Annotated in this window: 53 protein-coding genes (2 of these 53 running past the window's edge); 30 read left to right on the top strand and 23 right to left on the bottom strand. The window is 71.7% G+C overall.

Annotation, left to right across the window (positions count from 1 at the left end; all coding sequences use genetic code 11):
• Positions 1–402, top strand: partial view of an alcohol dehydrogenase catalytic domain-containing protein gene (locus AB0J42_RS24115; protein WP_364297996.1) — the end only. Its footprint begins 636 nt before the window's first position; the window shows 402 of its 1038 coding nt (coding positions 637–1038); its start codon lies beyond the left edge, outside the window; it ends in the stop codon at positions 400–402.
• A gap of 157 nt (positions 403–559) precedes the next feature.
• A complete protein-coding gene (locus AB0J42_RS24110; RefSeq protein WP_364297994.1) occupies positions 560–1024 on the top strand; it encodes a TspO/MBR family protein in 465 nt (154 codons plus the stop codon).
• Here the strand turns inward: AB0J42_RS24110 and AB0J42_RS24105 are convergent.
• A complete protein-coding gene (locus AB0J42_RS24105) occupies positions 1017–1784 on the bottom strand; it encodes an FCD domain-containing protein (protein ID WP_364297992.1) in 768 nt (255 codons plus the stop codon). The genes AB0J42_RS24110 and AB0J42_RS24105 overlap by 8 nt on opposite strands.
• Before the next feature lie 175 nt (positions 1785–1959).
• Here AB0J42_RS24105 and AB0J42_RS24100 point away from each other — a divergent pair, with 175 nt between their 5' ends.
• The 18 genes from AB0J42_RS24100 (at position 1960) to AB0J42_RS24015 (ending at position 22632) form a co-directional block, all read left to right on the top strand.
• Positions 1960–3207, top strand: a complete 1248-nt coding sequence (locus AB0J42_RS24100; RefSeq protein ID WP_364297990.1) for a sugar ABC transporter substrate-binding protein — start codon at positions 1960–1962, stop codon at positions 3205–3207.
• A gap of 60 nt (positions 3208–3267) precedes the next feature.
• Positions 3268–4200 carry a sugar ABC transporter permease gene (locus tag AB0J42_RS24095; protein ID WP_364297988.1) on the top strand — a complete coding sequence of 311 codons (933 nt, stop codon included), beginning with the start codon at positions 3268–3270 and terminating at the stop codon, positions 4198–4200.
• A complete protein-coding gene (locus AB0J42_RS24090) occupies positions 4197–5012 on the top strand; it encodes a carbohydrate ABC transporter permease (RefSeq protein WP_364297986.1) in 816 nt (271 codons plus the stop codon). Before AB0J42_RS24095 ends, AB0J42_RS24090 begins: the two co-directional genes overlap by 4 nt.
• A 6-nt stretch (positions 5013–5018) precedes the next feature.
• Complete coding sequence (gene dgoD / locus AB0J42_RS24085; protein WP_364297984.1) at positions 5019–6167, top strand: galactonate dehydratase; 1149 nt, start codon at positions 5019–5021, stop codon at positions 6165–6167.
• A gap of 5 nt (positions 6168–6172) precedes the next feature.
• Positions 6173–6820, top strand: a complete 648-nt coding sequence (locus tag AB0J42_RS24080; RefSeq protein ID WP_364297982.1) for a bifunctional 4-hydroxy-2-oxoglutarate aldolase/2-dehydro-3-deoxy-phosphogluconate aldolase — start codon at positions 6173–6175, stop codon at positions 6818–6820.
• Between the two features lie 23 nt (positions 6821–6843).
• Positions 6844–8070 (top strand): D-mannonate dehydratase ManD, encoded by a 1227-nt coding sequence (gene manD / locus AB0J42_RS24075; protein WP_364297980.1) that lies wholly within the window; start codon positions 6844–6846, stop codon positions 8068–8070.
• Positions 8060–8590, top strand: a complete 531-nt coding sequence (locus AB0J42_RS24070; protein ID WP_364297978.1) for a gluconokinase — start codon at positions 8060–8062, stop codon at positions 8588–8590. Before manD ends, AB0J42_RS24070 begins: the two co-directional genes overlap by 11 nt.
• Before the next feature lie 217 nt (positions 8591–8807).
• Positions 8808–10451 (top strand): ABC transporter substrate-binding protein, encoded by a 1644-nt coding sequence (locus tag AB0J42_RS24065; protein ID WP_364297976.1) that lies wholly within the window; start codon positions 8808–8810, stop codon positions 10449–10451.
• Between the two features lie 2 nt (positions 10452–10453).
• The gene (locus tag AB0J42_RS24060) at positions 10454–11464 is read left to right on the top strand and encodes an ABC transporter permease (protein WP_364297974.1); all 1011 of its coding nucleotides are present in this window, start codon (positions 10454–10456) and stop codon (positions 11462–11464) included.
• Positions 11464–12327 carry an ABC transporter permease gene (locus AB0J42_RS24055; protein WP_364297972.1) on the top strand — a complete coding sequence of 288 codons (864 nt, stop codon included), beginning with the start codon at positions 11464–11466 and terminating at the stop codon, positions 12325–12327. The genes AB0J42_RS24060 and AB0J42_RS24055 overlap by 1 nt, the downstream gene beginning before the upstream one ends.
• Entirely contained in the window at positions 12324–14168 is a 1845-nt protein-coding gene (locus AB0J42_RS24050) for an ABC transporter ATP-binding protein (protein ID WP_364297970.1), read from the top strand. Before AB0J42_RS24055 ends, AB0J42_RS24050 begins: the two co-directional genes overlap by 4 nt.
• Complete coding sequence (locus AB0J42_RS24045) at positions 14165–16228, top strand: hydantoinase/oxoprolinase family protein (protein WP_364297968.1); 2064 nt, start codon at positions 14165–14167, stop codon at positions 16226–16228. Before AB0J42_RS24050 ends, AB0J42_RS24045 begins: the two co-directional genes overlap by 4 nt.
• Positions 16225–17922, top strand: a complete 1698-nt coding sequence (locus tag AB0J42_RS24040; protein WP_364297966.1) for a hydantoinase B/oxoprolinase family protein — start codon at positions 16225–16227, stop codon at positions 17920–17922. The genes AB0J42_RS24045 and AB0J42_RS24040 overlap by 4 nt, the downstream gene beginning before the upstream one ends.
• Positions 17915–19612, top strand: a complete 1698-nt coding sequence (locus AB0J42_RS24035) for a hydantoinase B/oxoprolinase family protein (protein WP_364297964.1) — start codon at positions 17915–17917, stop codon at positions 19610–19612. The genes AB0J42_RS24040 and AB0J42_RS24035 overlap by 8 nt, the downstream gene beginning before the upstream one ends.
• Entirely contained in the window at positions 19609–20907 is a 1299-nt protein-coding gene (locus tag AB0J42_RS24030) for an amidohydrolase family protein (RefSeq protein WP_364297962.1), read from the top strand. Before AB0J42_RS24035 ends, AB0J42_RS24030 begins: the two co-directional genes overlap by 4 nt.
• Positions 20904–21302 (top strand): DUF4440 domain-containing protein, encoded by a 399-nt coding sequence (locus tag AB0J42_RS24025; RefSeq protein WP_364297960.1) that lies wholly within the window; start codon positions 20904–20906, stop codon positions 21300–21302. Before AB0J42_RS24030 ends, AB0J42_RS24025 begins: the two co-directional genes overlap by 4 nt.
• Positions 21299–21625, top strand: a complete 327-nt coding sequence (locus AB0J42_RS24020) for a TIGR04076 family protein (protein ID WP_364297958.1) — start codon at positions 21299–21301, stop codon at positions 21623–21625. The genes AB0J42_RS24025 and AB0J42_RS24020 overlap by 4 nt, the downstream gene beginning before the upstream one ends.
• Positions 21622–22632, top strand: coding sequence for an LLM class flavin-dependent oxidoreductase (locus tag AB0J42_RS24015; protein WP_364297956.1), 1011 nt, complete (start codon positions 21622–21624; stop codon positions 22630–22632). Before AB0J42_RS24020 ends, AB0J42_RS24015 begins: the two co-directional genes overlap by 4 nt.
• Here AB0J42_RS24015 and AB0J42_RS24010 read toward each other — a convergent pair.
• Positions 22616–23044 carry an Lrp/AsnC family transcriptional regulator gene (locus AB0J42_RS24010; RefSeq protein WP_364298030.1) on the bottom strand — a complete coding sequence of 143 codons (429 nt, stop codon included), beginning with the start codon at positions 23042–23044 and terminating at the stop codon, positions 22616–22618. The genes AB0J42_RS24015 and AB0J42_RS24010 overlap by 17 nt on opposite strands.
• Positions 23045–23176: 132 nt before the next feature.
• On the opposite strand from AB0J42_RS24010, the gene AB0J42_RS24005 reads away from it, so the two are divergent.
• Positions 23177–24013, top strand: coding sequence for a tryptophan 2,3-dioxygenase family protein (locus AB0J42_RS24005; RefSeq protein ID WP_364298028.1), 837 nt, complete (start codon positions 23177–23179; stop codon positions 24011–24013).
• Here the strand turns inward: AB0J42_RS24005 and AB0J42_RS24000 are convergent.
• A complete protein-coding gene (locus tag AB0J42_RS24000; protein ID WP_364298026.1) occupies positions 24010–24558 on the bottom strand; it encodes a cupin domain-containing protein in 549 nt (182 codons plus the stop codon). The genes AB0J42_RS24005 and AB0J42_RS24000 overlap by 4 nt on opposite strands.
• A 228-nt stretch (positions 24559–24786) precedes the next feature.
• Between AB0J42_RS24000 and AB0J42_RS23995 the strand changes: the two genes are divergently transcribed.
• On the top strand, positions 24787–25119 hold the full coding sequence (locus AB0J42_RS23995; protein ID WP_364297954.1) for a hypothetical protein: 333 nt from the start codon (positions 24787–24789) through the stop codon (positions 25117–25119).
• Here AB0J42_RS23995 and AB0J42_RS23990 read toward each other — a convergent pair.
• Genes AB0J42_RS23990 through fxsA form a run of 3 tightly spaced genes read right to left on the bottom strand, consistent with a single transcriptional unit; the run spans position 25079 to position 28196 of the window.
• On the bottom strand, positions 25079–27067 hold the full coding sequence (locus AB0J42_RS23990; protein ID WP_364297952.1) for a tetratricopeptide repeat protein: 1989 nt from the start codon (positions 27065–27067) through the stop codon (positions 25079–25081). The two genes, AB0J42_RS23995 and AB0J42_RS23990, sit on opposite strands and share 41 nt — an antisense overlap.
• Positions 27064–27957 (bottom strand): SIR2 family protein, encoded by an 894-nt coding sequence (locus AB0J42_RS23985; RefSeq protein ID WP_364297950.1) that lies wholly within the window; start codon positions 27955–27957, stop codon positions 27064–27066. Before AB0J42_RS23985 ends, AB0J42_RS23990 begins: the two co-directional genes overlap by 4 nt.
• A 53-nt stretch (positions 27958–28010) precedes the next feature.
• Positions 28011–28196, bottom strand: coding sequence for an FxSxx-COOH cyclophane-containing RiPP peptide (gene fxsA / locus AB0J42_RS23980; RefSeq protein ID WP_364297948.1), 186 nt, complete (start codon positions 28194–28196; stop codon positions 28011–28013).
• 269 nt (positions 28197–28465) lie between these two features.
• Here fxsA and fxsT (AB0J42_RS23975) point away from each other — a divergent pair, with 269 nt between their 5' ends.
• Together fxsT (AB0J42_RS23975) and fxsT (AB0J42_RS23970) are read left to right on the top strand one after the other, a co-directional pair.
• Positions 28466–30991, top strand: a complete 2526-nt coding sequence (gene fxsT / locus AB0J42_RS23975; protein WP_364297946.1) for an FxSxx-COOH system tetratricopeptide repeat protein — start codon at positions 28466–28468, stop codon at positions 30989–30991.
• Positions 30992–31398: 407 nt separating this feature from the next.
• Positions 31399–33849, top strand: a complete 2451-nt coding sequence (gene fxsT, locus AB0J42_RS23970; protein ID WP_364297944.1) for an FxSxx-COOH system tetratricopeptide repeat protein — start codon at positions 31399–31401, stop codon at positions 33847–33849.
• Here the strand turns inward: fxsT (AB0J42_RS23970) and AB0J42_RS23965 are convergent.
• A complete protein-coding gene (locus AB0J42_RS23965) occupies positions 33812–35149 on the bottom strand; it encodes an HEXXH motif domain-containing protein (protein ID WP_364297942.1) in 1338 nt (445 codons plus the stop codon). The two genes, fxsT (AB0J42_RS23970) and AB0J42_RS23965, sit on opposite strands and share 38 nt — an antisense overlap.
• On the bottom strand, positions 35146–36360 hold the full coding sequence (locus AB0J42_RS23960) for an FxsB family cyclophane-forming radical SAM/SPASM peptide maturase (RefSeq protein WP_364297940.1): 1215 nt from the start codon (positions 36358–36360) through the stop codon (positions 35146–35148). The genes AB0J42_RS23965 and AB0J42_RS23960 overlap by 4 nt, the downstream gene beginning before the upstream one ends.
• Positions 36361–36674: 314 nt before the next feature.
• Here AB0J42_RS23960 and AB0J42_RS23955 point away from each other — a divergent pair, with 314 nt between their 5' ends.
• Positions 36675–37436: a hypothetical protein gene (locus tag AB0J42_RS23955; protein ID WP_364297938.1), complete on the top strand. Its 762-nt coding sequence runs from the start codon at positions 36675–36677 to the stop codon at positions 37434–37436.
• A gap of 57 nt (positions 37437–37493) precedes the next feature.
• Here AB0J42_RS23955 and glnA read toward each other — a convergent pair whose 3' ends face one another.
• On the bottom strand, positions 37494–38918 hold the full coding sequence (glnA, locus tag AB0J42_RS23950; RefSeq protein WP_364297936.1) for a type I glutamate--ammonia ligase: 1425 nt from the start codon (positions 38916–38918) through the stop codon (positions 37494–37496).
• 85 nt (positions 38919–39003) lie between these two features.
• Complete coding sequence (locus AB0J42_RS23945; protein ID WP_364297934.1) at positions 39004–39306, bottom strand: hypothetical protein; 303 nt, start codon at positions 39304–39306, stop codon at positions 39004–39006.
• Between the two features lie 89 nt (positions 39307–39395).
• Between AB0J42_RS23945 and AB0J42_RS23940 the strand changes: the two genes are divergently transcribed.
• Positions 39396–39857, top strand: coding sequence for an RDD family protein (locus tag AB0J42_RS23940; protein WP_364297932.1), 462 nt, complete (start codon positions 39396–39398; stop codon positions 39855–39857).
• 139 nt (positions 39858–39996) lie between these two features.
• Here AB0J42_RS23940 and AB0J42_RS23935 read toward each other — a convergent pair whose 3' ends face one another.
• The 10 genes from AB0J42_RS23935 to AB0J42_RS23890 form a co-directional block, all read right to left on the bottom strand.
• Entirely contained in the window at positions 39997–40761 is a 765-nt protein-coding gene (locus AB0J42_RS23935) for a methyltransferase domain-containing protein (RefSeq protein ID WP_364297930.1), read from the bottom strand.
• Positions 40761–41441, bottom strand: a complete 681-nt coding sequence (locus AB0J42_RS23930; RefSeq protein WP_364297928.1) for a DUF4191 domain-containing protein — start codon at positions 41439–41441, stop codon at positions 40761–40763. The genes AB0J42_RS23935 and AB0J42_RS23930 overlap by 1 nt, the downstream gene beginning before the upstream one ends.
• Positions 41442–41523: 82 nt before the next feature.
• Positions 41524–42453, bottom strand: a complete 930-nt coding sequence (lipA, locus tag AB0J42_RS23925) for a lipoyl synthase (RefSeq protein WP_364297926.1) — start codon at positions 42451–42453, stop codon at positions 41524–41526.
• 46 nt (positions 42454–42499) lie between these two features.
• On the bottom strand, positions 42500–43456 hold the full coding sequence (locus tag AB0J42_RS23920; protein ID WP_364297924.1) for a hypothetical protein: 957 nt from the start codon (positions 43454–43456) through the stop codon (positions 42500–42502).
• A gap of 43 nt (positions 43457–43499) precedes the next feature.
• Complete coding sequence (gene lipB, locus AB0J42_RS23915; protein WP_364297922.1) at positions 43500–44192, bottom strand: lipoyl(octanoyl) transferase LipB; 693 nt, start codon at positions 44190–44192, stop codon at positions 43500–43502.
• Between the two features lie 38 nt (positions 44193–44230).
• Positions 44231–44968 carry a peptidase E gene (locus AB0J42_RS23910; RefSeq protein WP_364297920.1) on the bottom strand — a complete coding sequence of 246 codons (738 nt, stop codon included), beginning with the start codon at positions 44966–44968 and terminating at the stop codon, positions 44231–44233.
• 33 nt (positions 44969–45001) lie between these two features.
• Positions 45002–45895, bottom strand: coding sequence for a TIGR01777 family oxidoreductase (locus AB0J42_RS23905; RefSeq protein ID WP_364297918.1), 894 nt, complete (start codon positions 45893–45895; stop codon positions 45002–45004).
• Between the two features lie 311 nt (positions 45896–46206).
• Complete coding sequence (gene sucB, locus AB0J42_RS23900; RefSeq protein ID WP_364297916.1) at positions 46207–47661, bottom strand: 2-oxoglutarate dehydrogenase, E2 component, dihydrolipoamide succinyltransferase; 1455 nt, start codon at positions 47659–47661, stop codon at positions 46207–46209.
• A 37-nt stretch (positions 47662–47698) separates the two neighbouring features.
• Positions 47699–49063 carry a dihydrolipoyl dehydrogenase gene (lpdA, locus tag AB0J42_RS23895; protein WP_364297914.1) on the bottom strand — a complete coding sequence of 455 codons (1365 nt, stop codon included), beginning with the start codon at positions 49061–49063 and terminating at the stop codon, positions 47699–47701.
• A 42-nt stretch (positions 49064–49105) separates the two neighbouring features.
• Positions 49106–50584, bottom strand: a complete 1479-nt coding sequence (locus AB0J42_RS23890; RefSeq protein WP_364297912.1) for a leucyl aminopeptidase — start codon at positions 50582–50584, stop codon at positions 49106–49108.
• A 104-nt stretch (positions 50585–50688) separates the two neighbouring features.
• On the opposite strand from AB0J42_RS23890, the gene AB0J42_RS23885 reads away from it, so the two are divergent.
• The 3 genes from AB0J42_RS23885 to AB0J42_RS23875 are packed head-to-tail and all read left to right on the top strand — an operon-like array spanning position 50689 to position 52903.
• A complete protein-coding gene (locus AB0J42_RS23885; protein WP_364297910.1) occupies positions 50689–51036 on the top strand; it encodes a GntR family transcriptional regulator in 348 nt (115 codons plus the stop codon).
• Entirely contained in the window at positions 51033–51995 is a 963-nt protein-coding gene (locus AB0J42_RS23880; protein WP_364297908.1) for a hypothetical protein, read from the top strand. Before AB0J42_RS23885 ends, AB0J42_RS23880 begins: the two co-directional genes overlap by 4 nt.
• Positions 51992–52903, top strand: coding sequence for a CPBP family intramembrane glutamic endopeptidase (locus tag AB0J42_RS23875; RefSeq protein ID WP_364297906.1), 912 nt, complete (start codon positions 51992–51994; stop codon positions 52901–52903). Before AB0J42_RS23880 ends, AB0J42_RS23875 begins: the two co-directional genes overlap by 4 nt.
• Here AB0J42_RS23875 and AB0J42_RS23870 read toward each other — a convergent pair.
• Complete coding sequence (locus AB0J42_RS23870) at positions 52885–53739, bottom strand: adenosylcobinamide-GDP ribazoletransferase (RefSeq protein ID WP_364297904.1); 855 nt, start codon at positions 53737–53739, stop codon at positions 52885–52887. The two genes, AB0J42_RS23875 and AB0J42_RS23870, sit on opposite strands and share 19 nt — an antisense overlap.
• Positions 53736–54452, bottom strand: a complete 717-nt coding sequence (locus AB0J42_RS23865; RefSeq protein WP_364297902.1) for an aminoglycoside 3'-phosphotransferase — start codon at positions 54450–54452, stop codon at positions 53736–53738. Before AB0J42_RS23865 ends, AB0J42_RS23870 begins: the two co-directional genes overlap by 4 nt.
• 82 nt (positions 54453–54534) lie before the next feature.
• On the opposite strand from AB0J42_RS23865, the gene AB0J42_RS23860 reads away from it, so the two are divergent.
• Positions 54535–55332, top strand: coding sequence for an ATP-binding cassette domain-containing protein (locus tag AB0J42_RS23860; RefSeq protein ID WP_364297900.1), 798 nt, complete (start codon positions 54535–54537; stop codon positions 55330–55332).
• Between the two features lie 145 nt (positions 55333–55477).
• On the opposite strand, the gene AB0J42_RS23855 is transcribed toward AB0J42_RS23860, so the two are convergent.
• A protein-coding gene (locus AB0J42_RS23855; RefSeq protein WP_364297898.1) for a bifunctional adenosylcobinamide kinase/adenosylcobinamide-phosphate guanylyltransferase crosses the window boundary here: on the bottom strand, positions 55478–55893 show its final stretch. 700 nt of this gene lie beyond the right edge of the window; 416 of the gene's 1116 nt are visible here — the last part of the coding sequence; its start codon lies beyond the right edge, outside the window; its stop codon occupies positions 55478–55480.

Here is a 55893-nt window from a genome sequence, read left to right as displayed (position 1 = left end):
AGGAAGCTGGGCGCCCACCACTACGTCGACAGCACCGCCGGCGACGTGGCCGGGCAATTGCAGGCCCTCGGCGGGGCGAAGGCCGTGCTGGCCACGGCAGCCAGCTCCGCAGCGATGAGCGCCGTCATCGACGGGCTGAGCCACAACGGCGAGCTGATCGTGGTCGGGGCCACGCCGGAACCCATCGAGGTCAGCCCGTTCCAGCTCATCTCGGCGGGCCGGACCGTGCACGGCCACCCGTCCGGGACGGCGCGCGACGTCGAGGAGACGCTCCGCTTCGCGGCCCTGACCGGTGTCCGCGCCATGATCGAGGTCCGTCCGCTGGACGACGTCCAGGCGGCCTACGACCGGATGATGTCCGGCCAGGCCCGCTACCGCATGGTCCTCACCACCGGCAGGTGACGTCCACCTCGGGGTGGCGGCGGATCATGAGAGGCAGGCGCGGCCCGTTCTGACCGCCCGCAGGTGATGTGTGACGCCAGGAGGGCCGGCGAGGCTGCTGCGTTGACGCCTGCCGCCGTCGAGGCATCGGCGGGCTCTGGCGGGGTAGCGGCGGATCATGGCAGGCACGCGGAAGTGGATGGCACTGCTCGTGTTCGTCGCGGTCGTCGCGCTGGTGGCCGTCGCCGGGTCGCTGGCGGCGACGGATTCGGGCGGTGCGTACGTGTCGTTGCGGCGTCCGGGGTGGGCGCCGCCGCAGGGGTTGTTCGGGCCCGTCTGGACGGTTCTCTACCTCATGATCGCCGTTTCCGGGTGGCTGGCCTGGATACGAAGGCGGGACCGGGCGGCCTTTCTGGTGTACGGGGCGCAGCTGGTGGCGAACGCCGCCTGGACGCCGCTGTTCTTCGGGGCCGGGCTGCGCGGGGCGGCGTTCGCCGAGATCGTGCTGCTGTGGCTGCTGATCGTCGCCACCGTCGTGCTGTTCTGGCGGATCAGCCGGGTGGCGGCGCTGCTGCTGGTCCCGTACCTGCTCTGGGTGACCTACGCGGCGGCGCTGAACTTCGCGATCTGGCAGCTCAACTAGAGGCGTCGAAGGGCTCGGCGGAGCGCTCCCACATGGACCGCATCTCGGCGAAGCCCTGCTCCATGATCGCGACCATGGCCTCGCGGGCCCGCTCGCCGTCGCCGCGCTGGAGGGCCTGGGCGACGTCGATGTGGAGCTGCAGCGCGTGCTCGTGCGGGTAGTGCGGCATGAGGTGGTAGTGGTGGCGTCCGGCCAGCACCTCGGCGACGATCAGTTGCAGCTTGGCGAACATCTCGTTGCCCGACGCGATCAGCACCCGCCGGTGGAAGTCGATGTCGAGGCTGAGGAAGCGGGCTTCGTCGCCGGCCTTGCCCGCGGCCCACATCTTGGCCGTCAGCCCGACCAGCTCGCTCGCTTCGTCGCCGTCGATCCGCTGGGCGGCCAGCCAGGCGGCGTGCGGCTCGATCGCGGTCCGCAGCTCGGTGATCGAGCGCATCTGCGCCATCCGGTGGTCGGAGGCGAGCCGCCAGCGGATCACCTGCGGGTCGAAGACGCTCCACGCCTCGGGCGGCTGGATCATGATGCCGACGCGGCGCCGGGTCTCGATGAGGCCCATCGAGGCGAGCACGCGCAGCACTTCGCGGATCACCGAACGTGAGACCTGGTAGCGGTCGATCAGGTCGTCGATGCTCAGGACGGCACCCGGGGCCAGGTCGCCGTTGCAGATGGCGGTGCCGAGCTGATCGAGGACCTGTGCGTGCAGTCCGGCCTCGGCAAGGGACTGTTGGGTGGGCTCGCCCCCTGGAGAGGACTGAATCACATCACAAAGCATATCAGTCACTACCAGGGGTTGAATAAATCTGCTTTATTGCCCTAGCATCCCGGCACTAAGCAGATGTTTAGCAGTGTGTGTGGCGCCCTGCCGGGGGCCGGCGGCCATGCCAGAAAGGCGAGATGACGTGCGACGTCGATCGATAATCGGTACATCTCTGGCCGTGGCAGTCGCCATGAGCCTGACCGCGTGCGGCGGCGGCGACGGTGGCGGCTCGAGCGACACGGTCAGGGTCACCCTGGCCAACCACGTGTGGACGGAGAACATCAAGGCGGCGCTGCCCGAGTTCGAGCAGCAGACCGGGCTCAAGGTCGAGGTCACCCAGCTCGGCGAGGACCAGCTCTCCGACCAGTACAACGTCAAGCTCAACGCCGGTTCGGCCGACATCGACGTGATGATGTACCGCCCTCTGCAGGAGGGCAAGCTCTTCGCCAGGAACAAGTACCTGGCCGACCTCACGGAGCACGTGAAGTCCGAGAGCTGGGACTTCAGCGACTTCCAGGGTGGCCCGGTGCAGGCCACCACGTACGAGGGCAAGCCGGTCGGTGTCCCGATCATCACCGAGCAGGAGGTCCTCTACTACCGTAAGGACCTGCTGGAGAAGGCCGGGCTGAGCGCCCCGCCGGCGACCCTCGACGAGCTGAAGGCCGCCGCCGCCAAGATCAAGGAGGTGGAGCCGGACATCGCCGGCTTCGTCGCCCGTACCGGCAAGTCGGCGGCCGTCACCCAGTTCTCCAGCTTCCTCTACAGCTTCGGCGGCGACTTCATCGACGAGAGCGGCAAGTCCGCGGTCAACAGCGACGCCGCCAAGCAGGCCTACGCCTACTACGGCGAGCTGATCAGGGACTACGGCCCCGCCAACGTCAGCACCGACATGAGCTGGCCCGAGGCGATGGCGATCTTCACCCAGGGCAAGGCCGCCTTCTACACCGAGGCGAACTCGCTCTACAAGAACGCCACCGAACCGGACAAGTCCAAGGTCTCCGACCAGGTCGGCTTCGCGCCGTTCCCGGCGGGCCCGGCGGGCTCCAAGCCGTACAACGTCCCGTCGTGGGCGCTGGGCATCAACGACGCCTCCGAGAACACGGAGAACGCCTGGAAGTTCATCGAGTGGGCGACCAGCAAGGAGCAGACGCTCGAGCAGCAGAAGTCCGGCGTGCCGGGCGCCCGCACCTCCGCCTGGTCCGACCCCGAGGGCATCTCGGACTTCCCGGAGGACCTGGCCAAGGCCATCTCGGAGAGCACCGAGAACGGCGTCGGCTATGACCGGCCGGTGGTGGTGAAGGTGGCCGAGGCCCGCGAGATCGTCGGCCAGCCGATCGTCGACGCGATCACCGGCAAGGACGCCGCCGCCTCCGCCGACGCGGCCCACACGGCCTTCCAGAAGTTCCTGGACGACGAGGCCGAGTAAGAGCGGCACGCGCGGGTGGCGGGCCCGGACGCCCGCCACCCGTTCACCCCTGGAGACCCCATGGCAACCACCACCGAAGCCCAGCGGGGCGCCCCCCTCACCCCCGGCTGGGCGCGCTGGGCCAACGACCACCGCAAATGGCTGTTCGCCGCGCCCGCGATGACCTTCGTCGCCGGCCTGCTCGTCTTCCCCCTGGCCTGGACCGTCTACCTGAGCCTGACCGACTCCGAGGGGTCCGTGCGGGCCGACAGCGAGTTCATCGGCCTGCGGAACTACATCTCCGTGCTCACCGACACCGACCGGTTCTGGCCCGCCGTCGGGCGGACCGCCACGTTCACCGGCGCCGCGCTGCTGTTCGAGATGGTCCTCGGGATGGCCATCGCGCTGCTGCTCTGGCGGCCGTTCAAAGGGCAGAAGTGGGTAAGGGTCGCGATCCTGCTGCCGCTCGTCGCCACCCCGGTCGCGGTCGGCATGATGTGGCGGCTCATCTTCGACCCCAACATCGGCATGGCCAACCAGGTGCTCGGCTGGTTCGGCATCGGGCCGCAGCCGTGGCTGGCCGGTGAGCACACCGCCCTGCCCACCACGATCTTCATCGACGTGTGGCAGTGGACGCCGATGGTGGTGCTGATCCTGCTCGCCGGGCTCACCTCGCTGTCGGAGGAGCCGCAGGAGGCGGCCCGGATCGACGGCGCCAGCACCTGGCAGCGCTTCCGGCACGTCACCCTGCCGCTGCTGATGCCCACGGTGACCGTGGCGATCCTGCTGCGCGGCATCGACGCGCTGAAGACCTTCGACATCCTCTACGCCACCAAGGGCCGCGGCGGCGGTTCGTTCCACGAGGTGGAGACCCTGAACGTGTACGCCTACGGGCTCAGCTTCGACTACAACAAGTACGGCGTCTCCTCCACCGTCCTCATCCTCTTCTTCCTGATCATCATCGGGGCCATGTGGGCCCTGACCGCCCGGCGCAGCAAGGAGGAGCGGGCATGAAGCCCAGTCTCGCCTACCGGGTGTTCCGGGTGGTGGCGCTCACCGTCGTGGTGCTCTCGCTGGTCGCGCCGCTGGTCTGGATGGTCGCCGCGTCGCTCAAGACCAACGTCGACATCTACGACTCCAGCAAGGCCCTGGCCTTCTCGCCCACCCTGGACAACTACGGCAAGGTGCTCCAGCAGGCGAACTACATCCAGTTCATCTTCAACAGCTTCTGGGTGGCGTTCGTCGCCACGGTGGCGTCGCTGATCCTCGGGCTGCCGGCCGCGTACTCGATGAGCCGGTTCAACATGCGCAAGTCGGCGCTGGTGGTGCTGATGGCCCGGATCATCCCCGGCGTCTCGCTCCTGGTGCCCTGGTACTACGTCTTCTCCAACCTGCGGATGGTCGGCGGCTACGAGGTGCTGATCATCAGCCACATGTTCGTCTCGCTGCCGCTGGTGGTCTACATCATGATGGGCTACTTCGACAGCCTGCCGACTGAGCTGGAGGAGGCGGCGCTGGTCGACGGGCTGACCCACATCGGCGCGTTCCGCCGGATCACGCTGCCGCTGTCGGTGCCGGGCATCGCCACCGCCGGGATCCTGTCGTTCATCTTCTCCTGGAACAACTTCATGTTCGCGCTGGTGCTCTCCGACGCGAACACCAAGACCCTGCCCGTGGCGATCTTCGACTTCGTCGGCTACGCCAGCATCGACTGGGGCGGCCTGATGGCCGCGACCACCGTGGTCACCCTGCCGATCATGGTGATCGCGCTGTTCGTGCAGAAGTACGTGGTCTCCGGTCTCACCGCCGGCGCGACGAAGGGCTGATGCCGGATGACGACCATCGCACGCGTCGAGACGTTCCTCGTCGCCCCCCGCTGGCTGTTCGTCCGGCTGGAGACCGTCTCCGGGATCGTCGGCTGGGGCGAGGCCACCTGCGAGGGACGCTCCGAGACCGTCCGCACCGCCGTGGACCAGCTCGCCGAGCTGCTGGTGGGCAAGGACGCGCTGCGCATCGAGGACCACTGGCAGGTGCTCACCAAGGGTTCGTTCTACCGGGGCGGGCCGATCCTGGCCAGCGCCGTGGCGGGCCTCGACCAGGCGCTCTGGGACATCGCGGGCAAGCACTTCGGCGCCCCGGTGCACCAGCTGCTCGGCGGCCCGGTTCGCGACCGCATCCGGGTGTACGGGTGGGTCGGCGGCGACGAGCCGGGCGAGGTGCGCGACCACGTCGCCGCCCAGGTCGAGGCCGGGCTGACCGCGGTGAAGATGAACGCCTCCGGGCGGATGAGCCCGGTCGCGTCGGTCGCCGAGCTGGACGGGGTGGTCGCCCGGGTGGCCGCCGCCCGCGAGGTGCTGGGCGACAGCCGGGACGTCGCCGTCGACCTGCACGGGCGGTTCACCCTCGCCAGCGCGCGCCGGGTGGCGCCGCTGCTGGAGCCGTACCGGCCGCTGTTCCTGGAGGAGCCGGTCGTACCGGAGAACTCGCACCTCATCGGCGAGTTCGTCCGCTCGACCACCATCCCGGTGTCGACGGGGGAGCGGCTCTACAGCCGGCAGGAGTTCCTGCCCGTCCTCCAGGCGGGCATCGCGGTCGCCCAGCCGGACCTCTCGCACGCCGGCGGCATCACCGAGGTGCGCAAGATCGCCGCGCTCGCCGAGGTGTACGACGTGCAGCTGGCGCCGCACTGCCCGCTCGGCCCGATCGCGCTGGCGGCCTGCCTCCAGGTGGGGTTCGCCACGCCCAACTACCTGATCCAGGAGCAGAGCCTGGGCATCCACTACAACCTCGGCGCGGACGTGCTCGACTACTGCCTCGACAAGAAGCCGCTGACCTTCGTGGACGGCTACGTCGAGCGGCTCACCGGGCCCGGCCTGGGCATCGAGGTGGACGAGCGGGCGGTCCGGGCCGCCGCCGAGCGCGGGCACGCCTGGCGCAGCCCCGTCTGGCGGCACCGGGACGGCTCCTTCGCGGAATGGTGACCTCTTTGACCTCAGACACGACCTCAGACACGACCTCCGACTTCATCGGCGTCCTCGCCGGCGCCCGGCTCCTGGCGATCATCCGCGGCAGCGGTACGGGCCCCGCCGTCGCGGCCGGGGCCGCGCTGCTCGGCGAGGGCGTCCGCGTCATCGAGGTGTCCCTGACCACTCCGGGCGCGCTGGACGCCATCGCCGAGCTGCGGGCCGCCGCCCCGGCCGGTGCGCTGGTCGGCGCCGGCACCGTGCTCACCGAGTCCGACGTCGCGGACGTGGCGGCGGCGGGCGCGCAGTTCGCCGTCACCCCCGCCGTCGTCGAGTCCGTCGGCGCGGCGGTGCGGCGGGGGCTGCCGGTCGCGGCCGGCGCGCTCACCCCGACCGAGGCGCACACCGCGGTCCGCCTGGGCGCCGACGCGGTGAAGGTCTTCCCCGCCTCACTGGCCGGCCCGGCCTACATCAAGGCGCTGCGGCAGCCGTTCCCGCGTCTCCCGTTCGTCGCCGTCGGCGGTGTGGGCCTGGCCGAGCTGCCCGAGTATCTCGCCGCCGGCGCGATCGCCGCGGGCGTCGGCGGGCCGCTGGTCGGCGACGCGGCCTCCGGCGGAGACCTGGACGCCCTGCGGGAACGGGCACGCGCCTTCCTGACCGCCACGTCGTAGCCCTCCACCGAGAAAGGCATCACGTGAAGATCACTGCTGCGGACGTCATCGTCACCAGCCCCGACCGCAACTTCGTCACCCTCAAGATCACGACGGACGAGGGGATCACCGGGCTGGGCGACGGCACGCTCAACGGGAGGGAGCTCGCGGTCGCCTCGTACCTGGCCGACCACGTCGTCCCGCTGCTGATCGGACGGGACCCGCACCGCATCGAGGACACCTGGCAGTTCCTCTACCGCTCGGCGTACTGGCGCCGGGGGCCGGTCACGATGGCCGCCATCGCCGCCGTGGACGTGGCGCTCTGGGACATCAAGGCCAAGGCCGCCGGGATGCCGCTCTACCAGCTGCTCGGCGGCGCCTCCCGGAACGGGATCATGGCGTACGGGCACGCCTCCGGCCGTGACCTGCCCGAGCTGTTCGACTCCATCCGCCAGCACCTGGAGCAGGGCTACCGGTCGATCCGGGTGCAGACCTCCGTGCCGGGCGTCAACGCCGTGTACGGGGTCGCCGCCCAGTCCACCGACGGGCTCCGGTACGACTACGAACCGGCCCGGCGCGCCCCGCTGCCCGCCGAGGAGGACTGGGACACCCGCGCCTACCTGCGTCACCTGCCCGGCGTCTTCGAGGCGGTGCGCAACGAGTTCGGCCCCGAGCTGCCGCTGCTGCACGACGGCCACCACCGGATGACCCCGATCCAGGCGGCCAAGCTCGGCAAGGAGCTCGAACCGTACGACCTGTTCTGGCTGGAGGACTGCACCCCGGCGGAGAACCAGGAGGCGCTGCGCCTCGTCCGGCAGCACACCACCACCCCGCTGGCGATCGGCGAGGTGTTCAACACCGTCTGGGACTACCAGACGCTGATCAGCGAGCAGCTCATCGACTACGTCCGCTCGGCCGTCACCCACACCGGCGGGATCACGGCGATGCGCAAGCTGCTCGACTACGCGGCGCAGTACCAGATCAAGTCCGGCATCCACGGCCCGACCGACATCTCTCCCGTCGGCATGGCCGCCGCGCTCCACCTGGACCTGGCGATCCACAACTTCGGCATCCAGGAGTACATGCGGCACGGCGCGGCCACGAACGAGGTGTTCCGGCAGTCGTTCACCTTCACCGACGGCTACCTGCACCCGGGCGAGCAGCCCGGGCTCGGCGTGGAGCTCGACGAGGAGGCCGCGGCGCGCTTCCCGTACCAGCAGGCCTACCTGCCGTTCAGCCGCCTCAAGGACGGCACCGTCCATGACTGGTGACCGGCCGCCCACCCGGCACATCGTGGTGATGGGCGTGTCGGGCGTGGGCAAGACGACCGTCGCCCTGGCGATCAGCGAGCTGACCGGGCTGCGCTTCGCCGAGGCGGACGACTTCCACACCGAGGAGAACGTGGCGCGGATGCGCGCCGGCATCCCGCTGGACGACGCGGACCGCTGGCCGTGGCTGCGCGACCTGGCCGGCTGGATGGCCGCCCGGCACGCCGAGGGCGTCTCGACGATACTGGCCTGCTCGGCGCTGAAGCGCTCCTACCGGGACGTGCTGCGGCAGGGGCCGCCGGACGTGGAGTTCGTCCACCTCGACGGGGACTCGGAGCTCATAAGAGACCGGCTGACGCGCCGCACCGGCCACTACATGCCGGCCGACCTCCTCGACTCGCAGCAGGCGATCCTGGAGCCCCTCGGCGCGGACGAGTCCGGGATCACGCTGCCGGCCGAGCTGCCGCCGGCCGCGCTGGCGGCCCTGGCGATCGACCGGCTCAGCCTGCGCTCGCCGGGGTAGCCGGGGACCGTCCCCCTCCTGCGGGACCTGTCGTGTGACCGAAGTGACGTGTTCTGCTCAGGTGAAAATCCCTGAACAAACTTGTCCTTATTGCCCGGTTGCCGATAGAACGTGTGAGATAGGCGGGCCGCTGACCAGTGAACAGACCCTCCAGAGCGTTCACTGAACAGCGGGCCCGACTGAACACGCCCTCTCTTCCGTGTCCCCAGGAGGACCCATGGCCGGATTGTCACGCGCGGTCGACACCCCGCTGTCGCGCAGGACGGCGCTGCGTCTCGGCGGCGGCGTGGCGCTGCTGCTCGCCGCCGGGTGCGCCGCAGGGACCAAGGGAGGAGAGCAGCCCGCGGGACAGCCGCCCGCGGGCGGGGGCGGCGCGCTGCGCATCGCCGTGAACGGCTACGTCAGCAGCTGGGACCAGGACTTCGTCGGCTTCGACGTCACCGCGCTGATGCTGTTCAAGAACGTCTTCCCGTACATGATCGACTACGGCGTGAAGGACGTCGGCGGCGCGCCGATCCTCGACACCGAGAACATCACCCCCACCTTCGCCGAGTCGTTCGAGCCGGACGCCGACAACAAGGTCTGGACCCTCAAGCTGCGCAAGGGCGTCAAGTTCGCCAGCGGCAACGAGATGACCGCCGCCGACGTCAAGTGGTCCAAGGACCGGGCGTTCGCCGCCCAGGCCAACGTCGCCGGCATCTACCGGCTCATCGGGCTGACCGACCCCGGCCAGGTCAAGGTGGTCGACGACTACACGGTCGAGTTCCACCAGGACTTCCCCAGCGCGCTCACCCGGCAGATCCAGGCCATCTCGCTCTACGTCTTCGACTCTGTCGAGGCCAAGAAGCACGCCACCGACGCCGACCCCTGGGCCAAGGAGTGGTTCGCCAAGAACCCGCCGACCGGCGGCTACTTCGAGGTCTCCAAGGCCATCCAGGGCCAGGAGATCGAGCTCACCCCGAACCCCGGCTACCCCGGCGAGGACCCGGCCCGCACGAGCATCCGCCTCACCGTCGTCTCCTCCGCCGCCAACCAGCGCCTCCAGCTGGAGGCGGGCGACATCGACATCGCCCTCGGCATGAGCCGCCGCGACGCCGCCGACCTGAAGGACGCCAAGGGCATCAAGGTGCTCACCGCGCCCAGCAACAACCAGGTGGCCATCCAGATGTCGGTCACCGCCGAGCCCTTCGACGACGTCAAGGTGCGCCGGGCGCTGGCCTGCGCCGTCCCGTACGAGCAGATCATCGCCAACGTGTACGGCGGTGACGCCCGCCCGGCCAAGAGCCTGGTGCCGCTGGACATGCCCGGCTACCTCGACACCGGCTACCCCTACACCCACGACCTGGACAAGGCCAGGGCGCTGCTGGCCGAGGCCGGCAAGACGTCGATCAGCTCCGAGCTGGTCTTCGAGGCCGACAACGCCGAGCAGCAGCAGATCGCCATCCTCGTGCAGAGCGAGGCCAGGAAGGCCGGCATCGAGCTCGAACTCGTCCCGCTGGACCCGGCGACCCTCGGCGAGCGCCGCGAGAAGAAGAACATCCCGCTGCAGCTCACCGCGGGGCAGCTCTGGGTCAACGACGTCGAGTACATGCTCGGCACCAGCTTCACCAAGGGCGCCAGCCTGAACTACTCCAACTACGTCAACGACGAGATCGAGGAGATCTTCGAGCGGTCGCACACCACGGTGGAGGAGGCCGAGCGGCTCAAGCTCTGGGCCCGGGTGCAGGAGATCCTCGCCGACGACGTGCCGTGGGCGATCATCTGCCAGCCCGACTTCACCCTGCCCGTGCGCGAGGACGTCGCCGGCTGGGTCCAGCCGATGGACGGCCTGGCCCGCCTGCGCTACCTGACCAGGGCCTAGCTGTGCGGATCGCCCGATTCACCGCGCGGCGTCTGCTCCAGGCGGTCCCCGTGCTCCTCGGCGTCATCGTGGTGACGTTCGTGCTGGTCCGCGTGCTGCCCGGCGACCCGATCCGGACGATCCTCGGCCCCAACGCCACCGAGGCCGACGCGGCGGCCGCCCGCGCCCGGTACGGGCTGGACAAGCCGATGGGGGAGCAGTTCCTGGACTACCTGGGCGGGCTGTTCACCGGCGACCTGGGCGTCTCCATCCAGAGCGGCCAGGCGGTGCTGGGCGAGATGGCGGTCCGCCTCGGGCCCACGCTGGAACTGGTGGTGATCGCCGTGACGATCGCCACGCTGCTGGCCACCGTGCTCGGCATCTGGTCCGCGCGCCGCGCCGGGCGGGCCGGGGACCACACGCTGCGGGTGCTCGCCCTGGTGGGCAACTCGCTGCCGGAGTTCTGGCTCGGCCTGGTGCTGATCCTGGTCGTCTACAGCTGGCTCGGCTGGGTACCGGCGCCCAGCGGCAGGGTCGACCCCGACACGAACCTGTCGCTGATCACCGGCGCCGACCTGCTGGACGCGGCGCTCACCGGCAACGGCCCGGCCTTCGCCTCGGCCGCCGGGCATCTGGTGCTGCCGGTGGCGACCATGGTCATCGTCATCGTGGCGCCGCTGCTGCGCAGCGTCCGGGCCTCGGCGCTGGAGGTGCTGGGCTCGGAGGCGTACCAGGCCGCCGCCGCGCACGGCCTGCCGGAACGCACGCTGCTGCGCGGCTACCTCGCCCGCGCCGCGCTGGTGCGGCTGCCCGCGCTGGCGGCGCTGGTGTTCGGGTTCGCGATGGGCTCGACCGTGCTGGTGGAGTACGTCTTCTCCTGGCAGGGCTTCGGGCAGTGGGCGCTGCGCGGGCTGCTGTTCCGCGACTACCCGGTGGTGCAGGCGTCCGTCGTGGTGATCGCGCTCTGCTACACGCTGATCTTCCTGGTCGCCGACGTGGTGCAAGCCGTCCTCGACCCGAGAGTGAGGATCTGATGGCCGACCTGACGACCGCGGCGGAGACCCGCGCGCCCCGCGCCGCCGCGGACCGCGGCTTCGCCACCACCCTGATCTGGGCCGGGTCGGTGCTCCTGGGCCTGGTCCTGCTCGCCGTCCTGGCCGGGCCGCTGCTGGTCCGCTGGGGTCCCGAGGAGATCGACGCGGCGGCCGCGCTGGCCGCGCCCGGCGGGGCGCACCCGCTGGGCACCGACGTCAACGGCATGGACATCCTCAGCCGGGTGCTGCACGCCGGCCGCCTCGACCTGGGCGTCGCCGTCGCCTCCGTGGCACTGGCCGTGGTGCTCGGCACGCTGCTCGGGGTCGTCGCCGGGTACCGGGGCGGGCTGGTCGACGACGTGCTCATGCGGTTCCTGGACGTGTTCCAGGCGTTCCCCGCGTTCATCCTGGCGCTGGCGGTCGCGGCCCTGCTCGGGGGCGGCGCCCCCGAGCTGATCCTGGTGATCGCCCTGGTCAACGCGCCCGCCTACGCCCGCCTGGTCAGGGCCGAGGTCCGTACGGTGCGCGAGATGCCGTTCGTGGAGGCGTCCCGTACGTCCGGATCGTCCGGCCTGGGGACGCTCTGGCGGCACGTGCTGCCCAACAGCCTCACCCCGGTACGGGTCATCGCCCCGCTCAACTGCGGCTGGGCCATGCTCACCCTGGCCGGGCTCTCCTTCCTCGGCCTCGGCGTCACCGTGCCCACGGCGGAATGGGGTGCCATGATCAGTCTCGGCGCGGCGGACGTGGTCGCCGGGCGCTGGTGGACCTCGGTGCCGCCCGGCCTGATGCTGCTGGTCAGCGTCCTCGGGTTCAGCCTCCTCGGCGAGGGGCTGCAGGAGCGGGCGGGGGTCAGGCGATGACCCTGCTCGACATCCGTGACCTCAAGGTCGCCATCGGGTCCGTACGGGCACTCGCCGGCGTGGACCTCACCGTCGCGCGCGGCGAGGTCGTCGGGCTGGTGGGGGAGAGCGGCGGCGGCAAGAGCATGATCGCCCGATCGGTCGTCGGGCTCCTGCCGCGGGGCGCCCGCGCCACCGGCCAGGTCCTCTTCGGCGGCCGGGACGTCCTCACGATGGACGCCGCCGAACTGGCGGCGCACCGCGGCGCGGGCGCGGCGATCTGCTTCCAGAACCCGCGCGGCGCCCTCAGCCCCACCCGGAGCGTCGGCCGCCAGCTCACCGACCGCCTGATCACCCACCAGGGCATGGACGCCGCCGGGGCGCGCGAGGCGGCGGTCGCGCTGTTCGAGAGCGTCGGCATCCGCTCGGCCGCGCGGCGGTTCACCGCCTACCCGCACGAGCTCTCCGGCGGCCAGGCCCAGCGCGTCATGATCTCCCTCGCCACCGGGTGCGCCCCCGGCCTGCTCATCGCCGACGAGCCCACCACCGGCCTGGACGTCACCCTCACCCGCGAGATCCTGCGCCGCTTCCGCGCGGCGGCCGACGACGAGGACCGCGGCGTCCTGCTCATCTCCCACGACCTGGCCTCCATCGCCCGCATCTGCGACCGCCTGATCGTCCTCAACGCCGGCTCCGTCGTCGAGCACGGCCCCACCGCCGGCCTCCTCACCGCCCCCGCCCACCCCTACACCCGCGCCCTCCTCGCCGCCGTCCCCGACCCCAACAAGCCCGCCGCCTACCGCCCCCTCACGGGTCCGGAGGACTCCGGAGCCTCTTCTGCGGGTTCCCGCCCTGGGGACCCCGGCCGCGCGCCTGCGGCTCCGGAGGCTGGAGACGAGGTCGTACGGGTCGAGGACGCGCATGTGGTGTACGGGAGCCGGTTCGGCGCGGGCGGGCACCACGCGCTGCGGGGTGTCAGCCTGACCGTGCGGGCGGGGGAGACCGTCGGGGTAGTGGGCGAGAGCGGGAGCGGGAAGAGCACGCTCGCCCGGCTCATGCTGGGGCTGATCACGCCGGCGCGGGGGACGGTCACCCTCGTGGGGCAGGATCCGGCTCGGTTGCGGGGGCGGAAGCTGCGGGAGCTGCGCCGCAGGGCTCAGCTCGTGTTCCAGGATCCGATCGGGTCGCTCAGCCCCCGCCGGACCGTGGCCGACGCGGTGGCCGAGCCGCTGCGTGCCGCCGGGATGGGGGCGGCGGAACGGGCCGGGCGGGTCGCCGCCGTGCTGGAGCGGATGGGCCTGGACGGGTCGTACGCGGACCGGCGCCCGCACGAGCTCTCCGGCGGCCAGGCGCAGCGGGTCGGCATCGCCAGGGCGCTGGCCGGCGAGCCCGACCTGATCGTCTTCGACGAGCCCACCTCCGCGCTGGACGTGACCGTACAGGCGCAGATCCTCAAGGTGATCGGCGAGGTGACGGCCGAGCGCGGCCGGGGCTCGGTGTTCATCTCGCACGACCTGGCCACCGTGCGCGGCTTCTGCGACCGGGTGGTGGTGCTCTACCTGGGCCGGATCGTCGAGGAGGGCCCGGTCGAGGAGGTCTTCGCCCGCCCGAGGCACCCGTACACGATGGCGCTGCTCGCCGCCGCGCCCACGCTCACCGGCCCGGAGGAGACCGGCCGGGTGCACCTGACCAGGGACCCAGACGAGGCCGCCCCCGGCGGCGGGTGCGCGCTCGCGCCGCGCTGCCCGTTCGCCGAGGACGCCTGCCGCGCCGAGGAGCAGGAGCTGCGGCCCCTGGGCGGCGTCCGCGTGGCCTGCCGCCGCGCCGGCGAGCTCCCCGACCTTCATGGAGCAGAGAGGTGACAGATCCCATGCCCGCGATCAGGCTGGCCGTCGACATCGGCGGCACCTTCGTCGACGCCATGGAACTGGACACGCGCACGCACGCGGTCCGGTTCCGCAAGGCGCCGACCACCCCGGCCCGCCCGTGGGAGGGCGTGCTCACCGCCGTCGAGCTGCTCGGCACCGACCTGCGCGAGGTGGAGCTGTTCATCCACGGCACCACGCTCGGGCTGAACGCGGTGCTGGAACGGCGCGGCGAGACCACCGGCATCATCGCCAACGAGGGCTTCCGCGACATCTTCCTGCTGGGCCGGGGCAACGTGCCGCCGGACCACATGTACGACTTCCAGTACCAGCGGCCGGAGAGCCTGGTCCGCCGCGCCGCCACGATCGGGGTGCGCGGCAGGCTCGACTACCGGGGCCGCGTGGTGGAGGAGCTGGACTCGGACGGCGTGCGGGAGGCCGCCCGCGTCCTGGTCGAGGAGCAGGGGGTCCGCACGATCGCGGTCTGCTTCCTGCACTCCTACCTCAACCCCGAGCACGAGAGGCGGGCCGCGGAGATCATCCGCGAGGCGTACCCGCAGGTCACCGTCTCGGTCTCGACGGACATCGTGCGCGAGTACCGCGAGTACGAGCGGACCAGCACCACCGTCCTGGACGCCTACATCCGGCCCATCTTCGAGCGCTACGTGGACCGCCTGGAGTCGGGCCTGGCCGGGGACGGCTTCGGCGGCCGGTTCCTGATCATGCGGTCCGGCGGCGGGTCGATGACCTCGGGCGCGGCCAAGACCTCGCCCATGCACACGGTGCTCTCCGGCCCGGCCGGCGGCATCGTCGGCGCCGCGTACCTCGCCGCCGCGCTCGGCCGCGACAACCTGCTGACCTTCGACATCGGCGGCACGTCACTCGACACCTGCGTGATCGAGCGGGGCGCGCCGGTGGCGGCGTTCGAGGCCAAGCTGGAGCACTTCCCGCTGCTCATCCCCGCCTACGACATCCGCACCATCGGCGCGGGCGGCGGCTCGGTCGCGCACCTGGACCGCGGCCTGCTCAAGGTCGGCCCGCAGAGCGCCGGCGCCGACCCCGGGCCCGTCTGCTACGGCCGCGGCGGCACCCGGCCGACCGTCACCGACGCCGCCGTCACCCTCGGCTACGTCGACCCGGACCGGTTCCTCGGCGGCGACATGCGCCTGCACGACGCGGCGGCCCGGGACGCGCTGCGCGAGCAGATCGCCGAGCCGCTCGGCCTCGGCGTCGAGGCGGCCGCGGCCGGGATCTTCGACGTGCTGCTGGCCCGGACGGTCGGCGCGGTCCGGCAGATCACCGTCGAGCGGGGACACGACCCGCGGGGGTTCTCGCTGCTGGCCTACGGCGGCGCCGGGCCGATGCTGGCGCCGCTCCTGGCCCGCGAGATGGGCATCCCCGAGGTGATCGTCCCGTTCGCGCCGTCCGGGTTCTCCGCGTGGGGCATGCTCGCGGCCGACATCGTGGACGACGTCTCCCGTACGGTCATGACCACGCTGGACGACGCCGACCTGGGCGCGCTGGAGTCGGCGTTCACCGAGGCCGAGTCCGAGGCGGCGGCCTCGCTCGCGGCGCAGGGGATCCCCGCCGGGCAGGCCGTGCTGGAACGTGCCCTGGAGGTGCGCTATCTCGGCCAGGAGCACTCGCTGACGGTCCCGGTCGGCCGCGGCCTCGACCCGGACGCGGTGCGGGCCGCGTTCGAGGAGCTGCACCACGCCCGGTACGGGCACGTCATGGACAACCGGCTGCAGATCGTGAATCTGCGGGTCCGCGGCGTCGGCCGCATCGAGAAGCCGGACCTGCCCCGGCACGCCCCCGGCGACGGCGACCCCGCCCGGGCCCGCGCGGGGCAGCGGGACGCCTACGACTTCGGGACCCGGACGGTGACCGGTTTCGCCGTGTACGACCGGTCCAAGCTGGAGCCGGGCGACGTCCTCGACGGCCCTGTGCTGATCGACGAGGGCACCTCCACCACGGTCGTCCACTCCGGGCAGCGCGTCCAGGTGGACCCGTTCGGTCATCTGCTGATCACTCTCACTCCGGAGGCGCGGTCATGAGTGAGTCGGACGTACGGCTGGACGGCGCGACGGCGGAGGTCGTCCGGAGCTACCTGCTGGCCGCCGCCGAGGAGATGCGGGCCACGCTGATCCGCACCTCGTTCAACCCGGTCATCTACGAGGTGCACGACTTCGGCCTGTCGATGTACGACGCGGACCTGCGGCTGATCGCCGAGGCGACGGGGCTGACGTTCTTCCTGGGGGCGAACGACTTCTCGCTGGCCAAGGGCGTGGAGTACGTGGGGCGGGAGAACCTGCACCGCGGGGACGTGGTGCTGCTGAACTACCCGTACTGGAACGCGGCCCACTCCTACGACGCGACCCTGTTCGCCCCGGTGTTCCAGCCGGACCCCGCGGACCCGGAGGCGGACGGCACGCTGGTCGGGTTCCTGTGCGTGCGGGCGCACTGGATGGACCTGGGGGCGAAGGATCCTGGATATGTCCTGGATTCCACGGACATGCACCAGGAAGGGTTGATTTTTCCGGGTACGAAGGTGTTCTCCCGGGGTGAGCCGGTGCGGGAGATCCATGAGCTGATCCGCTTCAACTCGCGGATGCCTGACCTGGTGATCGGCGACCTGCACGCCCAGGTCGCCGCGCTGCGCACCGGCGAGCGGCGGCTGCTGGAGATCCTGGAGAAGTTCGGCCGCCCCACCGTGGACGCCGCCGTCCAGCGCATGATCGAGGACGGCGAGGCCCGCACCCGCGCCGCCCTCGCCGCCCTGCCGCAGGGCACCTGGACGGCCGAGGACTGGCTCGACGACGACGGCATCAGCGAGGACCCGGTCAAGATGCGGGTCACCGTCACGGTCGCGGACGGGCGCTTCACCGTCGACTTCGACGGCTCCGCCCCCGCCACCCCCGGCCCGATCAACATGCCGTTCGGCGCCACCATCGCGATCTGCAAGGTCGTCCTCAAGGCGCTGACCTCGCCCGACGAGCCCTCCAACCACGGCACCACGGTGCCGCTGGAGGTCCGCGCCGAGCCGGGGACGCTCTTCCACGCCGTCTACCCGCAGCCCACGTTCACGCTGTGGACCGGCATCGTGGCGGTCGAGCTCATCCTCAAGGCGCTGGCGCAGGGGATGCCGGACCGGGTGCCCGCCTCGTCCGGCGGCGACGTGCCCGGCTTCATGATGGTCGGCACCCACCCCGACACCGGCCAGCTCTTCGCCGTCAGCAACAACGACCTGGTCGGCTGGGGCGCCACCCCGGACCACGACGGCATGAACGCGGCCACCCACATCTCCGGCAGCGCCGGGCGCACCACCCCGATCGAGGTCCTGGAGGCGCGGACCGGGATGTTCTTCGAACGCCTGGAGATGCGTACGGACTCCGGCGGCGCGGGCCGTCACCGCGGCGGCGTCGGGTTGCGGCGGGACATCCGGTTCACCACGCCGGGCGAGTTCCTGTCCGTGATCAAGAAGACCCGGTCGCGGCCGTGGGCGCTGGCGGGCGGGCAGGAGCCCGACCCCAACCAGGTGATCGTGTTCCCCGGCACCGACCGCGAGGCCCGGGTCAGCACCAAGCGGGTGCGGGTGGAGCCGGGGGACCGGGTGACGCTGCTGACGGCGGGCGGAGGCGGGCACGGCGACCCGCGCGACCGCGATCCGGAGGCGGTCCGCCGCGATGTGGCCGAGGGCTACGTCTCGGCCGAGGCCGCCCGCGACGTCTACGGCGTGACCGATGTCTGAGCCTCTCCTCCTGGACGGCGCCACGTCTGAGGTGGTGCGCTGCCACCTGGTCGCCGTCGCCGAGGAGATGCGGGCCACCCTGGAGCGCACCTCGTTCAACCCGGTCATCTACGAGGTGCGCGACTACGGGATCTCCGTGTACGACGCGAACCTGCGGTTGCTGGCCGAGGCGACCGGGCTCAGCCGGTTCCTGGGCGCCAACGACTACTCCATCCGCAAGGGCGTGGAGTACGTCGGGCGGGAGAACCTGCACCCCGGGGATGTCGTGCTGCTGAACTATCCGTACTGGAACGCGGCCCACTCCTACGACGCGACCCTGTTCGCCCCGGTGTACGGGGACGCGGAGCTGCTGGGCTTCGTGTGCGTGCGGGCGCACTGGATGGACCTGGGGGCGAAGGATCCTGGCTATGTCCTGGATTCCACGGACATGCACCAGGAAGGGTTGATTTTTCCGGGTACGAAGGTGTTCTCCCGGGGTGAGCCGGTGCGGGAGATCCATGAGCTGATCCGGTTCAACTCGCGGATGCCGGACCTGGTGATCGGTGACCTGCACGCCCAGGTCGCCGCGCTGCGCACCGGCGAGCGCCGCCTGGCCGCCCTGCACGCCCGCTACGGCACCCCCGTGGTCACCGCCGCCGCGGACCGGGCCGTCGAGGCCGCCGCCCGGTCGGCCGCGGACGCCGTCGCCGCCCTGCCGCAGGGCACCTGGACGGCCGAGGACTGGCTGGACGACGACGGCATCACCGACGACCCGGTCAGGATGCGGGTCACCGTCACAGTCGCGGACGGGCGCTTCACCGTCGACTTCGCCGGTTCGGCCGGGATGACCCGGGGGCCGGTGAACCTCCCGCTCGGTGCCACCATCGCCACCTGCCGGGTCGCGTTCAAGGCCGTCACCACCCCGTTCGAGGAGACCAACGCGGGCCACTTCGCCCCGCTGGAGGTCCGGGCCGAACCCGGCACGATCTTCCACGCCACCTACCCGGCGGCCACGTTCACCCAGTGGACGGGCACGGTCGCGCTGGAGCTGATCTACAAGGCGCTGGCGCAGGGCATGCCGGACCGGCTGCCCGCCTCGTCCGGCGGCGACGTGCCCGGCTTCATGATGGTCGGCACCCACCCCGACACCGGGCAGTTCTTCGCCGTCAGCAACAACGACGCCGTGGGCTGGGGCGCCACCCCGGACCACGACGGCATCGGCCCGGCCAACCACCCGGCCCAGACCCAGGCCAGGAACACCCCCGTCGAGGTCCTGGAGGCGCGGACCGGGATGTTCTTCGAACGCCTGGAGATGCGTACGGACTCCGGCGGCGCGGGCCGTCACCGCGGCGGCGTCGGGTTGCGGCGGGACATCCGGTTCACCACGCCGGGCGAGTTCCTGTCCGTGATCAAGAAGACCCGGTCGCGGCCGTGGGCGCTGGCGGGCGGGCAGGAGCCCGACCCGAACCAGGTGATCGTCTTCCCCGGCACCGACCGCGAGGCCCGGGTCAGCACCAAGCGGGTGCGGGTGGAGCCGGGGGACCGGGTGACGCTGCTGACGGCGGGCGGCGGCGGGCACGGCGACCCGCGCGACCGCGACCCGGAGGCGGTCCGCCGGGACGTGGCCGAGGGCTACGTCTCGGCCGAGGCCGCCCGCGACGTCTACGGCTCGGCGGCGCCACCGCGCCCCACGCTGAAGGAGATTCGATGAACAACCCCAACGCGACGGGTCCGCACGCCGAACACCCGCCCGCAGGACCGGGCGGCCAGGCGGGGCAGGCGGTCGTGATCACCGGCTGCACCGTGGCCGACGGCCGGGCCGCCGAAGGGGCGAGCCCCGTCGAGGACGCCGGCATTCTCGTCCAGGGCGACCGCATCGCCCGCGTCGGCGCCCGGCGGGAGATCCTCGCCGCCGCCGCGGACCTGCCGGACGTGACCCTGGTCGACCTCGGCGGCGCCTACGTCACCCCCGGCCTGGTCAACATGCACACCCACCTGTCCCTGTCCCTGCCCGGCAGCGCCGGTGACCGGATCATGGACATGAACCCGTACGAGCTCGCCCTCTACATGGCCGACGGCGCGCGCCGCACGCTGGAGTGCGGCGTGACCACCGTGCGGTGCGTGGCAGAGAAGGACCACGCGGACTTCGCGCTGCGGCGCGCCATCGAGGCGGGCCGGGTGCCGGGGCCGCGGATCTTCACCGCCGGGCGCGCCCTGGCCTGCACCGGCGGGCACGGCCACGCGGGCAGCGACACGCTGGAGTGCGACGGAGCCGACGGGTTCCGGCGCGGGGTCCGGGCGCAGCTCAAGGCGGGCGCCGACCTCATCAAGGTGATGATCTCGGGGGGTATCGCGGGGGAGCACGAGGCGATCGACACGCCGCAGCTGTTCGCCGACGAGATGGCGGCGGCCATCGAGACCGCGCACGCCTGGGGCCGCAAGGTCACCGCCCACGCCGGTCCCGCCGCCGTCATCGCCCAGGCCGTCGAGCTGGGCCTGGACTGCGTGGAGCACGGCTACCAGCTCACCCCCGAGGTGGCCGCCCAGATGGCCGCCCGCGGCACCGCGCTGGTGCCCACCCTGCTGGTCACCCGGTGCAAGGAGTTCTTCGACGAGCTGGGCGTGCCCGAGTGGATGCAGCGCCGCTCGCTCGGCGCCGGTCCCGAGCACCTGGAGAGCTTCGCCGCCGCGGTCGAGGCCGGGGTGGAGGTGCTGCTCGGCAGCGACATGCCGCCGTTCTGGCCGTTCGAGGGCACCAACGCGACCGTGCGCGAGCTGGAGCACATGGCCGAGGTGATCGGCCCCGCCCGCGCGCTCTACGCCGCCACCCTCGGCCCGGCCCGCTGGCTGCGCGCCGAGAACGAGCTCGGCACCGTGGAGCCCGGCCGGTACGCCGACCTGATCGCGATGGACGAGGACCCCCTCGCCGGCGCCTCGGCGTTCCGGGGGGTCCGCTGGGTCATGAAGGGCGGGCGCGTCGTCCGTACAGAAGAGGAGGCCTCGTGAGCCGGTCCGAAGCAGCGGCGGCCATCGCCGCCGCCATCGACGACATGTACGCGGCGTTCCTCGCCGGCGACCGCGCCCGCTTCGACGGGCACCTGCACCCCGACGTGACCACGTGGGAGACCCACCTGCCCGGCCCGCTGCGCACCCGCGCCGAGCTGGACGCCTACCGCGACGCCCGGGACGCCGCCGGCCACCGCCCCGTCCTGGACACGCTGACCGCCCGCGACAAGCGGATCGACGTCTGGGGAGAGGTGGGCGTCGCCCGGTACGTCCTGGTGGCCGAGCCGCGCAACGGGCCCGTCCAGCACTCCCGGGTCACCGACGTGCTCCGGCACACGGACGGCCGCTGGCTGATCGCCCACCACCACGCCGAACTGCTGAGTGAGGGAGCATGACCGCGAGCGACCACGACATGGAGATCTACGACCTGCGGGTCACCGTCGACTCGATCGAGGGCCGCTCGGTCTGCGGCATGGCCGTCGGCGACTACTTCGAGCTGGAGAACAGCGCCCACCTGAAGATCCCCGACGGGAAGCACTTCTGCGTCTGGGCGCTGGCCTCCGTCCTGCCCTTCCTGGCGGCCAAGCAGCGCGACCTCGGCCCCGGCGACTGGCTGGAACGTGACACGCTGTTCTGCTGCCCGGACCCCGAGGAGCGGCTGACGATGCGGGTGGAGCGCGTCCGGCGCCGCCCGATGAACTCCGCGGAGCTGACATGAGACGCGACTTCGAGATCGGCATCGGCCTGCAGAGCGACAAGCGGGCGGGCGACTACGCCCGGCTGGCCCGCATCGCCGAGGAGCACGGCATCGACGTGGTGTCGGTGTTCGGCGACCTCATGTACCAGCCGCCGATCTTCCCGCTGCTGGAGATGGCCGCCGCGACCTCCCGGGTACGGCTCGGGCCGGCCTGTCTCAACCCCTACTCCCTGGCCCCCTACGAGATCGCGGGCCAGCTCGCCTCGCTCGACCTGGCCTCCGGCGGTCGGGCCTACCTGGGACTGGCCCGCGGCACCTGGCTGGGCGAGGTCGGGCTGGAGCAGCCGCGCCCGCTGACGACGCTGGCCGAGTGCGCCGAGGTCGTCTACCGGCTGCTCGGCGGCTCCACCTCGGGCTTCCAGGGCGAGGTGTTCAGCCTGGCGCCCGGCACCGCGCTGCGCTACCCCGTCCAGCGTCCCCGGCCGCCGCTGCTCATCGGCGCCTGGGGCGAGCGCGGCGCGGCGCTCGCCGGACGGATCGCCGACGAGATCAAGGTCGGCGGCAGCGCCAACCCGGCGATGGTGCCGGTGATCCGGGAACGGCTCCGCGTGGGGGCCGAGCAGGCCGGACGGTCCGTCGACGACATCGGGATCGTGCTCGGCGCGGTCACCGTCGTGGACCCCGACGGCGCCGCCGCCCGCGCCCGGGCCCGCCGCGAGGTCGCCATGTATCTCGCCGTGGTGGCCGAGCTGGACCCGACCGCGAACGTACCGGCCGACCTGCTGGCCCGGGTCAGGACCGAGACCGCGGCCGGCCGCCACGACGAGGCGGCCCGGCTCATCCCGGACGACCTGCTCGACCTGTTCGCCTTCTCCGGCACGCCCGAGCAGGTGGCCGAGCAGGCACGGCGGCTGATCGACGCGGGCGTGCGCCGGGTCGAGTTCGGCACCCCGCACGGGCTCACCGACGAACGGGGGGTGACGCTGATCGGGCGGGAGATCGTGCCGATGCTCAGGACAGCTCGCTGACCGGGCGCCACGGCACCGGGCTGGACAGCACCATCGTGCTCGACGGCCGCCCGTACTGGGCCAGCCGGTCGATCAGCCGCTCGAAGTCCGCCATCGACTCCAGCGCGACCACCAGCAGGCAGCACGTGTCACCCGTCACCCGGTACACCTGCACGATCTCCGGCTGCTCCAGCACCTCCTCCTGGCGCAGCACGCAGCGCGCCCCGTAACAGGACATCCGGATCAGCGCCCGCACCGTGCGCCCGGCCCGTGCCAGGTCCACGTGGGCGTGGTAGCCCGAGATCACGCCGGTCTCCTCCAGCCTGCGCACCCGCTCGGCCACCGCCGGGGCCGACAGGTGCACCCGCCGCGACAGCTCGCTGAAGGAGAGCCTGGCGTCGGCCTGCAGCTCGTTGAGGATCGCCCAGTCCATCGCGTCCACGGCACCCACCCGTTCACTCTCGGCAGCACTGAAGGCGAAAAGCCGATCCGCCTCGCGAACGGAAAGCCATCTCGCCGAAACACCTTCAAATCACCATTTCATCACCCTGCCGTCCGGGTGAACATGGAGGTGAACGAGGAGGACGTGATGGTGACCCCCAAGCTGCGCTTCGCGCAGGCCACCCCGTACGACGAGTACGTCGGCACCGCGACCCTGCGGGCGCTCCCCGGTCCCCGCACCGACGCGCCCGAGGAGCCCGCCTTCCTGGTGACCACGCAGGTCATGGAGCTGTACTTCGGCCTCGTCCGTACCGAGCTGCGGCTCGCCGCCCGCCTGCTCGGCACGTCCGAGGTACCCGCCGCGACCGCCGCGATCGCCCGCGCGGCGGCCTACCTCGACGTGGTGAACGCCGCCTGGCGCCCGCTGAACCGCCTCACGCCGCGCCAGTTCAACGTCTTCCGCCCCGCGCTCGGCGAAGGCTCCGGATTCCAGTCGGCGCTCTACCGGGAGGTCGAGTTCCTGCTCGGCGACAAGACCCCGTCGCTGGCGCAGGTGCAGCGCGGCAACCCCGAAGCCCACCGCGAGCTGCTGGCGGCGCTGCGGGCGCCCAGCCTGTACGACGTCGTCCTGTCCGTCCTGGCCCGGCGCGGATACGACATCCCCGCCACCACGCTCGCCCGCGACCCGGCCCAGCCGTACCGGCCCGACCCTCAGGTCGAGAAGGCCTGGGCCCGCGTCTACACCGAGCACGGCCCCGGCGACGACCTGTGGGAGCTCGCCGAGGCGCTGACCGACCTCTCCGAAGGCTTCACCCGCTGGCGCACCCTCCACCTCACGATGGTCCGCCGCGCGATGGGCGCCAAGACCGGCACCGGCGGGTCGAGCGGCGCGAGCTGGCTGGAACGCACCCTGCGGCGCGAGATCTTCCCCGAGCTCTGGTCGGCCCGCACCCTCGTCTAGAACAGCCGGGGCGTGACCACCGACACCACCGTCGTCACCTCGTCGGTGTCGTTGTACATCGCGTGCGGCACCGTCGAACGCAGATGGACGCTGTCGCCGGGGTAGAGCCGGTGCTCCACCCCGTCGACCTCGAACAGCAGCTCCCCGCTCAGCACGTACGCGAACTCCTCGCCCGCGTGCCCGTACGCCGGCTCCCGCCGCCCGCCCGGCGCGATGTGCACCAGCAGCGGCTCCAGCACCAGGCTGGGGCCGCGCGAGGAGAGCATCCGGTACGTCTGCGCCCCCGACACGTACTCCGTGGCCGCCGTCTGCGCCCGGGTCAGCGTGAAATGCCCCGGCAGCCGCTGGGCGTCCCGCTCCGGCTCGGGCGCGTCCTCGAAGAACTCGGCGACACCCCGCTCCAGCGCCGCCGCCACACTGTTGAGCGCCACCAGCCCGATGGTCGAGATGCCCCGCTCCACCTGGGACAGAAAGCCGATCGACAGCCCGGAACGGGCCGACAGGCCGCGCAGCGTCATCCCGCGCTCCTTGCGGAACTGACGCATCCGCGCGCCCACGAGCTCCTGACGGGGCTCGCCCGGGGACCTGCCTGCCGACGACGCCACCGATGACCTCCGGGATGCCTGGGCTGGACGTTTCAGCAGCATGAACATATTTCACTGAAGGTCCCGTGGCCAACCGTTTACCCCGGCTGCCCGGCCTTGATCGCCAGGTGTACGGTCCGGCAGGATGATCCGGAGAGCGATCTCCCCACGCGACCGAGAGGTGACTTGATGGACAACATGGGGGCGTGGGTGTTAGCGGTCAGCTACATCCCGGCCGCACTCGGAATCTACATGCTGGCGACCAACCGGCTTCCCCGTCTGATCGTCGGGAAGCGCTGGGTGCGCAAGCCCCGCCATTACGGAGTGGGGCAACTGCTGATGAGTCTTTTCGGCGTCCTTCTGGGGGTGATGATGCTGCAGTGGTCGCCCGCGTTCTCTCGCACGCTGTTCCTCCTGGCGCTGGGATGCGCCGTGGCCGGCGCGGCATTCTCGTTCTCGGCGCTGCTGCCGCGCGCCGGTTCTAGTGCAGGTCCGCGAGGATCCGGCGCTGGTACGACGTGAGCGGCGGGCGGATCGCGGCCCGGGCCACCTGGTCCGCGCGTTCCCGGTCCCCCATCCGGTGCAGGGCCCGCGCGCAGAGATAGGCCACCAGCCCCTGGTCGCGCCCCGCCGTCAGAGCCTCGTCCAGCTCCGCGACCGCCTCCGGCACCCGGTCGAGCTCGGCCAGCGCCAGGGCCCGGGCCGCGAGCGTGGCCGGTTCCTCCGGGTCGCGCACCCGGTCGAGATCGCGCAGCGCGTGTGCGGGCCTCCCCAGGTCGGCCAGGATCTCGCCGCGGGCCTGCAGCGCGAGAGGCGTGCCCCCGTCCACCGAGAGCACGCTGTGCAGAATGGGCAGCGCGGCCTGCGGGCTGCCCGCGTGCCACACGGTCACGGCCAGCTCGACCTGCACGTTCAGGTCCTCCGGCACCCGCTGCACGGCCGAGCGCAGCTCGTCGACCGCCTCGCCGGTCCGGCCCTGGTGCAGGATCACCCGGCCGGCGGCGGCCAGCGACCGGGCCACCGCCGCGGTGTCACGCAGCCGCTCGTACACCTGGCTGGCCCGCTTGTAGCAGGCCTCGGCCGCCGGCCAGTCGCCCCGCTCGTAGGCGCGGTTGCCGAGGAAGGACTCGATCTCGGCGAGCGTGCGCAGATCGTCCTCGCCGCACAGGCGCCTGGCCCGCTGGGCGTGCTCCTCGGCCAGCGCCAGGTCGCCGTCGGCGAGCACCTGCTCCGCCACGCGCAGGAAATCCGGGGCGCTGCGGGGCACCTGCCCAGTGCCCGGCCTGGCCCGCGCGGTGCCCACGTGACCGCGCAGCACCGGCTGCAGCAGCCGGTCGTGCTGCAGCTCGCACCAGCGTGAGCCCGCGCGCACCTCGATCTTGAGGATGTGCCGGTCGACCAGGGCCTTCACCACGCTGTTCGGCATCCCGGCGGTCTGGGTCTCACCCTCGTACGCGGTGCCCCGGGTGTCGAGGTCGGTGACGAACGTATCCCTTAACCACTCGCTGAGCTGCTCGGGAGCCAGGTCGTGCTCCAGCGCGATCTCCTCCAGCGCGCGGCTGAGGAAGTCGCTCAGCGAGCGGTCGACGTCCGCGTGCCGCTCGACGTACTCGGGGGTGATGACCGTGACGTCCGGCGGGCACGACTTCCACAGCGAGGAGCAGACGATCTGGAGCTGGACCGGTTCCACGGAGTCGACCACGTACGAGGTCGGCCCGCTCGCGCCCTGGAGCCGGACCGTGCGCAACTCCCTCACCAAGGTCTCGGCCGCCTGCGGCGCGTACGAGCGGCCGGTGCCGGCGAGCGGCTCCCTGACCGCCGCCAGCGCCTCGTCCTCGCGGAGCGGCGTCAGCCTCACCGCCGAGGGCGGCCCGCCGCCGCTCAGCCGCTCCTCGTGCTCCAGGAGCCGGGCGAGGTAGTCCTCCCGGATGGACAGCAGCAGCCGCAGGTCCTCGTTGTCGTCCAGGGCCTCGGCGAGCTGCGCGATGAAAGGGTCGCGGAAGGCCTGCCGGTGGGGGAAGTCGAAGAACAGCTCCTCCGCCTGGTCGATGGCGATGAGAACCGGGACGGGGTCGCCGTACGGGTCGAGGCGGGGACCCCGGCGCCGGAGGAACTGGTTGACGGTCAGGCCCGACAGCCGGGTGAGCGCTTCGCCGGGAGCCCAGGACGACAGGAGCGCCGAGGTGAAGGGATTGCGCTCCGGCATGGCCGCCAGCGGGAACGCCGAGCCGTGTGACAGCCGGCCGATCGGGAGCACGTCCACGCGCTGCGCCGCCAGCATCGGCAGCACCCCCGCCTCCAGCACCGACGTCTTGCCCACACCCGAGGGGCCGTACAGCGTGGTGAGGCGGTGCGCCTGCCACTTCACCGCCAGCTCGTAGGCCCGCCCGCTGCGGCCGAAGAAACGCGCGTGGTCCTCCCTGGAGTACGAACGCAGTCCGACATAGGGCTCAGTCTGGGAAGCGGTCACGTCGTGGTCCCCATCCGCCGCGCCAGCTCCGCACAGAACTGGCGAGGAGTGCCCCAGTAGACGGAGACCTCCCAGCCGTCGAAATACCGGTCGAGATATTCTCTGGCGCGGGCCTCCGCGCCGGGTTTCACGTCCTCATGCGAGGGGGCGAGCTGAACGCTGACATGACGTCGTCGCCGAATGGCCGGATAGCGCCGGATCAGCCCATGGAACAGCACGCGGAACGTCCATTCGTTCAGGGTGTATCCGAGGAAGAGCAGAGGTCTGTTCGCCAGAGCGTCGAGAATGACGGGCGGGATGACGTGACGGTTGTGGAGTGTCCGCGCCGTCGTCAGCTGCACGAGATATTCGATGTGGTCGTCCTCGGTCAGGACGATCGACGACGGGACGCGGGTGCTGCCGTGCAGATGGTAGACCACCGGCCGGCTGGCGTCCGGGCGCGCTCCCACGCCTTCCTCGAACAGTTCGCGATCGTAAGGCACTCCCTCGTGCCAGGGGCAGATCGCCTCGCTCGGTTCCTTGCCGTGGCCTTTCAGCGCCCGTAAGAGAAAGTCGTCGTAATTGGTGGTCAGGAAGACCGGGATGGGAAACTGGGTGATGAATGAGTGTATTTCGCCGGGGGCGGTGAAATCGGGTGGTCCCATCGCGGTGAGTTCCCGGCCGATCGTCCGCTTGAGCGCGACCGAGTCGCCGACGACGCTGCGCGCGTACTGCATGACGCTGGGCAGATCCCCGTCGTCGGTGAACGGGTAGTCGAAGCGGGTGGCCCACCGGCGGCTCAGCTCGCCGCTGGGCACGAGGCTGCCTTCGCCCGCTCCCGCACCGATGAACGGCGTGCAGTCACCGGTGCGGATCTGGTCGATCAACCGGGCCCAGTCCTTGTCCTTCATAGGGCGCCCTTCTCCTGCACGGCGGCGGTGTGGAGCGAGGTGCGACCCTATTCTCAGCTATCCGGGGCGAGTCCGTCGATGCTCTGGCTGAAGCCGGCGATGGGCCCCATGGCTTCCTCGCTCGCCCGCAGCAACGCGCGCAGGGCGTGGTTCAACGCTGATTCGTTCAGCCCGTGGAGGTCGCTGAGCGTCAGATCGCCCACATCGACGAGACCGCTTTCGTCCCGTTCGTCACTCATTCGGACCCCTTACTAGCTTTGTCCAAATTACCGGCGGATGTCGCTCCTGACCCTATGGCAAGGACCGGTCGGGGCTCGAATCCGGACCTAGCTTAGTGCTCCATCGACTCAACCCTTTATGTACCGTCCCAAAGGTGAAGTAAATCGTTATTACCCCCTGAGGGGTGTCGGTGGGGCCTGGCATGATGAGTGCCCATGACGTTATGTTTCCCGTGCCCCCAAACCATTAAGATGTTATTGCTGGATATCGGGCCACGGAAGGCGATGACGTGACGGAGTCGCGGCAAAGGCCGGTCAGAACTGCGCGCACACCAGAGGTCTGGGGCAGGGTCCCGTCCCGCAACGTCAACTTCACCGGTCGCTCGGCCCTGCTCGAACGGTTGCACGAAGGCCTGTCCCGCAAGGTGACGGCGGTGGTCCCGCACGCCCTGCACGGCATGGGAGGCGTGGGCAAGACCCTGCTCGCGGTGGAGTACGCCCACCGGTACAAGTCCGAGTACGACGTCGTCTGGTGGATCCCCGCCGACCAGCCCATCCTGGTCAAGTCGTCGCTGGCGGGCCTGGCGCCGCATCTCGGCCTGCAGGCCGCGACCCGGGGAGGGGCGGAGGACGCCGCCGACGCCGTCCTCGACGCCCTGCGGCGGGGCGAGCCCTACGACCGATGGCTACTGATCTTCGACAACGCCGATCAGCCGGAAGAGATCAAGTCCCTGGTCCCTCAGGGGCCGGGCCAGGTGATCATCACCTCGCGCAACCACCGCTGGCAGGGCATCGTCAGCACCGTCGCGGTCGACGTCTTCAGCCGTGAGGAGAGCATCGCCTTCTTGTCGACGCGCGCGTCGCTGTCGGAGCGCGACGCCGACCGGCTGGCCGAAGAGCTCGGCGACCTCCCGCTCGCGCTGGAGCAGGCCGGAGCCCTGCACCGCGAGACCGGCATCTCCGTCGACGACTACCTCGAGGCGCTCAAGGAGCAGACCAGCACGCTGCTCGGGGAGAACAAGCCGTCCGAGTATCCGATGTCCATGACCGCCGCCTGGGCGCTCTCCGTCACCCAGCTGCGCAGCAAGCTCCCCGAGGCCGTGGACGTGCTGCGCTGCTGCGCCTTCTTCGGCCCGGAGCCGATTCCGCGCGACGTCTTCCGCCTGGCCGGCCACGAGGTCACCGACCCCGAACTGGGCGAGATCCTGGGCGACACCATCCGGCTCACCCGGGCGATCAGGGAGCTGGGCCGGTTCGCGCTGGCCACCATCGACTCCCAGGCGCGCACGATCCAGGTCCACCGGCTGGTCCAGGCGCTGCTCCGCGACGAGCTGGAGGAGGACGAACGGGCCCGCTACCGGCACGAGGTGCACCTGCTCCTGGCGGGCGCGGCGCCGAAGTCGCCCGACGACAGGGCGAGCTGGTCACGTTACGACGAGCTGATCGCTCACATCCTGCCCTCGGACCTGGCCGACTGCTCGGAGCCGGCGGTGCGGAGCACGGTGCGCGACATCGTGTACTACCTGTACCGATCAGGCAACTACGAGTCGGCGCGCTCGTTCGCCGACCGGTTCGTGACGCGGTGGAGCGAGGTGTCGGGGCCCGACCACCCGGACGTGCTGATCGTCCGCCGTCACCTCGGCGGCATCATCCGCGAGCTGGGCGAGTACCAGGCCGCGTACGAGCTCGACAGCGCCACCCTGGCCAAGATGACCGACGTCCTCGGTGCCGAAGACCGCGAGACGCTCGTGCTCAGCAGCGGTTTCGCCGCGGACCTGCGGGCGGTCGGCGACTGGTCGGCGGCCAGGCAGCTGGACGAGAGGCTGCGCGACCAGCACGCGCGGGTGTTCGGGGAGGAGGCCGTGCCGACCCTGCGGGTCATGAACAACCTCGCCATCGACTACTGCCTGAGCAGCGAGTACGTGAAGGCGCGCAACCTGTACGAGTTCGTGCACCGCAAGCAGAGCCAGAGCCGGACGCCGGTCGGCGAGGCCGACGTGCTGAACGCCTGGAGCGGTCTGGCGCGGGCGGTGCGGCTCGACGGCGACGCGCTGGAGGCCGTCGCGCTCGGCGAGGACGCCCTGGCGTTCGGGGTCAACGAGCTCGACGCGGAGCACCTGTGGACCCTGCGCACCGCCCGCGACCTGTCCATCGCCCGGCGGAGGGCCGGCGACCTCGACGCCTCCCTCGAACTGGCCATGGACGTGCACACCCGTTTGCAACGCATCATGGGCGACCACCATCCCGACACGGTCGCCGCCGCCAGCAACCTGTCCAACGCGCTGCGCTCGGCGGGCGACCTCGACGACGCCCACGACATCGCGGTGCAGGCGCTGACCCGCTACCAGGCGCTCTACGGCGAGGACCACCCGTACGTCCACGGCTGCGCCACCAACCTGGCCATCCTGCAGCGGCTGCGCGGCGACGCCGAGGCCGCCAGGAACACCGACGAGGCGGCCCTGGCCGGGCTCGACAACCTGCTGGGCCGCGATCATCACTACTCCCTGGCCTGCGCGGTGAACCTCGCCAGTGACCTGGCCGCGCTGGGCCGCGTCGAGGAGGCCAGGGAACTCGGCCGCGACACCCTGGAGAGACTGCGCCGGCTGTTCAAGAGCAGCTATCCGCTGCTGCTCGCCTGCATGACCAACCACGCGCTCGACGTCGCCGCCTCGGGATTCACCACGGAGGCGGAGGAGCTGATGGAGGAGGCCCGGCGGGGCTACGCCGGCAGCATGACGGTCGATCATCCCGACGCCCGCCTGGCCCTGGTGGAGCGGGTGAGGATGAACTGCGACTTCGACCCGCCGCCCATCTGAGGAGGCTCGTTGCTCAGTGCCTTGGCGAAATCACGGTACACGCGGGGGCGGTCCGCCAGGCGCGCGTCTCGTAACGCGAGCCGGAGACCGAGGAAAAGCACGAGGCAACGCAGGGCGCCGAGCACAAGGGAAACGGCGGAGAGCGCGAGGACGGCTTCATGCCACATTTCTTCTCCTGATGTCGTGGATGAAGCCAGAAGACCGGAGCGCCGTGCTGTCCCACAACGACCTGGGCCGATGCCATACGGGTCAAGACATATCGGCACGTTCACCAGGTGATTCTCTTGAGAAAAGCGGACGATTCCGAACGGGTACGGACACTCTCGGACCCGGTGAAGGGGGAGACGGCGCCGGTGCATTCTGAGGGGGAAGAATCACTCAAAGCGTTCATAGCCGCGCTGGCGGACGTGCGGGCGCGAGCCGGCGGGCCCTCCTACCGGGAGCTGCAGCGGCTCAACCCGGAGCGGCTGCGGACCAGCACGGTGCACGGCATGCTGGAGGGCGAGCGCCGCCGCCCGCCGTCCTGGCCGCTGGTCGACGCCTACCTGCGCGCGTGCCTGGCGTACGGACAGGAGCACGCGGTGCGGCTGACGGACGACGAGGAGGCGTTCATCGGCGAGTGGCTGATCCGCCACCGGAACGTGTCGGCGGCCATGAACCGCGCGCCCGAGCCCCAGGACGAGGGGGAGGACCTCCGCCCGCGGATCCTGGGCGGCGGCGCACCGCCGGTCAGGGGCCATTTCTCCGGCCGCCGCGAGCTGATGAGGGAACTCGACGCCAAGATGGCCGACCAGACGGACTGGCCGGTCTGCCTCCTGGGCCCCGGCGGCCACGGCAAGACCCAGCTCGCCTCGGAGTACATCCACCGCCGCGCGTCCAGGTACACGACCGTCTGGTGGATCAGGGCCGAGCAGCCGAGCCTCGTCAGGAACGACCTGGCCGCCCTCGGCCGGCGCCTGGACCTCGGCCTGAGCGAGGCGGAACTGGTCACGGGAACGCTCGACCTGCTGCGGGAGGACCCGGCCTCGTGGCCGTGGCTGCTCGTTTTCGACAACGCCGAGCACCCCTCGACACTCGCGGCGTTCCTGCCGCGCGGCGGAGGCGGGCACGTGCTCATCACCAGCCGGGACCCCACCTGGGACGAGGTGGCCGACACCGTCGGAGTCGGAGTGTTCCAGCGGGAGGACAGCGTCGAACTGCTCACCAGGCGCGTGCCGGGGATCTCCCCCGAGGAGGCCGCCCAGGTGGCGGAGGAACTCGGCGACCTGCCGCTCGCCATCGTGCAGGCGGGCACCTACATCAAGGGCTCCGGCCTGGCGCCGCGCGCCTACCTCTCGCTGCTGCGGTCCCAGCCGGTGCGGATGCTGGAGAAGCACCCGCCCGTCGACTACGGCCGCGGTGCGGCGTCGGCGTGGAGCCTGGGCTTCGAGACGCTGCGCCGGAGTCACCCGGACGCTCTGCACCTGCTGCAGCGCTGCGCCTTCCTCCGGCCCGAGTCGATCACCCGTGACCTGCTGCTCCAGAACGCCCTGCCGCTGCCGGGAGAACCGGCCGGCGTGTTCCGGGACCCGGTGCTCGCCGACAACGCGATCAGGACGCTGACCCGGTACGGGTTCATCCGCCTGGCCGGCCGCGGAACCGTCCAGCTCCACCGGCTGCTGCAGTCCACGGTCAAGGAGCTGCTGCCCGAGGACGAACGCGAGCGCGTCCGGCATGACGTCCACCGCATGCTCGCCGGGGCCGACTGCGGCGACCCCGAGGACCGGTCGACCCATCCACGTTTCGCCGAGCTCGCCGGCCATGCCGAGGCCTCGGACCTGGCCGGCTGCACCGACGACGACGTCCGCGTCTTCGCGGGCCGGCTCGTCCGCTACTTCCGGCAGATCGGCGACCACGAGAGCGCCGAGCGGTACGCGGGCGTCGCGCTCACCTCCCCGCCCGCCGGGACAGGTCAGGCCGCCCCGCGGCGGGCGAGCGACCCCGCCCCCGCCAGGCCCGCGCGGCGGGACTCCGCCCTGGCGAGGGAGATGGACGACGACGACTGGACGCGGCTGATCTACCAGATCGCCACCGGCGACTGCACGCCCGTCGTCGGCGCGGAGGTCTCCCGCCGGACGGCCGCGCGGATGCGCGCGCTGAGCTGGGAATGGGCGGGCAGGCTGCGCTATCCGTACGCCGACGCCTGGAACCTGGAGTCGGTGCTCGACTTCGCGATGACGCTGCCGGACCGGACGGACCTGGCCGAGGAGGTGCTGGCCGACCTGCGGGACGAGGCGGAACGGCCGGACGAGGAGGACGACCCCTACGCCTTCCTGGCGAAGATCCCGGCCACCTCCTACCTGACGACCTGCTTCCACGACCGGCTGACCCGGGCGCTGCTCCAGGCCGGCCGGGAACCCCTCATCCGGGTGCCGCCGTGGCGGCCGGAGCCCCTCGCCGACGACCCCGTCGTGGCGCCCACCCCCGAACGGCCCCTGGTCTGCCACCTGGCGGGGACCTACGAGCTGCCCGACACCCTGGTGCTGACGAAGGGCGACCGGCTCAGATGCATGCGGGCCGAGTACGGCAAGTGGTCGGCCGACATCGTCGGCGCACTGGTCACCTACCCGTTCCTGATCCTGGGCTACAACCCCCGTTCGGCGTCGTACGAGCTGCTGATGTCCCTCCTGTCGGGCATCACCGCCCCCAGGAGGAACATCGTCGCCCTGCACGACCCCGACTCGGGCGGCATGGAGGAGACGGCCAAGGAGTACAACCTCGCCCGGATCTCCCGGCAGAACATGCGGGCGAGCGTCTACTGGGGAGACGCCCGCGAGTTCATCAGGGAACTGTCACTCCGCCTGGAGACGGCGGCGTGACGCCGTTGCGGCTCCGCCACTGCTCGCGATGGGCGGCGGCGTCGCGACGGGCCTTCTCGACCGCCTCGGGTGACACCTTCTCGTCGCGCCAGGCCGCCAGCGTGGCGGCCATCCGCGAGACGAAGCGCTCGCCGGGCGCGGTCAGCCTGCCGCTCCCGGCGATCACCCGGGTCGCCTCCTCGGCCGACTCGCGCCAGCGGAAGAACTCCGCCTCCGCGGCCACGGCCGCCTCGCCCCGCTCCAGCCGGCGCTGTCTGCGCCAGAAGCCGCTCACGCCCACGTAGGCGTAGGCGCCCTGGAACAGGCCGCCGAGCGGGCGCGGGTCGTCGCGCCAGGGAGCGTAGTAGCGCTCGCCGGGCGTCGGCAGCATCAGCGGGACCACGTCGAGCAGCGCCGACAGCTTCCCGTGCTGGACCTCGTGCGCGAAGGTGAGCGCGAACGTCACGGCGTCCGGCGGCGTCGACATCGCGACGCACCCGAACGCCTCACGAGAGCTGCCGCTGATCTGGTCGCCGGGGACGTCCGTGAGCGGCGTCAGCACGCGGGTGGCGACGGACACCTCCCCGGCGATGGTCCAGTGCTCGGCGACCAGCAGCTCCCACGCGCTCCGCAGGCAGGACTGCCAGATCTCCAGCTGCCCGGCGGACAGCCGTTCCTGGGCCAGCCGCGCCTCGGGCATGCGGTAAGGGTCGAGGTCGTCGACGCAGAGCGTGACCTTCCGGCCGCCCGACTCGGCGCTTAGGTGGCGCAGCGCCTCCCACCCCGGTCCGTCGTGCCGCGGGTCATCCGGGACGCGCACCCGCTCACCCTCGCAGAGCACCTCGGCCGGCCCGCCCGACCGCCGGACCAGCGCCACGTCACCCGAGCACGCGGCGCGGCCGAGCGAGGGCAGCATGACCCAGCCGTCCTCGGCCGGGACCTCGATGGAGAAGTCCATCCCCGAGCGCACCGCGGCGGCGGCCGCCACGGCCGCCAGCCGGGCGGGGGAGTGGCCGCCCTTCGACGTGGCGAGCGCGTGGTAGGTGCGCCAGGCCCAGGCGCCGACGGCCGGATGGCGCAGCACCGCCTCCACCGCGCTCCCGTCGTGCCGCTGGGCCTCCTCCAGCAGCCGGTACGCCCGAGCGGCCGCGTCGGCCTCCGCGTGCCCGCTCGCCCGCGCGGCGCTGTACACCCCGTACACGAGCAGGACGTGTTTGCTCCACTGCGCCCGCGCCAGGAACCCGGCTGCCTCGGCACCGCCGCCGCCCGAGCCCAGAGCCTCGAAGAGCCTCTCCGGTACGACATGGCGCTTGAGCATCATCGGCGACCTTCCAGAAGGGCGGCGACGTCGCGCTCGACCACGCCGCGGATGTGGGTGATGAGACGGAACAAGTCGTGACAGTAGACCGACGGGTTCCCGAAACCGCTGCCGGGACGGTAGCGGTGGGCGTAGAGCCCGCCGCCGCACACCCGGACGATGGGACAGGACTGGCACTCGCCGGCCAGGGCGTCGCGGCCGAGCTGGCGGGCCATGACGGCGGGATGGCGCAGCACGGCGTCGAAGCTGTCGCGAGAGACGTGGAAGCCGGTCACCGGCGCGCCCGGATAGGCCGACTTCAGCGTGTCGGACTGCTCGATGGTGCCGTCCGTCTCGACCACGACCATCCGCGCCGGGCTCAGCCCGACGGCCTCGCCCGACGACCGGCCGCCCAGCAGGAGCCGCAGGATGTCCGCGAAGAGCCGGACCTCCGTCTCCCGCCGGGGCGCGGCGTACCAGCGGTCGAAGACGGGGATGAGCCAGTCGGCGTACGGGGTCGCGCCGTCGGCAGGGAGCCCGGGCGGCGGCTCCTCCCAGTTGCCGTGCGGCAGCAGGAAGTCGATCCTGGGCGGCCCGGACTCCAGCAGCGCCTCGTACGTACGGATCGGATCGTTGCGCAGGTCGACCGTGCAGAGCAGGCCGCCGTACAGGTGCCGGTAGCGCCCGGTGAGCAGGTCGAGCGCGGCAACGACGTCCGCGTGGCTGCCCCGTCCGTCGCCGCGGCGGCGGTGGCGGTCGTGACCCTCGGCGTCGCCGTCGAGGCTCAGCCCCACGCGCACGCCGAGCTCGTCGAAGAGCCGGAGGAAATCCTCGTCGAGGCGCATGCCGTTGCTCTGCAGGCTGACGTCGAGCCGGATGCCGGGATCAAGCGCCTGCCTGATGGCGCGGACCGTGTGCGCGATGTGGTCGGCGCCGGCGAGAAGCGGTTCGCCGCCGTGCAGGATCACGTGGACGGCGGGGATGCGGTGGGTGTGGGCGTGCTCGGCGATCCGGGCCGCTGTGTCGGCGACGACTGTCTTCGAAATCCGACGCGGCCGCGATTTCCAGCTTTGATCGGACATTTCATAGACATAACAGTAATCACACCGCAGATCACACCTGCTGTGTACTTTTAGGATGAATTGGCACAAAGGCCAAGGTTGCCAGCCTGTCGGAGGATGGGCGGAGACCTCGGGATCGGCCTTCCCCAGCCATGTTGCGTTGGTGCGTGCCACACGAGCGAAACTATCGCTCGAGCGTACGCGCCGCCCGGAATTGACACGAAGATCATAGACGGGTCGCGACGCCCTGCCCGTGACAGCGCTGAGATCTTCATCGGCGGAGATCTCCCGCGGCCTCCGTTCCGGACGGCGCGGAAGAACCGAGCGGAGGAGTGCACAGGCATGAGGCGACGGACGATCGGGCTGGCTCTCGCGCTGACGGCATCCGTCTCGGTCGCCGGCGCGCCCGCCGAGGCCGTCACCCGTCCCGACCGGTCGCGGCGCTGAAGCGGCAGCCCTACGGCTGGTATCCCGACCCTCCTGACTACATGCCGGCAGGCAAGTCCTGGATTCTGAATACCAGGAAAAATGATCTGTCCCTGGAATGCGGGCAGATCAGGCTGAGCGATCCGGCCACCCTCCGGCACGTGCTGTCCACCACGAAGGTCAAGCGGCCCGCCGGCGTCTACGACGGCACGCGCACCACCCTGTATGAGGGCAGCACCACCATCGGCAATCTGTACAAGCTGAATCCGCGCCTGTGGGTGGGCCTTTTCGAGCCCGACTCCCCCTGGAACGTCAAGGTGCGCAGAGTCGTGACCGCCGATATGCGCTTCTCCGGCTGGGGCGACGCGGTCGAGATCGAGCCACCGCCCGCCGAGGAGGTGGCCACGCAGGATGAACTCGTCTTCCCCGACTTCGACTTGAGGCCCGGCAGGCACGGAAAACCGCGCGACGCCCCAGGCAGCGGTAACCGGTCACACGTCGTAGGAGAGCTCGAACTCTCGCCTGCCACTTCGTCAGGAGCCCTCTGCGACAAGTGGCTCCGATGCGGTCGTGTGTCGGCGAAGAAACGCCATTGGAACACAAGACAAGGTAGTGATAACCATCAGCGCAAAGAGGGGCAAGGCGTCGATCCGGATGTTCATCTGCGGATAGAAGGTGGTCATGTACCACTCGTCCAGCGCCGCGAGGAACCAAGCCGCTGCCGGCCAAGCAAGGTGCAGGACCTTCCCACGGGCCTTCGATTCCTGAGGGAGCCGACGCCAAGGCCGCAATCGAAGCGGTGCTCGCCGCTCGAACGGAACTGAGGCAGAACCAGACGAAACCGCGCGACGACCCCAGGCAGGTCATCGCGCGGTAACCGGTCACACGTCGTAGTAGAGCTCGAACTCGTGCGGGTGCGGGCGCAGCCGGATCGGGTCGACCTCGTTCTCACGCTTGTAGGTGACCCATGTCTCGATCAGGTCGGGCGTGAAGACGCCGCCTTCGAGCAGGTAGTCGTGGTCCTCCTCCAGGGCGTTGAGCACGTCGGTGAGGGAGCCGGGCACCTGCGGCACCGAGCGGGCCTCCTCCGGCGGGAGCTCGTACAGGTCCTTGTCGACGGGCTCCGGCGGCTCGATCTTGTTGCGGATGCCGTCGAGGCCGGCCATGAGCATGGCGGAGAAGGCGAAGTACGGGTTGCAGGACGGGTCCGGCACCCGGAACTCGATGCGCTTGGCCTTCGGGTTGGAGCCGGTGATCGGGATCCGGACGCAGGCGGAGCGGTTGCGCTGCGAGTAGACCAGGTTGACCGGCGCCTCGTAGCCCGGCACCAGGCGGTGGTAGGAGTTGACCGTCGGGTTGGTGAAGGCCAGCAGCGACGGGGCGTGCTTGAGCAGGCCGCCGATGTAGTACCGGGCGGTGTCGGACAGGCCCGCGTAGCCGACCTCGTCGTAGAAGAGCGGCGAGCCGTCCTTCCACAGCGACTGGTGGCAGTGCATGCCGGAGCCGTTGTCACCGAAGATCGGCTTGGGCATGAACGTGACGGTGTGGCCGTACTCCATGGCCGTGTTCTTGATGATGTACTTGTACAGCATCAGGTTGTCGGCCGTCTTGAGCAGCGTGCCGAACTTGAAGTCGATCTCCGCCTGGCCGGCCGTGCCGACCTCGTGGTGCTGCATCTCGACCTCGATGCCGCACTCGATGAGGTTGCGGACCATCTCCGAGCGCAGGTCGGTGAAGTGGTCCATGGGCGGCACCGGGAAGTAGCCGCCCTTGTAGCGCGGCTTGTAGCCCAGGTTGCCCCCGTCGGTGGCCTTGCCGGTGTTCCAGGCGCCCTCGATGGAGTCGATGTAGTAGTAGCCGGCGTTCGACTTCGTCTCGAAGCGGACGTCGTCGAAGATGTAGAACTCGGCCTCGGGCCCGAAGTAGACCGTGTCGGCGATGCCGCTGCCCTTGAGGTACTCCTCGGCCTTGCGGGCGACGTTGCGCGGGTCGCGGCTGTAGGCCTCGCCCGTCAGCGGGTCGTGGACGAAGAAGTTGATGTTGAGCGTCTTGTGCTGGCGGAACGGGTCGACGACGGCGGACGACGGGTCCGGCAGGAGCAGCATGTCGGACTCGTGGATCGCCTGGAAGCCACGGATCGACGAGCCGTCGAACATGAGACCGTCGGAGAAGACGGCGGCCGAGAAGTTCTCGACGGGAAAGGTGAAGTGGTGCGTCGTCCCCGGCAGGTCCGTGAACCTGACATCGACGAACTGCACCCCTTCGTCCCTGATGAACTTCAGGACGTCGTCGGCGGAGTTGAACACTCTCGAACCTCCCTGGGGACGGGCTGACACCCCAGAAAGTACGGCGCGGCCGTTTCCGCCCGGTGTCTCGACTGTTTCGCGGGTGTTACGCGCCGTTCACGTCCGGCCACGGGCCGGGAGAGAGGGCGTGCAGGATCGGCGCCGTCGGCTCGGGGGCCGGCTCCGGGGAGGGGGAGACGAGACCGGGCCGGAAGACGACGATCAGCAGGGCCGCCAGGACCACCGCCAGCACGGCCGCGACCGCGTACCAGATCCGCCCCACGCGACGGCGCCGCCGCGGGGCGCGCACGCCCTTGCTCGCCGCGGCGCTCAGGCGGCGGCGCTCCTCCTCGCTGAACTGCGCCACCAGCTCGTGGAAGCGCGCGTCCAAGTCGTCCCCGTACGGCATGGCCTCCATCATGCGCCGAAACCCGCGCGGCACGGAAGCCCGGCCGGGTCACGATCCCGACCACCGGCAGTGGCGGATACGGTTGACGCATGAGCAGGAACGAGCCGCGCTGGACGCAGACCTGGCTGGGCGGTCTCCGGTCCGCCGGAGTCGATCTCGGTTACCCGGGGGAGCGCCTGGGGCTGCCCGAGGAGGGCAGCGGATCCATCGCCGGCTGGGGCCGCCGGATCGCCGCCCTGGTCATCGACTGGCTGATCTGCACGTGGGCCATCGCGCAGCTGCTGCTGAGGACCAACCCGGCCGAGCAGCCGTGGGTGCCCGCGCTCGTCTTCGCGGTGCAGTACCTGGTCCTGGTCGGCATCATGGGGCAGACGTTCGGCCACCGGCTGGCCGGCATCCGCGTGGCGGCGATGGACGGCGGCGACCCGCGCTGGCTCCCGGTGCTGGTGCGCACGGTGCTGCTGGTGCTGGCCCTGCCCGCGGTCCTCTTCGACCGCGACAACCGGGGCATGCACGACCGCATCTCCAACACGATGGTCGTCCGCATGTGACACCCGCGTCCGGTTCACGCGTCCCTCACAGTCGAGGAGGCGGGCCGGCTTCACCGGGACCAGCGCCGCAGACCTCGGCTCCTGCGGGATCGTCCGGATGCTCGACGAGAGCCGAAGGCGGCCTTCCACGCCGTGGCCGCTAGGTTCGAGCGCAGCTGAAGATGGCGGTGCCGGGCAGGTGACGGCCGCGCAGCGGGCTCCAGCCGCCCCACACCCGCTCGTGGCCCTCCGGCCACTCGGGCTCCACCAGCCCGGTGAGGACGAGCCCGGACCCGGCGATCAGGCCCACCCAGTCGCCCAGGGTGCGGTGGTGCTCGACGTAGGTGAGCGTGCCGTGCTCGTCGCGCTCCTCGTACGGGGCGCGGTCGAAGTACGAGCGATCGGAGGTCAGCCCCCGAGGCCCGGGATCGTCCGGGAACGCCCACCGGATCGGATGGCTCACCGAGAACACGAACCGGCCGCCCGGCCGCAGCACCCGGCGCACCTCGGCGAAGACCGCCCCCGGATCGGCCACGAACGGCAGCGCCCCGAACGCCGAGCAGGCCACGTCGAAGCTCTCCGCCGCGAACGGCAGCGCCTCGGCGTCGGCCTGCACCACCGGCACCCGCAGCCCGCTCTCCTGGTCGATGCGGCGGGAGTGGAGCAGCTGGCCGCGTGACAGGTCGAAGGCGGCGACCCGCGCCCCCTCGCTGACCAGCCAGCGGGCGCACTGCGCGGCCCCGCAGCCGATCTCCAGCACGTCACGCCCGCGCACCTCGCCGAGCAGCCGGGCGTCGGCCTCGTCGAGCCCCTCCGGGCACCACACGAAGCCGGCGTCGCGCAGGAAGGCGCCGTGCTCCGCCTGGTAGTCGTCGGCGTTGCCGTCCCACCAGCCGCGGTTCGCCCGCGACGACAGCGACGGCACTAGCGCATCTTGGGGCCGCGCGGCATCCGGGCGCCCCTGGGCATCGGGCCCTTGGGCATCGGCAGGTTCTTCGGCAGGGACCGCAGGCGGTCCTTCACCTCGTTGACCGCGGGCTTCTTCAGGTTGCGGGGCAGCTTCATCAGGTGGCGCTGGAGCTTGGCCAGCGGCACCTGGCCCTCGCCGTCACCGCACTGGATGTCGTAGATCTCCACCCCGAGCACCGCGCGGGAGATGCGCTTCTTCTCGGCGGCGAGCATGCGGGCGGTGCGGTTGCCCGGCCCCTCGGACACCAGGATGACGCCCGGATAGCCCACCACCATGTGGACCAGGTCCTGCTCGCGGTTGACCGCGATGGCAGGGGTGACCTGCCAGTTGCCGCGCATGCCCTGCAGGACGGCGGCGGCGGCGCCGGTCTGCCCGTGCAGCAGCGCGTACTGGGCCTTCTGCGCGAGCTGCCCGAACACCACCAGGCCGACGGTGAACGCCAGCAGGACGCCCAGGAAGATCGAATACCACAGATAGTCCGTGACCAGGCCGATCACGACCACGACAGCAAGCGTGCCGACCGCCGAGAGGAAGACTATCGGCATCCCCTTGGGATTGGACTGCTTGATGATCTGCGCGATCATGCGGAGCTGCTTGATGCGCCCCGGCTTCTCTGGTTCCTCGGACTTCGCCATGCAAGGAAGGATACAAACGAAAAGGACAGGAAGGGGAACGCGCCCGGGAAGCCCCGGGCGTCCCCGGGGCTCCCGCGCGGGATCAGGTCGTCTGGCGGGCGGCGATCGCCTGCTGGTAGAGCCTGCCCGCCCGGTAGGACGAGCGGACCAGGGGGCCGGACAGCACGCCGGCGAAGCCGATCGCCTCGGCCTCCTGCTGCAGCTCCACGAACTCCTCCGGCTTGACCCAGCGCTCCACCGGGTGATGACGGGGGCTCGGCCGCAGGTACTGCGTGATGGTGAGCAGGTCGGTGCCCGCGGAGTGGAGGTCGCGCATCGCCTCCAGGACCTCCTCGCGGGTCTCGCCCAGGCCGAGGATGAGGTTGGACTTGGTCACCAGCCCGGCCTCGCGGGCCGTGGTGATCACCTGGAGCGAGCGCTCGTAGCGGAACGCCGGCCGGATCCGCTTGAAGATCCGCGGCACGGTCTCGACGTTGTGCGCGAACACCTCGGGCTTGCTGGAGAAGACCTCCTCCAGCTGGTCGCGGTCGCCGTTGAAGTCGGGCACGAGCAGCTCGACGCCGCAGCCGGGCACCATCTGGTGGATCTGCCGCGCGGTCTCGGCGTAGAGCCAGGCGCCGCCGTCGGGCAGGTCGTCGCGGGCCACGCCGGTCACGGTCGCGTAGCGCAGGCCCATCTGCCGGACGGACTCGGCCACCCGGCGCGGCTCGTCTCGGTCGTACTCCTTGGGCTTGCCGGTGTCGATCTGGCAGAAGTCGCAGCGGCGGGTGCACTGGTCGCCGCCGATGAGGAACGTCGCCTCGCGGTCCTCCCAGCACTCGTAGATGTTGGGGCAGCCCGCCTCTTCACAGACCGTGTGCAGGCCCTCGCGGCGCACGAGCGATTTCAGCTCGGTGTATTCGGGGCCCGTCTTCAGCTTGGTCTTGATCCACGGGGGCTTGCGCTCGATAGGGGTTTCGGCGTTGCGCACCTCCAGGCGGAGGAGCTTTCGGCCTTCAGGAGCAACGGTCACACTGCCAGCTTACGTCTCCCGCCTCGGTGGCCGCTCAGGGGGCGGATCAGCTGATGAGCCCGAAGCCCCGGATGGCCCGCGTGTAGTGGGCCAGCAGCTCGTCGTCGATCCGCGCGGACTCGGCCTCGCCCAGCAGCTCGGGCGCCGAGCCCGGCCGGGCGGCGCGGGCCAGCGCGTCGCGCCTGATCTCCGGCACGCTCTCGCCGCGCAGCGCCGCCGCCTGCATGGGCGCCAGATAGCGGCCGCCGGCGACCAGCTCCTCCAGCTCCGCCACCTCCTCGGGGGTGACCGCCTGCGCGGCGAGCGTCAGCGCGCGCTCGCGCGCCCGCCTGTCGCCCGAGCGGGCCAGCCGCTTCAGCGCGTACTCGGCCGCCAGCACCGGCGTGCCCAGCACCCCGCCGATCGCCCGGCCGAGCCACCCGGCCACCTCGTAGGCGGTGCCCGGCGTGTCGTGCGCGAGCTCACGGGCGATCTTGTCGCGGGCGTCCTCCCGGGGCGTCAGCGGCGCCGAGCCCATGAGCGCCTGCCGCCACTCGCCCAGCGTCCACAGCGCGCCGCCCACCAGCAGGTCGTCGGCGCCCGCCTCGCCCGCGTACGACATCGCCAGCAGCGTCACCCGCTGCCGCGGCGTCAGCGCCAGCCACACCGGCAGCCCCACCACCAGCACCGGCCTGCGCCTGAGCCCGACCTTCCGGTACGTGGTCTCGGTCGCCAGATCCCTGACCGCCACCAGCTCCGGCGGCCTGACGCCCAGGGCGGACGCCACCCGCCCGGCCGCCCCGTACAGCTCTGCGGCCTCGGCGCGGCCGAGCACCTCGGCGTCGGCGGGCAGCCGCGGCAGGCGTGGCCGCAGCACCCACCCGATGCCGATCAGCGCCCCGCCGGCCAGCACCGCGAAGACGTACTCGGCACCCGCCACGATCGTCCACGCGCCCAGCACGATGAACGCGAACGTCAAAGCGTGGACGAGCAGGGCGACGGCTAACGCGGCGGCACGCTTCACGGCTCCGAGCATAGGCAGCGCCCGGCCGCCTGAGTAGGGCCCGTCAGCGGCGCAGCAGATCCTCCTCGTGGAGGTCGAACGGTTCCCGGCCGAGCGCCTCCGCCAGGCGCTTCTCCGCGATCGGCATGACCTCGTCGGCCACGATGCGCCGGCCCGTCTCCGCCGACAGCGTGGACACGCCGACGTCGGGCAGCCCGCAGGGCACGATCCGGTTGAACCAGCGCGGGTCGTTCGCGCAGTTGAGCGCGAACCCGTGCATCGACACCCCGCGCGACACCCGGATGCCCACCGCGCCGAGCTGCCGGTCGGGCAGCCCCAGGCTGGGATCCCCGGAGGCCCAGACCCCGGGCCGCCCGGTGACGCGCCGGGCGGTGACGCCGAAGTCGGCGCACACCTGGATCATCGTCTCCTCCAGGCGGCACACGTAGTCGACGACGTTCTCGACCGCGACGATCGGGTAGGCGACGAGCTGCCCGGGACCGTGCCAAGTGACCCGTCCGCCCCGGTCGACGTCGATCACGGGGGTGCCGTCGGAGGGGCGCTCGTGATCGGCGGCCCGCTTGCCGGCCGTGTAGACCGGCGCGTGCTCCAGGATCAGCAGCGTGTCGCCGAGCTCACCGGCGGCCCGCTTGCCGTGCACCCAGCGCTGCAGTGACCAGGCCTGCTCGTAGGGGACGTCGACGCCTAGACGGACGATGGCGAGAGAGTGGGGGTCGACCCCGTCGCTGGGGCGCATGTGTCCATTGTGCCGTTCCGTCACCCTTGTAGGGTAATTCAGGATGTCAGCAGCCGCGGTTCGATCCTGAACTCCTTGACCCCGCCGTCGCCGTCGTGCTCCACCCGGTAGGCGTAGCCGCCGCTGCGGGAGGTCACCGCCTGGATGAACTCGGTGCCGACGTAGTGGAGCGCCACGTCCTCGTCGGCCGCGTACCCGCCGGGCAGCTCGCCGCTCGCCACCGACGCGTGCAGCAGCGGGCGGCGCTGCGGCTCGGAGTCGTAGTGGACCCCGCACGAGTACGGCAGCAGGCCCAGCCCGTCGGACCACACCCGCAGCTCGGGGCCGAAGGAGTCGGTGTTGCCGCCCACGTGCCAGCAGAGCGCGCCCGCGCTCTGCCCCGACAGCACCACCCCGGCCCGCCACGCCTCCTCGAACGCCTCGTCCAGGCCGTGCAGCCGCCACAGCGCCATCAGGTTGGCCACGCTGCCGCCGCTCACGTAGATGACGTCCTGCTCCAGGATCCAGGCCCGCGGGTCCTCGACGTTCGGCATCGGGAACAGGGACAGGTGGCTCACCTCGACGTCCCAGCCGTGGAACGCGCCGTACATCTTCAGCAGCCAGTCGGCGCTGTCGCCGGTCGCGGTGGCCAGCAGGCCGAGTTTGGGACGGTCCTGCCCGGTCAGGTCGAGACCGTAGCGCAGCAGCGGGCTCGCCTCGATAGTGCCGAAGCGGCCGGTGGGGCGGAACGAGCCGCCTCCGATCGCGAGGATGTGCGACTGGCTCGACCTGGTCATGTCGATCTCCTGGAGCGAAGTCGGAACAGTTGCCTACAGTACGGCGCGGAGCGCGTTCGTGAGGTCGCTATGGGTGAACTCGTACCCGCTGTCCAAGAGCTTCCCCGGCCGCAGGCGATGGCTCGGCAGCAGCCCCGCCGCCGCGAACTCGCCGATCCCCATCGTCAGCGCGATCTTCGGCACCGGCATCGGCAGCGTCGGCCTGCCCAGCACCTGGCCCAGCGCCCGGGTGAAGGCGGCGTTGGTGACCGGCTCCGGGGAGGCCATGTTGACCGGCCCGGACACCTCGGGCGTCGCCAGAATGTGACGGACCGCGCCCACCCAGTCGGGCTCGCTGATCCACGACCAGTACTGCCGGCCGGACCCCAGCGGTGCACCCAGACCGGCCTTGAACACGGGCAGCATCCGGCGGAGCGCGCCGCCCCGCCCGCTCAGCACGATCCCCGTCCGCAGCCGCGCCACCCGCACCCCGGCGTCCTCGGCGGCGGCCGCCTCCGCCTCCCACCGCCCGCACAGCTCCGGCAGGAACCCGGTCCCCTTCGGCTCGCTCTCGTCGACCACCCGGTCGCCGGTGTCGCCGTAGAAGTCCACCCCCGAGGCGGAGACCAGCACGCCCGGCCGCCGCTCCGTCTCCCGGATCGCGCGCACCAGCACCCGCGTGCTGTCGACGCGACTCCGTACGAGTTCTTTCTTGTACGCGGCGTTCCACCGCTTGTCGGCGATCGGCGCGCCGGCCAGATGCACCACCGCGCTCGCCCCGTCGAGTACCCCCGGGTCCAGCACCCCCTCAGCGGGCCGCCACATCGCCTCATCGGCGTTCCTGGGCTCCCGCCGTACCAGAGTGACCACCCGCTCGCCCGCGCCCCGCAGCGCCGCCACCAGCGCCCCGCCCAGCAACCCCGAAGCCCCGGTCACGATGATCGCCATACCCCCACCCTACGCCGCCACCCCCTCCCGGCACCCGCACCGCGGAGGGTCGCCCCCCGGCGCGCTGTGAGGGATGCCCTCCGGCCTCCGTCGGTGTGCGGAGGGGAGAGAAGCGCAGAGCGGTGTCTCCTCCCTCGTACCGCCGGGCCCGTCAAGGCGGGAACGTCACGACATCCTCCTGACCCCGCACCTTCGCGGACCGGTGCGTGCGGGGCAGGGCGTTGGCCGATCACCGAGAAGAGGTTCTGCCCGGGAACGGGGAAGGCCGGGCGCGACGTGCGCGCCCGGCCCTCTCACCGGTGTGTCGGGGATCAGCCGAGGCCGAGCTGGGCCTCGAAGCGGCCCTCCTCCAGGCGACGCTTGATCGTCGTCAGGAAGCGGGCGGCGTCGGCGCCGTCGACCAGGCGGTGGTCGTACGTGAGCGCCAGGTAGACCATCGACCGGATCGCGATGACCTCGCCCTCGGGCGTGTCGAGCACGACGGGACGCTTGACGACGGCGCCGGTGCCGAGCATGCCGACCTGCGGCTGGTTCAGGATCGGCGTGTCGAACAGGGCGCCGCGGCTGCCGGTGTTGGTCAGCGTGAACGTGCCGCCGGTGATCTCGTCAGGCGTGACCTTGTTGGCACGGGTCCGCTCGGCCAGGTCGGCCGTCTTGCGGGCGAGCCCGGCGAGGTTGAGGTCGCCGGCGTTCTTGATGACCGCCGCGATCAGGCCGCGCTCGGTGTCGACCGCGATGCCCAGGTGCTCGACGTCGAAGTACGTGACCTCCATGGTCTCGTTGTTGATCGTCGCGTTGAGCTTCGGGTGCTGCTTGAGCGCCTCGATGGCGGCCATCTCGAAGAACGGCATGAAGGTCAGCTTGACGCCCTCGCGGCGGAAGAACTCGTCCTTCGCCCGCTCGCGCAGTTGCGCCACCTTGGTGACGTCGACCTCGACGACCGTGGTGAGCTGGGCGGCCGTCTGGAGCGACTCGACCAGCCGCTTGGACATGACCTGCCGCAGCCGCGACATCTTCTCGGTGCGGCCGCGCAGCGTGGTGTCGACCTCGACCGGCTCGGGCGCGGGCGCCGGAGCGGCGGCCTGGGCGGGAGCGGCGGCCTGAGGCGCGGGCGCGGCCGGTGCGGCGGGGGCGGCGGCCGGGGCCTGCGGGGCGGCGGCGGCCTGCTCGCGGAGCCGCCTGGCGGCCTCGAGCACGTCCTGCTTACGGATGCGGCCGCCGACTCCGGTGCCGGTGATGGAGTCGAGGTCCACGCCGTGCTCATTGGCCAGCTTGCGCACCAGCGGCGTCACGTACGGGCTGTCACCCGAGGTGGGCAGCGGCGCCGGAGCCTGCTGGGCGGCGGCGGGCTGCGGGGCGGGCTGGGGCGCGGGCTGCGGGGCCGGCTGGGGAGCCGGGGCCGGGGCGGGCTGCGGGATCGACGAGGCGGGGGCGGGCTGCGGCTCGGGCTCCGGCTGCGGCTCGGGCTCGGGCTCGGGCTGCGCGGCGGGTGCCGCCTCCTGGGCCGGGGCGGCCGCGCCGGCCTGGCCGCTCTCGTCGATGATGGCCAGCTCGGAGCCGACCTCCACCGTCTCGTCCTCCGCCACGACGATCTTCTGGAGCACGCCGGCGGCGGGCGAGGGGATCTCGGTGTCGACCTTGTCGGTCGACACTTCGAGGAGCGGCTCGTCGGCCTCGACGCGCTCGCCCTCCTTCTTCAGCCAACGGGTGACGGTGCCCTCGGTGACGCTCTCGCCGAGCTGGGGCATCTGTACGGAGACCGGCATCGTTATCTTCTCTCGCGTTCTGATCTCGAGGGCTGGACTATTTGTGGACGTGCAGCGGCTTGCCGGCCAGGGCCAGCATCGCCTCCCCGAGCGCCTCTGACTGCGTCGGGTGTGCGTGGATGAGCTGGGCGACCTCCGCGGGCAGCGCCTCCCAGTTGTAGATGAGCTGCCCCTCGGTGACGAGCTCACCGATGCGGCGGCCCACCATGTGGACGCCGACGACCGGCCCGTCCTCGCGGGCGAGCACCTTGACCGCGCCCGCCGTGCCGAGAATCTGGCTCTTGGGGTTGCCCGCCAGGTCGTAGACCTGCTCGACGATCTCGATGCCGCGCTCTGCGGCCTGCGCGGACGTGATGCCGACCGAGGCGACCTCGGGGTCGGAGTAGGTGATCCGCGGCACCCCGGCGTAGTCGATGGGCGCCGGGGCGAGCCCGGCGATGTGCTCGGCGACCATGATGCCCTCGGCGAACCCGGCGTGGGCCAGCTGAGGGGTGGCGATCAGGTCGCCGACGGCGTAGACGCCGGGCGCGGTGGTGCGGCAGTGCTCGTCGACGGTGACCGTGCCGCGCTCGACGGCGACCCCGGCCTCTTCGAAGCCCAGGTCTTCCGTGACCGCGCCGCGGCCCACGGCCACGAGCAGGATCTCGGACTCGAGGGTCTTGCCGTTGTCGAGCGTGACGAGGACACCGACGTCGGTGACCTTGACGCCGTCGAAGCGCACGCCGAGCTCGTACTTGATGCCGCGCCGCCGGAAGGCCCGCTCCAGCAGCTTGGAGCTGGACTCCTCCTCGGCCGGCAGCAGGCGGGGCAGGGCCTCGACGATCGTCACCGAGGCGCCGAACGACCGGTAGACGCTGGCCAGCTCGACCCCGATGACGCCGCCGCCCAGCACGACCACCGAGGACGGCACCCGGTCCATCGTCAGCGTGTGGTCGCTGGTGATGATCCGCTCGCCGTCGATCCGCAGGCCGGGCAGCGACCGGGGCGCCGAGCCGGTCGCCAGCACCACGTGGCTCCCCTCGTACACCTGGGAGCCCACCTGGACGCGGCGAGGGCCGGCGAGCCGGCCCTCGCCCTCCACGATCGTGACGCCCGCGGACCTGAGCAGGCCCTGGACGCCTTTCCAGGCACGGTTGACGATCTTGTCCTTGAACGCGTGGACGCCCTGGACGTCGATGCCGTCGAAGCGCGCCCGCACGCCGACCGACTCGCTCTCCCTGGTCTCGTCGGCCACCTCGGCGACGTGCAGCATGGCCTTGGTGGGGATGCACCCCCGGTGGAGGCAGGTGCCGCCGATCTTGTCCTTCTCGACCAGCGCGACGGACATGCCCAGCTCGGCCGCCCGCAGCGCGCAGGCGTACCCGCCGCTGCCGCCACCTAGGACGACGATGTCGTAGGCCACAGGAAGGCTCCTTGTCGGGGTGGTCTTGACGCCTTCATCTTTTCATTTGTTCGCGGTGCCCGCGTGCCGCTCGGCCAGTCCGATGAGCGTGCGGGTGACGGCGCCCGTGCCGCCCTTGGGCGTGTAGCCGTACGCCTCGCCCTTGTTGAACGCGGGACCGGCCATGTCGATGTGGGCCCAGCGCACCCCGTCGGGCACGAACTCCTTCAGAAAGAGGCCGGCGGCGAGCATGCTGCCCCAGCGGTCCGGCTGCAGGTTGGCGATGTCGGCGACCGCCGAGTCGAGGCCCTTGCGCAGCTCCTCGGGCAGCGGCATGCCCCAGGCGCCCTCGCCCGCGGCGCCCGCCACCTCGACGACCAGCTCGCGCAGCTCGTCGTCGTTGGCCATGACGCCGGCGGTGCGCCAGCCGAGCGCGACGATCTGGGCGCCGGTCAGCGTGGCCACGTCGATGATCGCGTCGGGGTTGTCCTCGGCGGCGCGGGCGATGCCGTCCATCAGGACCAGGCGGCCCTCGGCGTCGGTGTCGAGCACCTCGACGGTCTTGCCGCTGTAGCTGTGGATGACGTCGGAGGGGCGCTGCGCGGTGCCGCTCGGCAGGTTCTCCGCCAGGCAGAGGTAGCCGATCGCGTTGACCCGCAGGCCCAGCCTGGCGATGCCGACGAGCGCGCCGAAGACCGCGCCCGCGCCGCCCATGTCGGACTTCATCCAGTCCATGGACGCGGAGGGCTTCAGCGACAGGCCGCCGGAGTCGAAGGTGATGCCCTTGCCGACGAACGCCAGGGTCTTGCCGGCCTCGGGGTGGGTGTAGGAGAGGCGGACCAGGCGCGGCGGGTTGGCCGAACCCTGGCCGACGCCGATGATGCCGCCGTAGCCGCCGTCCTTGAGCTGCTTGTCGTCGAGCACCTCGACGGACAGGCCGGCCTCGGTGGCGGTCCGCTCGGCGATCTCGGCGAACTTGGCCGGCCACAGGTCGGACGGCGGGGTGTTGACCAGGTCGCGCACCAGGGTGACGGACTCGGCCAGGACAGTGGCGCGCTCGGCGGCCTCGGCGGGCGCGCCGGACAGCACGGTCAGCTCGCCGACCGGCTCCTTCTGGCCCTCGTCGGTGCGGTAGCGCGAGAACGCGTAGGCCCCCAGCAGCCCGCCCAGCGTTACGGCCTCCGCCTGCTCCGCCGAGTCGGCCGGCAGGAGCAGCGCGGCGCGCGCGGTGCCGGCCAGCGAGCGCACCGCGGCGCCCGCGGCGCGGCGCAGACTCTCCAGGTCGTCCGACTCCCCGAGGCCGACCGCGACCAGCAGCGGCGCGGTGACGGACCCGAAGGTGGGAAGCTTGGCGACCTCACCGGGCTTGCCGTCGAACCCCAGAGAGGACAGGGAGGCGGCCAACTTGCCGCCGAAGGCCGAATCGAGGGGCTCCGCGCTCGTCGCGGGACGAGGACCTTCGGGGCCGGACCGGAAACCGACGATCAGCGCGTCGGTGTCGAACGAGACGGGATCTGCTGAGTTCAGCCGCACAGTGGTCACGTAAACCGACTCTATCGAGGGTTTCTGCCGACTAACAAACAGGGGCTCATCCCATGATTCGCCTCTCGCGCCGGTAACGACATGGTGCTAGTTTCATTAGCACCATGTTGCTGACGCTGGACCTCAACGACGCCCGCCCCCTGCACGAGCAGGTGGCCGCGGCCATCCGGCGCGCGATCGGCGAGGGCCACTACGTCCCCGGTGACCGGCTGCCCCCGGCCCGCGACATCGCGGCGGCGCTGGGGATCAACTCCAACACCGTGCTGCGCGCCCTGCGCGAGCTGCGCGACGAGGGGTTGCTGGAGTTCAGGCGCGGGCGCGGCGTCAGCGTCTCCGCCCGCGCCGACGGTCGCGCCCTGCTCCGCGAGCGGGCGCGCGAACTGCTGGACGAGGCCAGGAAGTACGGATACCGCAGGGAGGACCTGATCACCCTTATCGAGGAGCTCGCATGAACCTCCGCACCGCCGCCCTGCCCGCGGGCGCGGTCGTGGCCGCCGCGGTGGTCGCGCCGCCGCTGGCGCTGCGTGACCGGCTGCCCGACCCGATGGCCATCCACTGGGGGCCCGGCATGGTCCCCGACAACGCGGCGTCCTTCTCCGTCCACCTGATCATGATGGCGGCGCTGTGGGGCCTCCTCTGGCTGGGCCTGGTCGCGGCCGCCCGGCGGGCCGTGGACAGCAGGCCGGGGCGGGTGTCCTGGTGGGCGCTGTTCTCCGGCGGCGCGCTGTTCGCGATCCTCATCTCCGCCACGACGCTCTGGGCCAACCTCGACGCCCCGGTCTGGACGGACGCGCGGCTGGACCCGCTCGCCACGGCGGCGGTGGTGATCCTGCCGCTGGCGGTCGCGGTGCTCTCCGGCTATCTGGGCAGGGGCGAGCCCGACCCGCCCGCGTACGACGCACAGCCGCCGCGGCTCAGGCTGCGCAGCGGCGAGCGGGCCGTCTGGGTCAGCCGCATCAGCAACCCGTGGCCGCTGATCATCAGCGGCGCGGGCGCCGCCGTGCTGTTCGTGCTCGGCACCCTGGAGATGACCGGGTTCGTCCGCATGTCGTCCATCGCCGCCGTGCTGCCCGCGCTGGTGGTCGTGCTGCTGGTCGGGCTCTTCGCGTCGTCGCTCAGCGCGCGCGTCAGCGAGGACGGGCTGGTGCTGGCGTTCGGGCCGTTCGGCTGGCCGGTCCGGCGCATCCGGCTGGACAAGATCCATCACGCTCACGTCGAGGAGCGGTACCCCAGCCAGGTCGGCGGCTGGGGACTGCGCGGCCTGCCCGGCAGGACCACCATCATGCTGCGCGGCGGCGAATGCCTCATCCTCACCTACCACTCCGGCGGCCGGCTCGGCGTCAGCATCGACGACGCCGAGCGCGGCGCCGCACTGATCAACACCCTCATAGCAGAAAGGACGGCCGCGTGAAACCGCTCCCCCTCTTCCTCGCCGTCTCCTTCGTCCTGTCCTGGCTCGTCGCGCTGCCGCTCTGGCTGGGCGGCGGCCTGAGCCATCCGCTGCTGCCGGTCCTGGGCATGATCATGATGTTCACGCCCTCGCTCGGGGTGCTGGCGGCGTGGCGGGTGTCGCGGACGCCGTTCCGCGCCTGGGCCCGCGAGACCGGGCTCACGCTCGGGGAGCGCAAGGGCCGCACCGCGCTGATCGTGATCGCCGCCTGGCTCGGCGTCCCCGCGCTGCTGGTCGCCTCGCTGGCGCTCAGCGTCGCGCTCGGGCTGGTCAGCCTCGACCTGGACGGGCTGAGCCTCTTCCGGTCGCAGCTGGAGGCGCAGAACGTGCCCGTGCCCGCCGACCTGACCACCGCGTTCGTCCTGCAGTTCGTCGTCGGCGTCGTGGCCGGGCCGCTGCTCAACGCCATCCCCTCGCTGGGCGAGGAGTGGGGCTGGCGCGGCTACCTGGTGCCCCGGCTCACCAGCACGCGCGGCGTCGTGGCCGGGCTGATGCTCTCGGGCCTGATCTGGGGGCTCTGGCACGCGCCGCTCACCCTGCTCGGCTACAACTACCCCAACCTCGGCGCCGGGGCCGCCCTCTACTTCACCGGCTTCTGCGTGATCGCCGGGGTGGTGTTCGGCTGGCTGCGGCTCCGCTCGGGCAGCGTGTGGCCCGCCGTCGTGGCGCACGGCTCGCTCAACGCGACCGCGCCCATCATCCTGGTCATCGGCGACGCCGCCGAGCCGCCCAACATGGCGCTCGCCGGGCTGACCGGCCTCGTGGGCTGGGTCCTGCTCGCGATCTGCGGCGCCGTCCTGCTCAAGGCCTTCCCGGTACGGGCGGCGTCCGGCGAGGAGGCGGCCGCGTCTCAGGCGACCAGCGCGTAGACCACCAGGGTCGCGGCGGCGGCGGTCTCCACCAGCGCGCCCAGCACGTCACCGGTGACCCCGCCGAGCCTGCGCCTGGCGTGCCGGAGCAGCGCCAGCGCGGCGCCCAGCCCGGCCAGCAGCGCGACGGGCGGGCCGAGAACCCCCGGCCACAGCTCCCAGACGGCCGCGTAGGGGCTCGGCCCCAGGGACTCGACGTAGATGTACAGGTTCCGGAACTCGTCAGCAGGCCGCTCGGGAGCCTCCGCGGCCCACACCCGCACCGCCGTGGCGGCCGGGCAGAGGGCCGCGGTGACGAGCAGGGCGGCGCCGGTCACCACGAGAGCGGTGCCGGTCCGTACCGTGCCCGCGACCATCGCGCCCAGCCCGCCGGGCCGGGCGGCGGGCACGGCGGGGCGGCAGGCCCAGGCGAGCGTCAGGCGGCCCGCCACGCAGGCCGTCACCAGGCCGGCGGCCCCCGCTTCCGTCAGGGCCGCCACCTGGACCAGGACCGTGAACAGCACGGCCAGCACGCCGAACGGCCCGATGTCCGACTTTTTCATGATGTCGAGCGCCTGGGCGGCGGGCTTCCCGCTGCCCAGCCCGTCCGCCAGGTCCGCGAGCCCGTCCAGGTGCAGCCCCCGCGTCAGTAACGCCAGCAGCCCCAGCGCCAGCGCCGCGCCCAGCAGCGGCGGCCCCGGCAGCAGCAACGGCAGCGCCGCGACCGCGCCCAGCACCAGCCCCACCGCCGGGGCCAGCGCCATCGCCCGCCCCGCCGTCACACGGTCGACCCGCGTCACCCGTACCGGGAACACGCTGAGCGTGCCGAACGCCAGGCGCAGCCCGCCGGCGCTCACAGCAGAGAGTGGAGCGACCGGTAATAGGCCAGCTTGGCCTCGTCGACCTCGTCCAGCCCGTACGCGGCCAGGAAGTCGGCGGCGGCCGGCTCCGCCAGGTGGAGCAGCGCGACGGCCAGGTCCATGTAGCGGTCGGCCACACCCAGCTCGCCGAGATCCACGAAGATCGCTTCCCCTGAGTACGAGGCCAGCACGTTCGCCGGGGTGAAGTCGCCGTGCGTGACCACCGGATCCTCGTCGGCCGGGCGCTCCAGCAGCAGCTTGTCGTACACCTGCTCGGGCGTCAGACCGGCGTGGCGCGCGGCGACGGCCGCCCGGTCGACCAGCCCCGCCCGCACCCGCTCGGCCGCCCGGTCCAGCTTGACGTCCAGGCGCTCGTCGAACGGGCACTCCTCCACCGGGATCGCGTGCAGCGCGCGCAGCGCCCGGCCCATGATCGTGCCGGCCTCGGGCGGCGGCTTGCGATCGAGGCTCCGCCAGCCCGCCTCGGCCAGCACCAGCACGTTGCCCTCGAAGGCCACCACGTCGGGCACGTTCGCCCACCGCTTCAGCCAGCGCAGCCGCCCGTGCTCGGTCACCGCCAGCGGGCCCTGCTTGATGAAGAACTCGCCGTTGGGGCCGGTCACCCGCAGCGTCTCGGGGCCCGAATGGTCGTCAGACCAGATCGCATCCTCGCCGCCGACCAGGTCGAAGATGTTCTCAGGGAAGCGCATGATTACCGATCCTAAGGGCTCCAACCAGGCGTTTTGACAGCGTGGCGGCGGACCGGTCACCGGATTCCCCTAGGCTGGCCGGATGCACGTGGTTGAACTCGAAGGCGTAGGCGTCCGGGCGGGCGGCAAGACCCTGCTCGACGCGGTCGACTGGCGGGTGGCCTACGGCGACCACTGGGTCGTCCTGGGCCCCAACGGCGCCGGCAAGACGACCCTGCTGTCGCTCGCGGCCGCCGTGCGGCACCCCACCGTGGGCGCCGTGACCGTGCTCGGCCACCGGCTCGGCCGCGTCGACCTGCGCGAGCTACGCCGCCACATCGGGCTGGTCTCCTCCAGCCAGCACCTCATCGACGAGGAACTGCTGGAAGAGGAGGGCGCCACCGCCCACACCGTGGTGCTCACCGGCCACACCGCCACCAGCGCCCCCCTGTGGGACCGCTACGGCGACGCCGAGCACGAGCGGGCCCTGCGGCTCCTCGCCGACCTCGGCTGCAAGGACCTCGCCGACCGGCGGTTCCGGGTCTGCTCACAGGGGGAGCGGGCCCGGATCCGGGTGGCCAGGGCGCTCATGGCCGACCCGGCGGTGCTCCTCCTCGACGAACCCTTCGCCGGGCTCGACCTGCCCGCCCGCGAAGACCTCATCACCGCCGTCGAGCACCTGGCCGAGACCCGCCCGGTGCTGACCACGATCACCGTCACCCACCACCTGGAGGAGGTGCCCGCCACGACCACGCACGCGCTGCTGCTGCGCGAGGGGCGGGTGCTGGCGGCGGGCCCGGTGGCGGACGTCCTCACCCCGGCCAACCTCTCCGACTGCTTCGGCCTCCCCCTCCACGTCGACCGCCTCCACGGCCGCTGGTACGCCCGCTCGGTCCGCTGAGGGTCTCCGATCTCAGGGAAGGGGCGTCTGCACGGCCGCTGGTACGCCCGTTCTGTCCGTTAGAGACAGATAGGGGCCGCCGCGCGTTCTTCGGGTTCGGCGGGGCGTCCGTACGGTCGCTTCGTTCGTTTCTGGGTTGCCTGGTTCAGAGGGGGAGGGGGCGGCCTGCCACGACCAGGGTGACGTCTTCCGATTCGGCCGCCAGGCGCTCGTTGAGGCGGCCCAGGGCGTCGCGGAAGGCGCGGCCGCTGGCCGTGGCCGGGACCACGCTCATGCCGACCTCGTCCGACACCGCGACGACGCGCCCGCGTGCCTGACGCCAGGCGTTCACCAGTTCGCCGCACCGCTGGTCCACGGGGCCGCGGTCGCCGTCCCAGGCGTGGTGCTCGTCGAAGACCGCCGCCAGCCAGGTGCCCAGGCCGTCGATCAGCAGCGGGGTGGTCGCGGTGCGGATGGTCCCGGCCAGGTCGGTGGTCTCCCGGGTGTCCCAGTGGGCGGGCCGCCGTTCGCGGTGGGCGCGCACCCGGGCCGCCCACTCCGCGTCGCCCTCCGCGGCGGGGC

The organism is Nonomuraea sp. NPDC049649 (assembly GCF_040675175.1).
In the GTDB taxonomy this organism is placed as follows: domain Bacteria; phylum Actinomycetota; class Actinomycetes; order Streptosporangiales; family Streptosporangiaceae; genus Nonomuraea.
The sequence above is the reverse complement of the archived record's forward strand: the minus strand, read 5'-3'. Positions and strand labels throughout refer to the sequence as shown.

What these genes read in the sequence shown, in the direction of transcription:
- AB0J42_RS24110 (WP_364297994.1), top strand. Translation starts at nt 560, where the DNA reads ATGGCAGGCACGCGGAAGTGGATGGCACTGCTCGTGTTCGTCGCGGTC.
- AB0J42_RS24095 (WP_364297988.1), top strand. Translation starts at nt 3,268, where the DNA reads ATGGCAACCACCACCGAAGCCCAGCGGGGCGCCCCCCTCACCCCCGGC.
- AB0J42_RS24090 (WP_364297986.1), top strand. Translation starts at nt 4,197, where the DNA reads ATGAAGCCCAGTCTCGCCTACCGGGTGTTCCGGGTGGTGGCGCTCACC.
- dgoD (WP_364297984.1), top strand. Translation starts at nt 5,019, where the DNA reads ATGACGACCATCGCACGCGTCGAGACGTTCCTCGTCGCCCCCCGCTGG.
- AB0J42_RS24070 (WP_364297978.1), top strand. Translation starts at nt 8,060, where the DNA reads ATGACTGGTGACCGGCCGCCCACCCGGCACATCGTGGTGATGGGCGTG.
- AB0J42_RS24065 (WP_364297976.1), top strand. Translation starts at nt 8,808, where the DNA reads ATGGCCGGATTGTCACGCGCGGTCGACACCCCGCTGTCGCGCAGGACG.
- AB0J42_RS24055 (WP_364297972.1), top strand. Translation starts at nt 11,464, where the DNA reads ATGGCCGACCTGACGACCGCGGCGGAGACCCGCGCGCCCCGCGCCGCC.
- AB0J42_RS24050 (WP_364297970.1), top strand. Translation starts at nt 12,324, where the DNA reads ATGACCCTGCTCGACATCCGTGACCTCAAGGTCGCCATCGGGTCCGTA.
- AB0J42_RS24040 (WP_364297966.1), top strand. Translation starts at nt 16,225, where the DNA reads ATGAGTGAGTCGGACGTACGGCTGGACGGCGCGACGGCGGAGGTCGTC.
- AB0J42_RS24035 (WP_364297964.1), top strand. Translation starts at nt 17,915, where the DNA reads ATGTCTGAGCCTCTCCTCCTGGACGGCGCCACGTCTGAGGTGGTGCGC.
- AB0J42_RS24030 (WP_364297962.1), top strand. Translation starts at nt 19,609, where the DNA reads ATGAACAACCCCAACGCGACGGGTCCGCACGCCGAACACCCGCCCGCA.
- AB0J42_RS24020 (WP_364297958.1), top strand. Translation starts at nt 21,299, where the DNA reads ATGACCGCGAGCGACCACGACATGGAGATCTACGACCTGCGGGTCACC.
- AB0J42_RS24015 (WP_364297956.1), top strand. Translation starts at nt 21,622, where the DNA reads ATGAGACGCGACTTCGAGATCGGCATCGGCCTGCAGAGCGACAAGCGG.
- AB0J42_RS24010 (WP_364298030.1), bottom strand. Translation starts at nt 23,044, where the DNA reads ATGGACTGGGCGATCCTCAACGAGCTGCAGGCCGACGCCAGGCTCTCC.
- AB0J42_RS24005 (WP_364298028.1), top strand. Translation starts at nt 23,177, where the DNA reads ATGGAGGTGAACGAGGAGGACGTGATGGTGACCCCCAAGCTGCGCTTC.
- AB0J42_RS24000 (WP_364298026.1), bottom strand. Translation starts at nt 24,558, where the DNA reads ATGCGTCAGTTCCGCAAGGAGCGCGGGATGACGCTGCGCGGCCTGTCG.
- AB0J42_RS23995 (WP_364297954.1), top strand. Translation starts at nt 24,787, where the DNA reads ATGGACAACATGGGGGCGTGGGTGTTAGCGGTCAGCTACATCCCGGCC.
- AB0J42_RS23985 (WP_364297950.1), bottom strand. Translation starts at nt 27,957, where the DNA reads ATGAAGGACAAGGACTGGGCCCGGTTGATCGACCAGATCCGCACCGGT.
- fxsA (WP_364297948.1), bottom strand. Translation starts at nt 28,196, where the DNA reads ATGAGTGACGAACGGGACGAAAGCGGTCTCGTCGATGTGGGCGATCTG.
- AB0J42_RS23965 (WP_364297942.1), bottom strand. Translation starts at nt 35,149, where the DNA reads ATGATGCTCAAGCGCCATGTCGTACCGGAGAGGCTCTTCGAGGCTCTG.
- AB0J42_RS23955 (WP_364297938.1), top strand. Translation starts at nt 36,675, where the DNA reads ATGCCGGCAGGCAAGTCCTGGATTCTGAATACCAGGAAAAATGATCTG.
- AB0J42_RS23945 (WP_364297934.1), bottom strand. Translation starts at nt 39,306, where the DNA reads ATGCCGTACGGGGACGACTTGGACGCGCGCTTCCACGAGCTGGTGGCG.
- AB0J42_RS23940 (WP_364297932.1), top strand. Translation starts at nt 39,396, where the DNA reads ATGAGCAGGAACGAGCCGCGCTGGACGCAGACCTGGCTGGGCGGTCTC.
- AB0J42_RS23930 (WP_364297928.1), bottom strand. Translation starts at nt 41,441, where the DNA reads ATGGCGAAGTCCGAGGAACCAGAGAAGCCGGGGCGCATCAAGCAGCTC.
- lipB (WP_364297922.1), bottom strand. Translation starts at nt 44,192, where the DNA reads ATGCGCCCCAGCGACGGGGTCGACCCCCACTCTCTCGCCATCGTCCGT.
- AB0J42_RS23910 (WP_364297920.1), bottom strand. Translation starts at nt 44,968, where the DNA reads ATGACCAGGTCGAGCCAGTCGCACATCCTCGCGATCGGAGGCGGCTCG.
- AB0J42_RS23905 (WP_364297918.1), bottom strand. Translation starts at nt 45,895, where the DNA reads ATGGCGATCATCGTGACCGGGGCTTCGGGGTTGCTGGGCGGGGCGCTG.
- sucB (WP_364297916.1), bottom strand. Translation starts at nt 47,661, where the DNA reads ATGCCGGTCTCCGTACAGATGCCCCAGCTCGGCGAGAGCGTCACCGAG.
- AB0J42_RS23885 (WP_364297910.1), top strand. Translation starts at nt 50,689, where the DNA reads ATGTTGCTGACGCTGGACCTCAACGACGCCCGCCCCCTGCACGAGCAG.
- AB0J42_RS23880 (WP_364297908.1), top strand. Translation starts at nt 51,033, where the DNA reads ATGAACCTCCGCACCGCCGCCCTGCCCGCGGGCGCGGTCGTGGCCGCC.
- AB0J42_RS23865 (WP_364297902.1), bottom strand. Translation starts at nt 54,452, where the DNA reads ATGCGCTTCCCTGAGAACATCTTCGACCTGGTCGGCGGCGAGGATGCG.
- AB0J42_RS23860 (WP_364297900.1), top strand. Translation starts at nt 54,535, where the DNA reads ATGCACGTGGTTGAACTCGAAGGCGTAGGCGTCCGGGCGGGCGGCAAG.